Annotated in this window: 47 protein-coding genes and 1 tRNA gene (1 of these 48 only partly in view); 20 read left to right on the top strand and 28 right to left on the bottom strand. The window is 65.0% G+C overall.

All coding sequences use genetic code 11. The features are described from left to right. Positions 1 to 275: the start of a signal recognition particle-docking protein FtsY gene (gene ftsY, locus ACGYK9_RS13425; RefSeq protein ID WP_394411994.1), read on the bottom strand. Its footprint begins 1,078 nt before the window's first position; the window shows 275 of its 1,353 coding nt (coding positions 1–275); the start codon lies at positions 273 to 275; the stop codon falls past the left edge of the window. A 95-nt stretch (positions 276 to 370) separates the two neighbouring features. Next, the gene (locus ACGYK9_RS13420; protein ID WP_394411991.1) at positions 371 to 2,083 is read right to left on the bottom strand and encodes an NAD(P)H-dependent oxidoreductase subunit E; all 1,713 of its coding nucleotides are present in this window, start codon (positions 2,081 to 2,083) and stop codon (positions 371 to 373) included. 159 nt (positions 2,084 to 2,242) lie between these two features. On the opposite strand from ACGYK9_RS13420, the gene ACGYK9_RS13415 reads away from it, so the two are divergent. Together ACGYK9_RS13415 and ACGYK9_RS13410 are read left to right on the top strand one after the other, a co-directional pair. After that, positions 2,243 to 3,244, top strand: a complete 1,002-nt coding sequence (locus ACGYK9_RS13415) for an alkane 1-monooxygenase (RefSeq protein ID WP_394411988.1) — start codon at positions 2,243 to 2,245, stop codon at positions 3,242 to 3,244. Positions 3,245 to 3,285: 41 nt separating this feature from the next. Beyond that, entirely contained in the window at positions 3,286 to 3,675 is a 390-nt protein-coding gene (locus ACGYK9_RS13410) for a hypothetical protein (protein ID WP_394411985.1), read from the top strand. Between the two features lie 6 nt (positions 3,676 to 3,681). On the opposite strand, the gene xseA is transcribed toward ACGYK9_RS13410, so the two are convergent. Then, the gene (gene xseA / locus ACGYK9_RS13405; protein WP_394411982.1) at positions 3,682 to 5,244 is read right to left on the bottom strand and encodes an exodeoxyribonuclease VII large subunit; all 1,563 of its coding nucleotides are present in this window, start codon (positions 5,242 to 5,244) and stop codon (positions 3,682 to 3,684) included. Positions 5,245 to 5,314: 70 nt separating this feature from the next. Here xseA and purD point away from each other — a divergent pair, with 70 nt between their 5' ends. Beyond that, positions 5,315 to 6,580, top strand: a complete 1,266-nt coding sequence (gene purD, locus ACGYK9_RS13400; RefSeq protein WP_394411979.1) for a phosphoribosylamine--glycine ligase — start codon at positions 5,315 to 5,317, stop codon at positions 6,578 to 6,580. 34 nt (positions 6,581 to 6,614) lie between these two features. Here the strand turns inward: purD and ACGYK9_RS13395 are convergent, their stop codons facing one another. Then, on the bottom strand, positions 6,615 to 7,310 hold the full coding sequence (locus ACGYK9_RS13395) for an FG-GAP repeat domain-containing protein (protein ID WP_394411976.1): 696 nt from the start codon (positions 7,308 to 7,310) through the stop codon (positions 6,615 to 6,617). Beyond that, positions 7,310 to 7,633 (bottom strand): 2Fe-2S iron-sulfur cluster-binding protein, encoded by a 324-nt coding sequence (locus tag ACGYK9_RS13390; RefSeq protein WP_067266186.1) that lies wholly within the window; start codon positions 7,631 to 7,633, stop codon positions 7,310 to 7,312. Before ACGYK9_RS13390 ends, ACGYK9_RS13395 begins: the two co-directional genes overlap by 1 nt. 164 nt (positions 7,634 to 7,797) lie before the next feature. On the opposite strand from ACGYK9_RS13390, the gene ACGYK9_RS13385 reads away from it, so the two are divergent. Then, positions 7,798 to 8,349: a peptidoglycan-binding protein gene (locus tag ACGYK9_RS13385; RefSeq protein ID WP_394411973.1), complete on the top strand. Its 552-nt coding sequence runs from the start codon at positions 7,798 to 7,800 to the stop codon at positions 8,347 to 8,349. 54 nt (positions 8,350 to 8,403) lie between these two features. Here ACGYK9_RS13385 and ACGYK9_RS13380 read toward each other — a convergent pair whose 3' ends face one another. The 6 genes from ACGYK9_RS13380 to rpiA form a co-directional block, all read right to left on the bottom strand. Then, the gene (locus ACGYK9_RS13380) at positions 8,404 to 9,837 is read right to left on the bottom strand and encodes a Do family serine endopeptidase (protein WP_394412271.1); all 1,434 of its coding nucleotides are present in this window, start codon (positions 9,835 to 9,837) and stop codon (positions 8,404 to 8,406) included. Positions 9,838 to 10,072: 235 nt separating this feature from the next. Beyond that, positions 10,073 to 10,267: a DUF2065 domain-containing protein gene (locus ACGYK9_RS13375; RefSeq protein WP_067266191.1), complete on the bottom strand. Its 195-nt coding sequence runs from the start codon at positions 10,265 to 10,267 to the stop codon at positions 10,073 to 10,075. Then, positions 10,264 to 11,331 carry a protease modulator HflC gene (gene hflC, locus ACGYK9_RS13370; RefSeq protein ID WP_394411970.1) on the bottom strand — a complete coding sequence of 356 codons (1,068 nt, stop codon included), beginning with the start codon at positions 11,329 to 11,331 and terminating at the stop codon, positions 10,264 to 10,266. The genes ACGYK9_RS13375 and hflC overlap by 4 nt, the downstream gene beginning before the upstream one ends. After that, the gene (gene hflK / locus ACGYK9_RS13365) at positions 11,331 to 12,545 is read right to left on the bottom strand and encodes an FtsH protease activity modulator HflK (RefSeq protein ID WP_271693330.1); all 1,215 of its coding nucleotides are present in this window, start codon (positions 12,543 to 12,545) and stop codon (positions 11,331 to 11,333) included. Before hflK ends, hflC begins: the two co-directional genes overlap by 1 nt. A 68-nt stretch (positions 12,546 to 12,613) precedes the next feature. Continuing rightward, on the bottom strand, positions 12,614 to 13,993 hold the full coding sequence (gene gorA / locus ACGYK9_RS13360; protein WP_394411966.1) for a glutathione-disulfide reductase: 1,380 nt from the start codon (positions 13,991 to 13,993) through the stop codon (positions 12,614 to 12,616). 90 nt (positions 13,994 to 14,083) lie between these two features. After that, the gene (rpiA, locus tag ACGYK9_RS13355) at positions 14,084 to 14,872 is read right to left on the bottom strand and encodes a ribose-5-phosphate isomerase RpiA (protein ID WP_067266197.1); all 789 of its coding nucleotides are present in this window, start codon (positions 14,870 to 14,872) and stop codon (positions 14,084 to 14,086) included. Positions 14,873 to 15,125: 253 nt separating this feature from the next. Here rpiA and ACGYK9_RS13350 point away from each other — a divergent pair, with 253 nt between their 5' ends. Together ACGYK9_RS13350 and ACGYK9_RS13345 are read left to right on the top strand one after the other, a co-directional pair. Then, entirely contained in the window at positions 15,126 to 16,499 is a 1,374-nt protein-coding gene (locus ACGYK9_RS13350) for an L-serine ammonia-lyase (RefSeq protein WP_394411963.1), read from the top strand. Between the two features lie 94 nt (positions 16,500 to 16,593). Next, positions 16,594 to 17,505 carry a pirin family protein gene (locus tag ACGYK9_RS13345; protein WP_394411960.1) on the top strand — a complete coding sequence of 304 codons (912 nt, stop codon included), beginning with the start codon at positions 16,594 to 16,596 and terminating at the stop codon, positions 17,503 to 17,505. Positions 17,506 to 17,524: 19 nt separating this feature from the next. On the opposite strand, the gene ACGYK9_RS13340 is transcribed toward ACGYK9_RS13345, so the two are convergent. Then, entirely contained in the window at positions 17,525 to 18,109 is a 585-nt protein-coding gene (locus tag ACGYK9_RS13340) for a TetR/AcrR family transcriptional regulator (RefSeq protein WP_394411957.1), read from the bottom strand. Positions 18,110 to 18,184: 75 nt separating this feature from the next. Between ACGYK9_RS13340 and ACGYK9_RS13335 the strand changes: the two genes are divergently transcribed. The 8 genes from ACGYK9_RS13335 to ACGYK9_RS13300 all read left to right on the top strand — a co-directional run bounded on the left by ACGYK9_RS13335 (position 18,185) and on the right by ACGYK9_RS13300 (position 26,955). Next, on the top strand, positions 18,185 to 18,553 hold the full coding sequence (locus tag ACGYK9_RS13335; RefSeq protein ID WP_394411954.1) for a hypothetical protein: 369 nt from the start codon (positions 18,185 to 18,187) through the stop codon (positions 18,551 to 18,553). Between the two features lie 116 nt (positions 18,554 to 18,669). Next, positions 18,670 to 19,956: a homoserine dehydrogenase gene (locus ACGYK9_RS13330; protein WP_394411951.1), complete on the top strand. Its 1,287-nt coding sequence runs from the start codon at positions 18,670 to 18,672 to the stop codon at positions 19,954 to 19,956. A 319-nt stretch (positions 19,957 to 20,275) separates the two neighbouring features. Next, positions 20,276 to 21,238: a class II fructose-bisphosphatase gene (gene glpX, locus ACGYK9_RS13325; protein WP_394411948.1), complete on the top strand. Its 963-nt coding sequence runs from the start codon at positions 20,276 to 20,278 to the stop codon at positions 21,236 to 21,238. A gap of 54 nt (positions 21,239 to 21,292) precedes the next feature. Next, positions 21,293 to 23,032: a single-stranded-DNA-specific exonuclease RecJ gene (recJ, locus tag ACGYK9_RS13320; RefSeq protein WP_394411945.1), complete on the top strand. Its 1,740-nt coding sequence runs from the start codon at positions 21,293 to 21,295 to the stop codon at positions 23,030 to 23,032. 117 nt (positions 23,033 to 23,149) lie between these two features. Next, positions 23,150 to 23,224, top strand: a tRNA-Glu gene (locus ACGYK9_RS13315). A 615-nt stretch (positions 23,225 to 23,839) separates the two neighbouring features. After that, the gene (locus ACGYK9_RS13310) at positions 23,840 to 24,556 is read left to right on the top strand and encodes a sugar transferase (RefSeq protein ID WP_394410453.1); all 717 of its coding nucleotides are present in this window, start codon (positions 23,840 to 23,842) and stop codon (positions 24,554 to 24,556) included. Positions 24,557 to 24,627: 71 nt separating this feature from the next. Further along, the gene (locus tag ACGYK9_RS13305; protein WP_394411942.1) at positions 24,628 to 25,539 is read left to right on the top strand and encodes a CpsD/CapB family tyrosine-protein kinase; all 912 of its coding nucleotides are present in this window, start codon (positions 24,628 to 24,630) and stop codon (positions 25,537 to 25,539) included. Between the two features lie 114 nt (positions 25,540 to 25,653). Next, on the top strand, positions 25,654 to 26,955 hold the full coding sequence (locus ACGYK9_RS13300; protein WP_394411939.1) for a GumC family protein: 1,302 nt from the start codon (positions 25,654 to 25,656) through the stop codon (positions 26,953 to 26,955). A gap of 5 nt (positions 26,956 to 26,960) precedes the next feature. Here ACGYK9_RS13300 and ACGYK9_RS13295 read toward each other — a convergent pair whose 3' ends face one another. Further along, positions 26,961 to 28,271: an oligosaccharide flippase family protein gene (locus tag ACGYK9_RS13295; RefSeq protein WP_394411935.1), complete on the bottom strand. Its 1,311-nt coding sequence runs from the start codon at positions 28,269 to 28,271 to the stop codon at positions 26,961 to 26,963. 159 nt (positions 28,272 to 28,430) lie between these two features. On the opposite strand from ACGYK9_RS13295, the gene ACGYK9_RS13290 reads away from it, so the two are divergent. After that, complete coding sequence (locus tag ACGYK9_RS13290) at positions 28,431 to 29,636, top strand: glycosyltransferase (protein WP_394411932.1); 1,206 nt, start codon at positions 28,431 to 28,433, stop codon at positions 29,634 to 29,636. Here ACGYK9_RS13290 and ACGYK9_RS13285 read toward each other — a convergent pair. The 8 genes from ACGYK9_RS13285 to ACGYK9_RS13250 form a co-directional block, all read right to left on the bottom strand. Then, positions 29,633 to 30,481, bottom strand: coding sequence for a glycosyltransferase family 2 protein (locus ACGYK9_RS13285; protein ID WP_394412268.1), 849 nt, complete (start codon positions 30,479 to 30,481; stop codon positions 29,633 to 29,635). The genes ACGYK9_RS13290 and ACGYK9_RS13285 overlap by 4 nt on opposite strands. Further along, positions 30,478 to 33,069, bottom strand: coding sequence for a hypothetical protein (locus ACGYK9_RS13280; protein WP_394411929.1), 2,592 nt, complete (start codon positions 33,067 to 33,069; stop codon positions 30,478 to 30,480). Before ACGYK9_RS13280 ends, ACGYK9_RS13285 begins: the two co-directional genes overlap by 4 nt. After that, a complete protein-coding gene (locus tag ACGYK9_RS13275; protein ID WP_394411926.1) occupies positions 33,066 to 34,010 on the bottom strand; it encodes a hypothetical protein in 945 nt (314 codons plus the stop codon). Before ACGYK9_RS13275 ends, ACGYK9_RS13280 begins: the two co-directional genes overlap by 4 nt. A gap of 4 nt (positions 34,011 to 34,014) precedes the next feature. Further along, positions 34,015 to 34,629 (bottom strand): 4'-phosphopantetheinyl transferase, encoded by a 615-nt coding sequence (locus ACGYK9_RS13270; protein ID WP_394411923.1) that lies wholly within the window; start codon positions 34,627 to 34,629, stop codon positions 34,015 to 34,017. Between the two features lie 67 nt (positions 34,630 to 34,696). Next, a complete protein-coding gene (locus ACGYK9_RS13265; RefSeq protein ID WP_394411920.1) occupies positions 34,697 to 39,280 on the bottom strand; it encodes a MupA/Atu3671 family FMN-dependent luciferase-like monooxygenase in 4,584 nt (1,527 codons plus the stop codon). After that, positions 39,280 to 40,287, bottom strand: a complete 1,008-nt coding sequence (locus tag ACGYK9_RS13260; protein ID WP_394411917.1) for a glycosyltransferase — start codon at positions 40,285 to 40,287, stop codon at positions 39,280 to 39,282. The genes ACGYK9_RS13265 and ACGYK9_RS13260 overlap by 1 nt, the downstream gene beginning before the upstream one ends. Continuing rightward, on the bottom strand, positions 40,287 to 46,724 hold the full coding sequence (locus ACGYK9_RS13255) for a type I polyketide synthase (protein ID WP_394411914.1): 6,438 nt from the start codon (positions 46,722 to 46,724) through the stop codon (positions 40,287 to 40,289). Before ACGYK9_RS13255 ends, ACGYK9_RS13260 begins: the two co-directional genes overlap by 1 nt. 169 nt (positions 46,725 to 46,893) lie before the next feature. Then, positions 46,894 to 48,387, bottom strand: a complete 1,494-nt coding sequence (locus ACGYK9_RS13250) for a hypothetical protein (RefSeq protein WP_394411911.1) — start codon at positions 48,385 to 48,387, stop codon at positions 46,894 to 46,896. Between the two features lie 150 nt (positions 48,388 to 48,537). On the opposite strand from ACGYK9_RS13250, the gene ACGYK9_RS13245 reads away from it, so the two are divergent. Next, the gene (locus ACGYK9_RS13245) at positions 48,538 to 49,284 is read left to right on the top strand and encodes a WecB/TagA/CpsF family glycosyltransferase (protein WP_394411908.1); all 747 of its coding nucleotides are present in this window, start codon (positions 48,538 to 48,540) and stop codon (positions 49,282 to 49,284) included. Between the two features lie 2 nt (positions 49,285 to 49,286). On the opposite strand, the gene ACGYK9_RS13240 is transcribed toward ACGYK9_RS13245, so the two are convergent. Genes ACGYK9_RS13240 through ACGYK9_RS13225 form a run of 4 tightly spaced genes read right to left on the bottom strand, consistent with a single transcriptional unit; the run spans position 49,287 to position 52,958 of the window. After that, positions 49,287 to 50,219, bottom strand: a complete 933-nt coding sequence (locus ACGYK9_RS13240; RefSeq protein ID WP_394411906.1) for a glycosyltransferase family 2 protein — start codon at positions 50,217 to 50,219, stop codon at positions 49,287 to 49,289. Continuing rightward, entirely contained in the window at positions 50,216 to 51,307 is a 1,092-nt protein-coding gene (locus tag ACGYK9_RS13235) for a glycosyltransferase family 2 protein (protein WP_394411904.1), read from the bottom strand. Before ACGYK9_RS13235 ends, ACGYK9_RS13240 begins: the two co-directional genes overlap by 4 nt. A 44-nt stretch (positions 51,308 to 51,351) precedes the next feature. Next, the gene (locus ACGYK9_RS13230; protein ID WP_394411901.1) at positions 51,352 to 52,377 is read right to left on the bottom strand and encodes a diguanylate cyclase domain-containing protein; all 1,026 of its coding nucleotides are present in this window, start codon (positions 52,375 to 52,377) and stop codon (positions 51,352 to 51,354) included. Further along, on the bottom strand, positions 52,374 to 52,958 hold the full coding sequence (locus ACGYK9_RS13225) for a heme NO-binding domain-containing protein (protein WP_394411898.1): 585 nt from the start codon (positions 52,956 to 52,958) through the stop codon (positions 52,374 to 52,376). Before ACGYK9_RS13225 ends, ACGYK9_RS13230 begins: the two co-directional genes overlap by 4 nt. A gap of 207 nt (positions 52,959 to 53,165) precedes the next feature. On the opposite strand from ACGYK9_RS13225, the gene ACGYK9_RS13220 reads away from it, so the two are divergent. The 3 genes from ACGYK9_RS13220 (at position 53,166) to ACGYK9_RS13210 (ending at position 54,547) form a co-directional block, all read left to right on the top strand. Further along, complete coding sequence (locus ACGYK9_RS13220; protein ID WP_394411895.1) at positions 53,166 to 53,312, top strand: hypothetical protein; 147 nt, start codon at positions 53,166 to 53,168, stop codon at positions 53,310 to 53,312. Between the two features lie 66 nt (positions 53,313 to 53,378). Further along, positions 53,379 to 54,026, top strand: coding sequence for a DUF998 domain-containing protein (locus tag ACGYK9_RS13215; protein WP_067261619.1), 648 nt, complete (start codon positions 53,379 to 53,381; stop codon positions 54,024 to 54,026). Continuing rightward, the gene (locus ACGYK9_RS13210) at positions 54,026 to 54,547 is read left to right on the top strand and encodes a DUF421 domain-containing protein (RefSeq protein ID WP_271687850.1); all 522 of its coding nucleotides are present in this window, start codon (positions 54,026 to 54,028) and stop codon (positions 54,545 to 54,547) included. The genes ACGYK9_RS13215 and ACGYK9_RS13210 overlap by 1 nt, the downstream gene beginning before the upstream one ends. Positions 54,548 to 54,554: 7 nt before the next feature. Here ACGYK9_RS13210 and ACGYK9_RS13205 read toward each other — a convergent pair whose 3' ends face one another. Then, the gene (locus ACGYK9_RS13205) at positions 54,555 to 55,250 is read right to left on the bottom strand and encodes an HAD family hydrolase (protein ID WP_394411892.1); all 696 of its coding nucleotides are present in this window, start codon (positions 55,248 to 55,250) and stop codon (positions 54,555 to 54,557) included. After that, entirely contained in the window at positions 55,241 to 55,525 is a 285-nt protein-coding gene (locus ACGYK9_RS13200) for a DUF3572 domain-containing protein (protein WP_271687853.1), read from the bottom strand. The genes ACGYK9_RS13205 and ACGYK9_RS13200 overlap by 10 nt, the downstream gene beginning before the upstream one ends. Positions 55,526 to 55,623: 98 nt before the next feature. Here ACGYK9_RS13200 and ACGYK9_RS13195 point away from each other — a divergent pair, with 98 nt between their 5' ends. Continuing rightward, the gene (locus ACGYK9_RS13195) at positions 55,624 to 57,018 is read left to right on the top strand and encodes a diguanylate cyclase (protein ID WP_394411889.1); all 1,395 of its coding nucleotides are present in this window, start codon (positions 55,624 to 55,626) and stop codon (positions 57,016 to 57,018) included. Here the strand turns inward: ACGYK9_RS13195 and ACGYK9_RS13190 are convergent. Further along, the coding region (locus tag ACGYK9_RS13190; RefSeq protein WP_394411886.1) for a hypothetical protein at positions 56,961 to 57,180 on the bottom strand (220 nt) is incomplete at its 5' end. The genes ACGYK9_RS13195 and ACGYK9_RS13190 overlap by 58 nt on opposite strands.

The following is a 57,180-nucleotide window of genomic DNA, read 5'->3' as shown; positions in this document are numbered from 1 at the left end:
TGCGGCTCGGGCTCTGGGAGCGTCTCGGGCGCGGGGGCGGGTTCAGGCGCGGGGGTCGGCTCTTCCGCCTCCCGCTCTGCCGCCAACATCGGGCCGCTGTCCTCCTGCCCGTCGGGCATCACGTCAGAGGCCGCGCCGGGCTGGTCCATCACCGCATCCACGGGGGCGGCTTCGGCCTCTGCCTCGCCGCCATCGCTGACAATAGCCTCCAACCCCTCGTCGAGTTTGGACGAGGATTTGAACAAGCGGTCCTTGAGCTTCGTGAAGAAGGCCATCGGCGTCTCCCATGCAGTTTCGTCTTGATCTATAGGTTAGCCCCCGCAGATGGAAGGGCGCCCGGGCAGATCAAGCCCGCCGGGAGGGGGCGGGGTTAGATTTCATCGGGGAAATGTTGCATCACCAGCCGGATCGGGTTCGGCGCCGCCTGCCCCAACCCGCAGATCGAGGCATCGACCATGGCGGTCGACAGCTCTTCCAGCAGGTCTTGGTCCCATCGGTCCTCTTGCATCAGTTTCACTGCCTTTTCGCAGCCGACCCGGCAGGGCGTGCACTGGCCACAGCTTTCATCCTCGAAAAACCGCAGCATGTTGAGGGCGGCTGCCCGCGCGCTGTCGTGTTCCGACAGGACAACCACCGCTGCCGAGCCGATGAAAGCCCCATGTGGCTGCAACGTGTCAAAGTCCAACGGCAGATCCGCCATCGACGCGGGCAACAGCCCCGAGGACGGCCCACCCGGTTGATAGGCTTTGAACAGATGGCCCTCTGCCATGCCCCCCGCCGCCGCGATGATATCGGTGATGGTCGAGCCTGCGGGCAGCAGATACATCCCCGGGCGCGCCACGCGGCCCGAAACGGAATAGCTCCGCAGCCCCTTGCGGCCATTCTTTTCGACCCCGTTCAACACCTGCGGCCCCTCGCGGCAAATGCGGGCGATCCAATGCAGAGTCTCCACGTTATGCACCAAGGTCGGGCGGCCAAAGACACCCACGCGCGCCACATAGGGCGGGCGGTGGCGCGGCAATCCGCGCTTGCCTTCGATGCTTTCGATCATGGCGCTTTCCTCGCCGCAGATATAGGCGCCCGCCCCGCGGCGCAGATCGACATAGCCGGGCGCGATGAGGCCCGCACCTTCCAGAGCGGCAATCTCACGGCGCAGGATCTCCAGCACCGCCGGGTATTCATCGCGCATGTAGAGAAAGACTTTCTCCGCCTCCACCGCCCAAGCGGCGATCAACATGCCTTCGAGGAAGAGATGCGGCCTGCGTTCGAGATACCAGCGGTCCTTGAAGGTGCCCGGCTCGCCCTCATCGCCATTCACCGCCAGATAACGCGGGCCGGGGTTGCCGCGCACGAAGCCCCATTTCTTGCCCGAGGGGAAACCCGCCCCGCCAAGACCGCGCAGCCCAGCCTGCAACAATTGCTCCTGCACCGCTTCCCAATCGCCCCCCTGACGCAGGTTCAACAGCGCGTCGTAACCCCCTGACGCCGCGTAGGTTTCGTAAGCCTCATAGTCGGGCAGGTGGGCATGGGTATCTCCGGCGCCAATGGCCGCCAGCACTTTCTCGGGCGTCGCATGGTCGATATGGTTATGTCCCAGTTCCAGCACCGGCGCCGTGTCGCAGCGCCCCATGCAGGGCGCGCGCAGGACGCGCACTTCGGTCGGGTCCAGCCCCTCCTCCAACGCAGCTTTCAAGGCCTGCGCCCCGGCCAGCTCGCAAGACAGAGAATCGCAAACACGGATGGTCAGCGCGGGCGGCGGGGTCTCGCCCTCTTTCACCACGTCGAAATGGGCGTAGAAACTGGCGACCTCATAGACCTCGGCCATCGACAGGCGCATCTCTTCGGCCAAGGCGCGCAGATGCGCGGCCGACAAGTGGCCAAAGCGGTCTTGGATCAGATGCAGAAACTCGATCAGCAGATCGCGGGCACGCGGGCGGTCGCCCAACAGCGCGCGGACCTCCTCCCACGCCGTATCCTGCAACTGTCGCCCCTTGGGGTGATGCCGCCCCTTGCCCTTGCCGGATTTCCAAACGCCCTTTCGCGGCTCCCCCGCCGCAGCCTTCCCGTGATCGTCCAGCGCCATGTCTCTCCCCCCGCCTTGCTTTCCGCCTTGGTAACAAATCCAAAGCCCTAGGCGCGATCAAAAAGCGACAATCGCGCGGGTGTTTGCGTTGTGCGCGGCCCCTGCGGCGGGCAGAATACGGGGGCCGGGCCGACTGGCCGGGGTCGCAGGGGAAAACGCATGCTGTGGTATGTGATCGCAAGTCTGACACCGGCGGTGCTGATCGCCGCCGCCGCCCTCTGGGGCGGGGTCTGGCCCGTGCTGGCGCTGTTGTCGATCACGGTGCATGTCGCCTTTATGGACCGGTTGGGCCGCGCGCTGCGTCTTTCCGATAGCTCAGGCCGCGCCCTGACGCTGACCTTGGCCGCCGCGCATTTCCTGCTGCTGCCGCTCGGGGTCTGGGCGATTGGCGCAGCCCCGCATCTTGAGGCGTTGGACCGCGCCCTGATCTTTGCCGCCCTTGGCCTGTTTCTGGGCCAGATCAGCAATTCCAACGCCCATGAGTTGATCCACGCCAGCCGCCGCCTGCGCCGGCGGATCGGCACGGCGATCTATATCTCGCTGCTGCACGGGCATCACGTCTCGGCCCATTTGCGGGTACATCATCCCGCCGCCGCCACCCCGGCTGATCCCAACTCCGCGCCCAAGGGCATGGGGTTCTGGCGGTTTCTGCTGAGCGCAAGCTGGGGGGAGTTTCGCGCCGGGTGGCAGGCCGACAGCGCGCAGCGGGCGCGCAAGACGGGGGCGCAGGGGCTGCACCCTTACACGCTCTACCTCACTGGCGCGGCGCTGGCGCTGCTCACGGCGCTGCTGCTGGGCGGGGTCGCCGGGCTGCTCGCCTATATCGGGCTGGCAGCCTATGCACAGATGCAACTGCTGCTGTCGGACTATGTGCAGCACTATGGGCTGCGACGAGAGCAGCGCCCCGATGGCCGGTTTGAGCCGATAGGCCCGCAGCACAGTTGGAACGCGCCCAAATGGTACTCCGCCGCAATGATGCTGAATGCCCCGCGCCATTCGGATCACCACATGCGCCCCGCCCGCGCTTTTCCGGCGCTGGAAGTGACGCAGGAGATGCCGAAACTGCCCTATTCCCTGCCCGTCATGGCGGTGATCGCCCTTGTCCCCCCGCTCTGGCGGCGGGTGATGGACCGCCGCCTCGCCCGGTGGGGCCAGCATTGATCCCGCTGGCGCGGCGCGCGGGCTTCTGGCAGGCTGAGAGCATGAGACATGCCCTCGCCCTGATCTGCGCCTTCCTTCCGCTGCCTGCCTTGGCCGAGATGTCGGCGGCGGAGTTCGAAGCCTATACGGAAGGAAAAACGCTCTATTTCGGCCAGTCCGGCGCGCCCTATGGGGCGGAAATCTATCACGAGAACCGGCGCGTGCAGTGGTCCTTTCTGGATGGCCATTGCAAAGAGGGGCGCTGGTATGAGGCCGATGGGCTGATCTGCTTTGTCTATGAAGACGACCTCGCCCCGCAATGCTGGAGCTTTACCGAAAGCCCGACCGGGCTGGTCGCGCGGTTCGAGAATGACCCGTCCGAGACCGCGCTCTATGAGGCGCGGGAAATGACCGAGCCGCTGCTGTGCCTTGGGCCGGAGGTCGGGGTCTAGGCCAGTTCAGCCCTCGCCTTTGACCGGTAGCCGACCGTCGGCGAATTCGATCTCCAGATGCGCCGCCTTCTTGGCAGCCTCCGCACTGGTCACCACATCACCATCGCCCCGCACCACGGCGAAACCACGGGCGAGCGTTTCGCGATAGCCGAGCGTGCCGAGCGTGCGGCCCATCGCGTCGATCTGGCGGCGGCGGCGGTCCTGATCGGCGCGGCCTGCGCGCGCCAGCCGGGCCAGCACCTCTTTCAACCGTTGGTCTTGGCGCGAGAGGTCGCGGCGCAGAACCTCGGGGCGGAAGGTTTGCGTGCGGTCCAAAAGCCGCTCCCGGCGGCGGAGGATCTGACGGTGCAGCACCTCGGGGTGGAACCGGTCAATCCGCACGGCCAGCCGCTCGCGCTGTCCGGCCAGATTGCGTTGCCACGCGGGGTCGAGCCGCGCCGAGAGCTGCGCCAGACGTTGCCGATCCGCCTCCAACTGGCGGCGCAGGGTGCCGGGGCGCAGAGCGCCAGACATATCAGCCAGCTTGACGCGGCGGCCTTGGACGCCCGCAATCAACGCGGGGGCCAGTTTCTCCCCCCCGCGATCAAGACGCTGGCGCGGCCCCTCCAGCAGCGTGTCGGCCCGGGGCAAGGCCCGCGCCAGATCCCGCATCCGCTGGCTGCGACGGGTCAACCCTTGGCTCAGCGCCTGACGCATCCTCGCGCCCTGCCCCTCCAGCCATGCCGCCAGCTCATGCCGCACCGGCACCGCCAATTCCGCCGCCGCCGTCGGCGTGGGCGCGCGCTTGTCCGAGACGAAGTCGATCAGCGTCGTGTCGGTCTCATGCCCCACGGCAGAGATCAGCGGGATGTCCGACGCCGCCGCCGCGCGCGCGACGCTTTCCTCGTTAAAACCCCAGAGGTCTTCGACCGAGCCACCCCCACGGGCCACGATGATCAACTCAGGCCGGGGCAATGCGCCACCGGGGGTGAGCCGGTTGAAACCTTCGATCGCGCGCACCACCTCTGGCGCGCATTTCGTGCCCTGTACGGCGACCGGCCAGACCAGCACCTTGCGCGGGAAACGATCCCGCAGCCGGTGCAGAATGTCACGGATCACGGCACCGGAGGGCGAGGTCACAACCCCGATGATCTCAGGCAGATAGGGCAGCGGGCGTTTGCGTTCGGGGGCGAACAGCCCCTCGGCCGCCAGCGCTGCCTTGCGTTTCTCCAACAGCGCCATCAGCGCGCCCATGCCCGCCGGTTTAATGTCCTCGATCACGATCTGGTATTTCGACTGCCCGCCAAAGGTGGTGATGCGCCCGGTGGCAATGACCTCCATCCCCTCTTCGGGCTGGGTCTCAAGCCGCGCGGTCACGCCTTTCCAGATCACGCCCGAGATGACCGAGCGGTCATCCTTGAGGTCGAGATAGACATGCCCCGAACGCGGGCGGCTGACCCGGCCAACTTCACCGCGAATCCGCACATGTCCGAACTCCCCCTCGATCACCCGTTTGATCGCGCCCGAAAGCTCGGTCACCGTGAATTCGGGGCTGTTGCCACCGGGGGCGGGGTCGTCGAACAGAACCATCTGGGCACCTTGTGTCTGTGGGTCCCCCAGCTTAGAACGCGGAGCAACGAAGTCCAAGGGAGTGCGCGGCATGAATATCCTGATCCTCGGCAGCGGTGGCCGCGAACATTCACTTGCTTGGGCGGTCATGCAGAACCCCAAATGCGACAAGCTGATCGTGGCACCGGGCAATGCGGGGATCGCGGCCATCGCGCAATGCGCCAAGCTCGACATCATGGATGGCGCGGCGGTTGTGGCCTTCTGCGAGGGCAATAACATCGATTTCGTCATCATCGGCCCCGAAGCGCCCCTTGCCGCAGGAGTGGGCGACGATCTGCGCGCGGCGGGTTTCGATGTCTTTGGCCCCTCCAAAGCAGCGGCGGCACTGGAAGCTTCCAAAGCCTTCACCAAGGAAATCTGCGACGCCTGCGCGGCACCCACGGCGGGCTATGGCCATTTCACCGATGCCGCCAGCGCCCGCGCCTATGTCGAAAAGCAAGGCGCGCCGATTGTGATCAAGGCCGACGGTCTGGCGGCGGGCAAGGGTGTCATCATCGCCATGAGTGACGCCGAAGCGCTGGCCGCCGTGGATGAGATGTTCGACGGTGCCTTTGGCGAGGCGGGTGCCGAGGTCGTGATCGAAGAGTTCATGGAAGGCGAAGAGGCGTCTTTCTTCGTGCTTTGCGACGGGGAGACGGTGCTGCCCATCGGCACGGCCCAAGACCACAAGCGGATCGGCGAAGGCGACAGCGGCCCCAACACCGGCGGCATGGGCGCCTATTCCCCCGCCCCGGTGCTGAGCGACGAGATCGCCGAACGCGCGCTGGATCAGATCATCCGCCCCTGTATGGCCGAGATGGCCAAGCGCGGAATGCCCTATCAGGGCGTGCTCTACGCTGGCCTGATGATCAAGGACGGCAAGCCGCGGCTGGTGGAATACAATGTCCGTTTCGGCGACCCGGAGTGTCAGGTGCTGATGATGCGCCTCGGCGCGCAGGCGTTCGACCTGATGCAGGCCTGCGCTAAGGGCACGCTGGCCGATATGCAGGTGACCTGGGCCGAAGATCACGCGCTGACCGTGGTGATGGCCGCCAAAGGCTACCCCGGTGACTATGAAAAGGGCAGTGAGATCAAGGGCCTCTCCGCCCTCCCAGAGGACAGCGCGAATATGGTGTTCCACGCGGGCACCAAGGCGCAGGACGGGGCGATCTTGGCCAATGGCGGGCGCGTGCTGAACGTCACCGCGCGCGGGGCCACGCTGGCCGAGGCGCAAGAGCGTGCCTATGCGATGGTCGATGGAATCGATTGGCCCGAAGGGTTCTGCCGCCGCGACATCGGCTGGCGCGCGCTGAACTGACGGATGGCGGCTCTATCAAAGCCGCAGCCGCCCCTCATTCACAGACCAGCGCCTTGGCAAAGCTCTCGGCCCCCGCGAAGGGCCCGATATCGCGGCGTGCAAGCTGTCCGTCTGACATGCGCACCCCTACCACATGCTGCCAATCGGCATCCGCCAGCACCATCTCCGGCCCTGCCCCACAATCGCGCAGACCGCCTGAGATATGCCGCTCTCCGATGCGATGATTGGTCAGCCCCGTCATTTGCGCGACTTCGCTAAGATGCCCATCGGCAAAGCGCCAGACCCGCAGCACCCGCGCCAGATGCGGCCGGTCGACATAGGCGCTCTCAATCGCGCCATCGCCATCCAGATCGGCGGCACCTATGGGGGCGAGCCACCGGTTGCTTTGGCCGATATGCGGGGTCTCGGTGATCTTGCCCCCGGGGCCGTAGATCGCCAGCGCCGCGCCACGATTCACGTCGGTCTCGACCACCAGAACCTCGGGCGCGCCATCGCCGGTCACATCCACGAGCCGGGGGGCGATATCCTCGAAAACATGGTCGCGCGGCAGATGGAAGCGCCGCGCACCGCCGTCTGTCAGAGAGACCTGCAAGCCGCCCCATTCCAGCGCGTCGCCAAGAATGCCATGGGCGTAGCGCCCGGTGGGCGCGATGTAATGCGCGGCGGTGATCGTCTCCGCCGCCGCACCTGTTGCAATCAGCGCCAGCAGTGCCGCGCCGATCGCCCGCATCAGATTTGCTTTTCCGGCATCTGCACGCGCAGACCGTCCAGCGCATCGGTGACCTTGATCTGGCAGGTCAGACGCGACCGCGCGGGATCGGGCTCAAAGGCGAAGTCGAGCATGTCTTCTTCCATGTCGTCCATCGGCGGCAGTTTCTCGGCCCAGGCCGGATCGACATAGACATGGCAGGTGGAGCAGGCGCAGGCCCCGCCACAGTCGGCTTCGATGCCGGGAATGTTATTGTCCCGTGCGCCTTCCATGACGGTGAGACCATTGGCCACCTCGACCACATGTTCGGTGCCGGAGTGTTCGACATAGGTGATTTTGGCCATGATGATGCCCTTTCGTCCTAAAAGTTCGGCCTTGTTTAACGGGCTATTGCAGCCGGTTCCAGCCCCCTTTTCGCGAGGTCACGGCGCGCCCGACATTGCGGTGGGCAAGGCCCACGCATCCGGCTAGTCTGCCCGCGAACAACAGGCGAGCCCGAGAGACCGGCATGACACAGCCCCTCCCCCCCAGAACCGCGCGGCGCTGCGCCGCTTTGCTGCTGGCCGTCGCGGCCTTGGCGGGCTGCGAGACGACGGCACCGGCCACGCCCCGCCCTGAGCCGGGGGTACTAGAGGCCACCCGCAACGGCCCCGCAGGCGCGCCGGAAGGGAGCTGCTGGGGCCGCACGGTCAGCCCTGCGGTGATCGAGACGGTGACCGAACAGGTCGAAGTGACCCCGGCCAAGATGAACCCCGATGGCAGCATCGCCAAACCGCCCGTCTACAAGACAGAGACCCGGCAAGAGATTGTGCGCGCGCGTGTCGACAACTGGTTCGAAACGCCCTGCCCCGATGTGCTGACGCCCGAGTTCAACAGCACTCTGCAACGGGCGCTAGAGGCGCGCGGGTTCTACGCGGGGCCGATCTCCGGCGAGATGGACAGGGCAACTCGGACAGCCGTCCGCCGCTATCAGGCCCAAGAGGGGCCGAACAGCGAGGTCTTGTCGCTGACCACCGCCCGGGCGCTCGGGCTGGTCGCAGTGCCCCGGCAAGAGGGCTGAGCCCGGAACGAAAAAGGGCGCCCGCAGGCGCCCTTTCCGAACCGTTCCGGCAGATCACTCCGCCAATGACAGCGCCACGAAGCGTGGGTCGCCTCCGCGGCGGACCAACAGCAGCAGAGAGCGGCGGCCCGCCTCTTTCGCCGCGGCGATCCGAGCTTCGAGATCGGCAATGCTCGACACCTGCTCCTGCCCGGCCTCGGTGATGATATCGCCCATGCGCAGGCCCTTCTCGAAGGCCTCCGATGTTTGATCCACATCCGTCACGGCAAGGCCGGTCATATCGTCATCGGCCCCAAGCTCCGCGCGCAGCTCGTCTGTCAGCGGCATCAGGGTCAGGCCCATCAGCATGGTCGACTGCGGCTCGGCCTCGGCCCCCTCATCGGCGTTGTCATCCATACCGGCAGGAACCGTACCATCAGCCTCTTCGCGGCGGCCAAGTACGACCTTGATGGTCTGGGTCTTGCCGTCACGCAGCACGGTCACGCGCACCGTCGCGCCCACGGGGCTGTTGCCCACCTGACGGACGAGACCACGGGTATCGACCACTTCGACACCATCGAAGGATTTGATCACGTCGCCGGTTTTCAGCCCCGCTTCACGCGCAGGCCCCTCGGGCACATCGGTGATCAGGGCGCCGACGGCTTTCTTGAGGCCCATGGCATCGGCCACGTCATCGGTCACGTCTTGAATGCGCACGCCCAGCCAGCCGCGGCGGGTCTCGCCATATTCCTGCAGTTGGTCAATTACGCGGGTGACGACATTCGACGCCATCGAAAAGCCGATCCCGATGGAGCCGCCGTTGGGCGACAGGATCGCGGTGTTCACGCCGATCACCTCGCCATCCATGTTGAACAGCGGCCCGCCGGAATTGCCCCGGTTGATCGCGGCGTCGGTCTGAATGTAATCATCATAGGTGCCCGACAGCGCCCGGTTGCGGGCCGACACGATGCCAGCTGAAACCGAGAAGCCCTGTCCGAGCGGGTTGCCCATGGCAATCACCCAGTCACCCACCCGCGCGGCGTTGCTGTCACCGAAAGAGACGAAGGGCAGCGGCGCGTCCGCTTCGACCTTCAAAAGCGCGATGTCGGTCTTGGGGTCGGTGCCGATGACCTCGGCAACCAATTCCTCACCCGAGAAGAATTCGATGGTGATCTCATCCGCGCTTTCGATGACGTGGTTGTTGGTCACCACATAGCCGTCTTCGGAAATCACAAAACCCGAGCCAAGGGCCGAGGAGCGGCGGGGCCGGTTGCCTTCGCCATTGTTACGGTCCTGAAACTCACGAAAGAAGTCTTCGAAGGGCGAACCTTCGGGCACGATGCCCTGCGGCCCGGTGCGGCCCTCAACCGTGGTAGAGGTGGTGATATTGACCACCGAGGGGCTAATTTTTTCGGCCAGCGGGGCGAGGCTTTCGGGTTTGGCCAGCGCCATGCTGGCTTGCAGGATCAGGAGGGTCAGCGCCATCACCCCCATCGCCATCGCTCGCATCCATTGGGTGTGTTGTGCTGTTGTGGACAGGGAAACCGCATTGGCCTGCATTCATCGTCTCCTGATTGTTCCTGTTGTTGCCAACGTGGGCAGAGTGCATTCCGAAAGGACGCGCTGCAACAGCAAAGATGGGGCCGATCACGGGCATTTCAACGGGTGGGAGTGTGACGATTTGCGACCCCGGCCTGCGAGGTCGTGGGCAAAACGGACGCCGTTTCACCCCGCCTGCTCGGCGTCACAACCCCAGTTGAAAGGCGAGCCAAACCAAGATCAACCCGGCCACCACCGCCAGCGCGCCAAGCTGGCGCAGCGCGGCCTCTGGGATGCGGCGGAGCATTTCGAGCATCTGTTCCAAAAACGAAGGGGCCAGTGCGTACACCAGCCCCTCGAAAATCAGAACCGACCCTAGAGCCAGTAGAACCAGCGTCATTCTTCCAGCGCCGCTGGCAGATCTGTCTCAGCCTCCGGTGCGGCGGGGGCTGGCGTGGCGGGGGCCGCGGGGGCGGCCTCCTCCTGCGTATCCTCTACCGCGGCGGCGTTATCTGCCTCCGGCGCAGGCTCAGCCGCGGGCGCATCAGCGGCAGGGGTCTGCGGTGGTGCAACCGCATCGACCGAGGTAGTGGCGCTGCGATCCGAACGCAGATAGTTAAAGAACTCACTGTCAGGCGACATCACCATGGTGGAGTTCTGCCCCTGCAAAGCCTGCTCATAGGCGCTAAGCGAGCGGTAGAACTCAAAGAATTCCTGATCCTTGCCATAGGCCTGCGCGAAGATGTTGTTCCGCTGAGCGTCCGCCTCGCCTTCAATGATCCGCGCGTCACGACGGGCCTCCGAGAGGATCTCTTCGTAGGTACGATCGGCAAGGGCGATGACACGCTGCGCGGCTTCGCGGCCACGGGCGCGTTCGTCGGTCGCTTCACGCTCACGCTCGGCGATCATCCGTTGCAGGGTCGCGTCGAAGTTCTGCTCGGGCAGGTTTGTCTGACGCAGACGCACGTCCACCACCTTGAGGCCAAGCGCCTGCGCGCGGGCGTCGGCGCGAACACGGATCTGCTCCATCAGGTCGGCCCGTTCGGGCGACAGGATGGTGTTGGATGTCACGCCCTGCGAACCAAGCACGGCACGGATTTGGCTTTCCATGATGCCGCCCATCTCGCTTTCAGCCTGACGTTCGCCGCCCGCACCCAAAGCTTGCCGGTACTGCACCATATCGTCGATGCGGTAGAGCACGAAGGCGTCGATCTCAAGACGACGGTCATCGGCGGGGGTGACTTCGATCACCGGGGTTTCCAGCGACAGGATGCGGTCTTCGTAGCGCACGACCTCATCCAAAAGCGGGACTTTGAACCCAATGCCCGGCTCGTTGCGGACCTGTTTGATCTGGCCAAAACGCAGCACCAGCGCCTTCTCGCGCTCGTCCACCACAAAGACAGCCGACAGGATGCCCACGATGGCGATCACCACGATGGGGATGATAAGACTTGTTTTCCGCATCAGTTCGACCCTCCGCCGCGCCGCAATTCATTGAGTGGCAGATAGGGAACGACGCCCTGCCCACCTTGGCCGCTGCCGTTTTCGAGGATGATTTTATCCACGTCGCCCAGCACCTTTTCCATGGTCTCAAGATACAGACGTTTGCGCGTCACATCCGGCGCGTTGCGGTATTCTTCCAACACGGCTTCAAAGCGGCTGGCCTCACCCACAGCGTCGTTCACGACGCGGGCGCGGTAACCTTCGGCGGCTTCCAGAAGCTGCGCGGATTCACCGCGCGCCTCGGCAGTGCGCCGGTTGGCATAGGCGTCGGCCTGACGCTCCACCCGGTCACGCTCCTGCTCGGCGGCTTGCACGTCGCGGAAAGCATCGACGACCGACTGCGTGGTGGTGTTGCCATTGGCATCGGTGACCTGCACGGTCTGGCTGGGCGGGTCGACCTTGTTCACGTTGACACGCAGCACGTTGATGCCGGTATTGCGATTGTCGAGGGTGTTCTGGATCAACTCCTTCACCCGATCCGCCACCGCGCCACGATCCCGGTTGAGGATCGGCGCCAGTTCGGATTGCGCAATGACTTCACGCATGGCGGATTCCGAGATCGCCCTGACCGAGGCTTCGGGATCGCGCAGCGAAAATTTGAAGTCGCGCGCGTTCTTGATGTTCCAGACCACTTGGAAGTCGATGTCGACGATGTTCTCGTCCGTGGTCAGCATCAAGCCTTCGTTGCCGCCGCCGCCGCGCCGCACGCCCAGCTCCTCGGTGCGGTTGGTGGTGACGTCGAAAACCTCCGCCGTGACCAGCGGCCAAGGCGCAAAGTTCAGACCCTCGGTGCCGATGCCCGAGAATTCGCCCAGAAACAGTTCAATCGACTGCTGTTCAGGCCGCACGGTGTAAAAGCTGGCAAAGCCCCAAAGCGCCACACCGGCCAAAAGCGCGATGCCGATGGTCGAGCGAGTCACGCCCGGCCCACCAGTGCCGCGACCGCCGCCGCCGGTGCCATTGCCCCGGTCACCGCCACGGCCCCCCATCAGAACGCGCAGCTGCTCTTGCCCCTTGCGCACCAGATCGTCGATCTCGGGCATCTGCGGGCGGTCACCGCCCTGCCCGCGTGGACCCTGCGGCCCGTCGTTGCGACCCCCGTTGCCCCGGTCTCCGCCGTTGCCCCGGTTGCCGCCTCCGCCGCCCCCCCAGGGGCCTTGCGAATTTCCTGCCATTGATATGTTCCCCTCTGGGCCGCCCATGCGGCCTATCGTTCCAAAAATTGTACGCTTTCGCGTGATATTCAAGCCGTGCGGGTCGGATTACGCATGGTCACCAGTTCTTCGGACATGGTCGGGTGCACCGCGCAGGTGGCGTCGAACTGCTCTTTCGTGGCGCCCATCTTGACCGCGATGCCGACCATCTGGATCAATTCGCCCGCGTTGGGTGCGACGATATGACAGCCCAGCACGACCCGCGTGTCGGCGCAGACGATGAGCTTCATCAGCACCCGGTCGGCCTTGCCCGCAAAAGCGCCCTGCATCGGTTTGAAAGAGGTCGCATAGACCTCAATCGGCCCCGCCTCCCGCGCGGCCTCCTCGCTCAGCCCCACGGTGCCCATCTCGGGTTGGGTGAAGATCGCCGAAGGCACCAGATCATGATCCACCGGCGTCGGGTTGCCGCCAAAGACGGTCTCGACAAAGGCCATGCCCTCGCGGATCGCCACCGGGGTGAGGTTGATGCGGTTGGTCACGTCGCCGATGGCATAGACGGAAGGCACCGCCGTCTGGCTGTATTCATCCACTTCGATCTCACCGCTGCGGCCCAGCTTCACGCCCAGGTCTTCCAGCCCCATGTCATCGCTGTTGGGGCGGCGGCCTGTGGCAAAGAGCACCTGGTCGAACATCTTCTCGGTGCCGTTAGTGGGTTTAACCTTCATCGGGCCGCTGCCGTCTTCGTGGCTCGGCGTCATCTCCAGAATGTTGGTGCCAAGATGCAGGTCGATCCCCTTTTCCTGCATCATCTCGGCCACCATGCCGCGGGCTTCGTCGTCAAAGCCGCGCAGGATCTGCGCGCCGCGGTAGTATTGCGTCACCTCGACACCCAAACCGTTGAGGATACAGGCGAATTCACAGGCGATATAGCCGCCGCCGATGATCAGGATCGACTTGGGCAGCTTTTCAATGTGGAACAGATCGTCGGAGACCAGCCCCAGTTCGGCATTCTCGATCTCGGGGCGCACGGGGCGGCCGCCGCTGGCAATGAGGATGTGTTTCGCGGTCTTCTCGGTGCCGTCGGACAGGGCCACGGTATGGGGGTCTTTGATCCGCGCGCGGGCGTCGAATGTGTCAACGCCGGAGTTCTTCAGAAGCTTGCGATAGACACCTTCGAGGCGGTCCAACTCAGTGTTCAGACGGCCTTTGAAGTCATGCCAGTCGAAGGGCCCGGCCTTAAGATCCCAGCCAAAGCATTTCGCCTCATCCACCACATCGGCATAGCCCGAGGCGAAGACCATCAGCTTTTTGGGCACGCAGCCCCGGATCACGCAGGTGCCGCCATAGCGGTCTTCCTCAGCCAGACCGACCTTGGCGTCATGTTCGCCCGCCGCGACACGCGCCGCGCGCACACCGCCCGAGCCGCCACCGATGACAAACAGGTCGTAGTCGAATTCATTCTTGGCCATTTGGCGCCTCTCTTAGTCGTTTTGGGTCTTGCGCGGGATCGCGCATATTTCGGTCTTGCGCGGGGTCGCGCGTGTCTCGCTTTGTCGGCGTTAATCGCTCAGGTCGGAAAACAGGTTGTCGGTCTCGACGAATTCCAAACGGTCGGTCGCCACGGTGCCTTCATTTATGTCGCGCACCTCTACCCTGCCATCCCCGTAACCGATCACAACCGCGTCACAGATATCTATAAACAGGCCGTTTTCCACCACGCCGGGCATCTGGTTCAGCACCAGCGCCAATTGCCGTGCGTTGCCGATGCGCCCCAGCCGCAGGTCTAGGATATAGTTCCCCTCGTCGGTGATGAAAGGCACCTCGCCATTCATCCGCAGGGTCGAGCTTTGGCCCAGCACATCCATCGAGATCAGCGTCTCTTCGACCAGCGCCTGCGTGGTCTGCCAGCCAAAGGGAATCACCTCGATCGGCAGGGGGAATGCGCCCAGATGATGCACCTCTTTGCCGATATCGGCGATCACCACCATCTGGTCGCTGGCCGTCGCCACGATCTTTTCTTGCAGCAGGGCCCCACCGCCGCCTTTGATGAGGTTCAGGTCACCATCGAATTCATCAGCCCCGTCAATCGTCAGGTCGAGCCATTTCGCCTCATCGAGAGAGATCACCTCGATCCCCACATCCCGCGCCAGTTGCGCGGTGCGCGAGGAGGTCGGCACGCCTTTGATCCGCAGCCCATCGTCGCGCACCATCTCGCCCAGACAGCGCACCAGCCACGCCGCCGTCGATCCGGTGCCAAGCCCCACGCGCATCCCGTCTTCCACGAATTCGCACGCCCGTTTCGCGGCCACGAATTTGGCCTTGTCGATCGGTGATAGGTCTCCGGACATCGGGTGCTCCCTTGCAGGCGTTTGCCGCGTTATAGGGCGAATTGGCATAGGGTGCGAGGGGCAAGTCGGCGGTTTTTGGCGGTGCCGCGTGGCGACAGGACGGGCAGAGCGCACGGCCTGTCGCTTTAGACGCGCCACGGGGCGGCGGGAAATGGTTGGATCGGGCCTAGGTCGCTTGCAATGCGCCAGAGGTCTGGGCGATACCCGTTCCACCGCGCCCGCCACCCGCAACCATATAAGGGTCCGCCATCTGATGTTTCTTTCGGTCTTCGACATGTTCAAAGTGGGCATCGGCCCCTCGTCTTCGCATACCATGGGGCCGATGGTGGCGGCGGGGCGTTTCCTTGACCGGATGCGCGCATCGCCCTTCCAATTCGCCGGGCTGCGCGCCTCGCTGCACGGCAGCCTCGCCTTCACCGGCGTCGGCCATGCCACCGACCGCGCCACGATCCTCGGCCTCGCCGGGTTCACGCCCGAGGACTATGACGCCGATGCCGCCGAAAAGGTGTTGGAAGAGATCAAACAGACCCGCCGCATCAGCGTCGACGGTCTGCCCGAACTGCGCTTCGACCCTGAGCGCGACATGATCTTTGACTATGACACCAAGCTTGCGGGCCATGCCAACGGCATGATGCTGATGGCCACCGATGCCCAAGGCGACGTGACCTTACGCGAGACCTATTATTCCATCGGCGGCGGCTTCGTGATGACCGAAAAGGAACTCGCCGCAGGCAAGGACACGGATGAGGGCGCGCCGGTGCCCTTCCCCTTCAAGTCCGCCGCGGAAATGCTTGAGATGTCGGCCAAATCCGGCAAAACCATCGCGGCCATGAAACGCGCCAATGAAGAGGCGCGTGGCGGTGCCGAGAACCTGCGCACCGGGTCGAAACGGCTGTGGCAGGTCATGCGCGACTGCATCGACCGGGGGCTGACGACCGATGGCATCCTGCCCGGTGGGTTGCAGGTAAAACGCCGAGCCAAGGGCATCTATGACGCGCTGATGGCCGAGCGCGGGCAGAACCAGTCCGCGCCGCATACGATCAACGATTGGATGAGCGTCTATGCCATGGCGGTGAACGAGGAAAACGCTGCAGGCGGTCAGGTCGTCACCGCGCCGACCAATGGCGCGGCGGGCGTGATGCCTGCGACCTTGCGCTATTACCTCGACCATGTCCCCGGCGCGTCTGAGGCGCATATCGAAGACTTCCTGCTCACCGCCGCCGCGATTGGCGGGCTGGTGAAATACAACGCCTCAATCTCGGGGGCCGAAGCGGGCTGTCAGGCCGAAGTCGGCAGCGCCGCCGCCATGTCCGCCGCCGGGCTATGCGCCGTGATGGGCGGCACCCCGCAGCAAATCGAAAACGCCGCCGAAATCGCGCTGGAGCATCACCTCGGCATGACCTGCGACCCGGTGAAAGGGCTGGTGCAGGTGCCTTGTATCGAGCGCAACGGCTTGGGGGCGATCAAGGCGGTGTCGGCGGCCTCATTGGCGCTGCGCGGCGATGGCACGCATCTTGTGCCGCTCGATGCCTGTATTGAGACCATGCGCCAGACCGGCGCGGACATGAGCGAGAAATACAAGGAAACCTCTCTCGGCGGGTTGGCGGTGAATGTGCCGAACTGCTGAAGCTGCGCAAATTTGCACAGCCTCCGTTCGCCGGGGCCAATTGTTGAGGTGACCGCTGCCCCCTATCTTCTGAGCAACTGCAAAGGAGAGCATCATGTCCCTCAGACCCACATTGGAAACCCGCCGCGCCACGCCCACGATGGAAGGCGCCGGGGTGAAACTGCACCGCGCTTTCGGCTTCCACGACCCGTCGGAGCTTGACCCCTTTCTGCTGTTCGACGACTTCCGCAACGAGCATCCGCGCGACTTCGAGAAAGGCTTCCCTTGGCACCCGCACCGCGGGATCGAGACGATTACCTATGTGCTCGAAGGCACCGTGGCCCATGCGGATTCGCTCGGCAATACCGGCGATCTGAACGCGGGCGACGTGCAGTGGATGACCGCCGGATCGGGCATCCTGCACCAAGAAATGCCGCGCGGGAATGCCAACGGGCAGATGCACGGCTTCCAGCTTTGGGGCAACCTGCCCTCGGCGCAGAAGATGACCGCGCCGCGCTATCAGGATATGAAATCCGCCGAGATCCCGGTGGTGACCGATGATGACGGCACAAGGGTCAAGATCATCACGGGCGAGTTCTGGGGCAAACGCGGCCCCGTCGATGGCATCGCCGCCGATCCGCAGTATCTGGATATCTTCGTGCCTGCGGGCGTGAAAAAGACCTTTCGCATCGACACCTACCGCCGGGCCTTTGCCTATGTCTTCCAAGGCGCGGGCGCTTTTGCCGATGCCTCCGCCCCTTCGGGCGTGCTGCTGGAGAAAGAAGTCGGCGGCGAGGAGGTGAACATCCGCGATATGTCGGGCGACCGCACGCTCATCCGCTTTGGCACCGGCGATGAGGTCACGGTGCAGGCCGGGGAGGAAGGGGTGCGTTTCCTGCTGATCTCGGGCGCGCCGATTGAAGAGCCCGTCGCATGGCATGGGCCGATCGTGATGAACACCCGTGCCGAGATACAGCAGGCGATGCGGGATCTGAACAACGGGACCTTCATCCGCCCCGCCCATTGACCCAAAGGGCCGTGGCCGCTCAGACGGTCACGGCCTTGCGCACCATATCCCAATATTGCGCCACCACCTCATCCAGCGACAGCCGTCCGCCCGCGCGGTACCAAGTGTTCACCCCCGTCAGCATGGCGATGATCGCCAGCGTCACGATCTTGGTGTCGGCGACGGCGAAATCGCCGCTCGCCACCCCGGCGCGCAGGATCGCCTCCAACCGATCCTCATAGTCGCGGCGCAGCCGCTCGATCACGGCGAAATTCTCCTCCGTCAGATTGCGCAACTCCATATAGGCGATGAAAACCTCATCGGGCCGGTCCGCGTGAAAACGGATGTGGAAGGCCACGAAATCCTGCAACTGCTGCATGGCGGGGCGGTTGGGGTCATGGGGCGTTTCGGCCAGCAGGTCAGTCATATGCGCCTGCATCAGGTCGAACAGCAGGCTCTGCTTGTCGGGGGTGTAGTTATAGAGCGCCCCGGCCTGCACGCCGACTTCGGCGGCGATGGCGCGCATCGACACGGCGGCATAGCCGCCCCGCGCGAAAAGCCGCAGCGCTGCCGCGCGGACCCGCGGGCCGGTGATATCGGAGTGGGAGCCTGTGGTTCTTGCCATGGCGGCAATTTAATGAACAAGCGTTCAAAAGCAAACCCCGCTTGCGCGAAGATCACGGCTGGGGCAGAACGAGGCATGACCCAAGCGCGCCCGCCCCGCCCCCTCTCGACCATCGCCCTGCTTCTGGGCGTCTCGCTGCTGGCGGGCTGCACGCAGTTTCCCGAACTCGACCGCACCATCACGCCCGCGTTGGAGGCCGACCCCTACCCCGATCTGGTCCCGATCGACCCGCTCTTGGCCAAGGCCACCGCCGGGCGGATCGACCCGGCGCGGACCGAAGCGGCGCTCACGGGGCGTGCGGCCAATCTCGAAGCCCGCGCGGCGCGCGTCAGCCGCACGAGCACCCAATCCGCCACTGCCGCGCGGGTGGCGCGGCTCAGGGCGCGCGCTGCAGAGCTACGGCGCGCCCGCCAAGCTGCCGAGGACAGCGAAAGAGCTGAATAAACGGCCATCCCCGTGATGCGTATGCGCGTTGCACGCAGGCGCCGAACCCGCTACATCGCGGCTATGCCCGGCCCCGCCTGCCGGGCCTTTCGGATCAGACCAGAAGGACCACCGCCATGTCTAAGCCGCTTCGCCTCGGGATTGCCGGATTGGGAACCGTGGGCGTGGGTGTGCTGCGCATTCTGCGCCAGCAGGCCGCCCTGTTAGAGGCCCGCACCGGCTGCGCGATGACGGTCTCGGCGGTTTCTGCCCGCACCCGGAACAAGGACCGCGGGCTGTCGCTTTCGTCCTATGACTGGGAAGACGATCCCGTCAAACTGGCGACCCGCGATGACGTGGATGTTTTCGTCGAACTGATGGGTGGCGCTGACGGCCCCGCCAAAGCCGCGACCGAAGCCGCACTGGCGGCCGGCAAGCATGTGGTCACCGCCAATAAGGCGATGCTGGCGATACATGGACAAGCGCTGGCCGAACAGGCCGAAGGCGCGGGCGTGGCCCTGCGCTATGAGGCGGCTGTGGCGGGCGGCATCCCGGTCATCAAGACGCTGATGGAGGGGCTTGCCGGGAATGAGATCACCCGGATCATGGGGGTGATGAACGGCTCGTGCAATTACATCCTGACGCGGATGGAGGACTCGGGCAAAACCTATCAAGAGATCTTTGCCGAAGCCGATGGGCTGGGCTATCTCGAAGCCGATCCGCAATTGGATGTGGGCGGCATCGACGCGGCGCATAAGCTGGCGATCCTGTCCTCCATCGCCTTTGGCACCAAGATCGACTTTGACGGCATCCAGCTTGAGGGGATCGAGCGGGTCGCCATCGAAGACATCCGCGCTGCCGCCGACATGGGTTATAAGATCAAACTGCTGGGCGTGACCCAGAAAACCGGCCGCGGGCTGGAGCAGCGGATGATGCCCTGCCTTGTGCCGCACACCTCGCCTTTGGGGCAGCTTGACGGCGGCACCAATATGGTGGTGATCGAAGGCGATGCCGTGGGCCAGATCGTGTTGCGCGGTGCCGGTGCGGGCGAAGGGCCGACGGCCAGCGCCGTGATGGCCGATGTCTGCGACATCGCGCGCGGGTTGCGCGGGCCGGTCTTTGGCCAGCCTGCCGGAACGCTTGAGCAAACCACCCCCGCCAGCAGCCAGCGCCCTGCCCCCTACTACCTGCGCATGGCGCTGGTCGACAAACCCGGTGCGCTGGCGAAAATCGCCACGGTGCTGGGCGAAGCGGGTGTGAGCATCTACCGGATGCGCCAATATGAACATGCGGATGTCTCGGCCCCCGTGCTAATCGTGACCCACAAGACCAACCGCGACGCGCTGCTGGAAGCGCTGGCAAATATGGACAAGACCGGCGTGCTGGCCGGTGAACCGGTGGCGCTGCGGATCGAAGAGGTCTGAGGCTGAGGGCCATCAGCCTGCCCGCGGGTGGGCGATGAGACGGTGCTTTGTGCCACTTTCTGGCTTAATGGTGTGCGCCCGCGGGGGCGCACCCAGCCCCACCAAATCGCCTACCCGGTCGCACCAAAGGTGCGCCTAGATAGACGGGCACGCCTTCGGCGTGACAAGGCGGGCAGGCGATGGCCCGGCGCCTACGGCTTGTTTCCGGGCCGGGGTGGCAGTTTCGGCTGAAGCGGCAGCCCCTTCCACAACCCAAAACTTGCCCCGAGGCCCGCGCAAGGGTACAGGACAGAAAACACATTGCACCCAAGGACACTCCATGACCGCTTCCGCCGAATTCCAAGACCGCATGCTCTCTCTGGGCCTCGCCCGCGTTTCCGAAGCCGCCGCGCTGGCCTCGGCCAAGCTGATCGGCAAGGGTGACGAGAAAGCCGCCGACCAAGCCGCCGTGAACGCCATGCGCGAACAGCTTAACATGCTCGATATCGCGGGCGTCGTGGTCATCGGCGAAGGCGAGCGTGACGAGGCCCCGATGCTCTATATCGGCGAAGAGGTCGGCACGGGCAACGGCCCCGGCGTGGACATCGCGCTCGACCCGCTGGAAGGCACCACGCTGACCGCCAAGGACATGCCCAACGCGCTGACCGTGATCGCCATGGGCCCGCGCGGCTCCATGCTGCACGCGCCGGACACCTATATGGACAAGCTCGCCATCGGTCCGGGCTTTGAGACCGATGTCGTCACCCTCGACATGAGCCCCGGTGAACGTGTCGAAGCGCTGGCCCGCGCCAAGGGCTGCGCGGCGTCCGACATCACCGTTTGCATCCTCGAACGCCCCCGCCACGCCGACATGATCGCCGAGGTCCGCGCCACTGGTGCGGCTATCCGTCTGATCACCGATGGAGACGTGGCGGGCGTGATGCATTGCGCCGACCCTGAAACCGGCATCGACATGTATATGGGCCAAGGCGGCGCGCCCGAAGGCGTCTTGGCCGCCGCGGCGCTGAAATGCATGGGCGGGCAGATGTATGGCCGCCTGCTGTTCCGCAACGACGACGAAAAGGGCCGCGCTGCCAAAGCCGGGATCACCGAATTTGACCGCATCTATTCGCGCGATGAGATGGTCACCCAAGACGTGATCTTTGCCGCGACCGGCGTCACCGGCGGCAACATCCTTCCGGGCGTGAAACGAGAGCCGGGCTGGCTGACCACCGAGACGCTGATCATGCGCTCGCGCACCGGTTCGGTCCGTCGCATCAACTACCGCACCCCGGCAGAGTGAGGGCCAGATCGGCCCTTACCCCACCCCCTTCTATAACGGCCAAATGAGGTCCGCATGAGCTTTCTCGGTGTCGAAACATCTTTGACCGGGCGGCGCTGGATCGGTCCTGACGTGGAACTGACCCGCGCGGCGGAACTGCTGGTGCAGCGCGCGGGCCTGCCCGATCCGGTGTGCAAAGTGCTGGCGCGCCGCGGCGTGGTCGATACCCAAGCGGCGGGCTTTCTGGCCCCCGCCCTGCGCGACCTGCTGCCCGATCCCCGATCCCTGCGCGATATGGAGGCGGCAGCGACGCGGTTTCTTTCGGCCCTGCAAAACCGCGAACGCATCGCGATTTTCGCGGACTATGACGTGGACGGCGGCTCTTCCGCCGCGCTGCTGCTGGTCTGGCTGCGCGACATGGGCCACCGTGCAACGCTCTATATCCCCGACCGTATCGACGAGGGCTATGGCCCGAATGACGAGGCGATGTCGGCCCTCGCCGCTGAGCATGACCTGATCGTCTGCGTCGACTGCGGCACGCTGTCCCATGGCCCCATCGCCGCCGCCAAGGGCGCGGATGTCATCGTGTTGGACCACCACCTTGGCGGCGAAACGCTGCCCGATGCGCTAGCCGTGGTGAACCCCAACAGACAGGACGAAGATGGCACGCTGGCACATCTCTGTGCCGCTGCGGTCGTTTTCTTGATGCTCGTCGAAGTGGGGCGACAATTGCGCGAAGCGGGGCGCAAGGGGCCGGACCTGATGGCGATGCTCGACTTAGTGGCGCTGGCCACTGTCGCCGATGTGGCCCCGCTCACAGGCGTGAACCGCGCCTTCGTGCGTCAGGGGCTCAAGGTCATGGCTCGGCGCGCGCGGCCCGGCCTTGCCGCCCTGTCGGATGTGGCGCGGATGGACACGGCCCCCACGGCCTATCACTTGGGCTTTCTGCTTGGCCCCCGCATCAACGCGGGCGGGCGCATTGGCCAAGCCGACCTTGGCGCACGGCTTTTGGCCACCGCCGACCCGCATGAGGCCGCCGCATTGGCCGAACGCCTCGACCAGCTCAACACCGACCGCCGCGAGGTTGAGGCCGCCGTGCGCGCCAGCGCCATGGCACAGGCCGAAGAGCGCGGCTTTGACGGGCCGCTGGCATGGGCCGCTGGCCCCGGCTGGCATCCCGGCGTGGTGGGCATCGTCGCCTCCCGCCTGAAAGAAGCCGCCAACCGCCCCTCTATCGTCATTGGTGTCGAAGACGGCATCGGCAAAGGCTCAGGCCGCTCGATCAGCGGCATCGACCTCGGCGCGCCGATTCAGCGTCTGGCTGCCGAAGGGCTGCTGATCAAGGGCGGCGGGCACAAGATGGCCGCAGGCCTGACCGTGGCGGAAGACAAGATCGACGCGGCGATGGCGCGCTTGGGCGAATTGCTCACCAAACAGGGCGCGCATTTGGCAGGCCCCGCCGACCTCAACCTCTGCGGCATGATGATGCCCGGCGCAGCCACCGTGGAGCTGGCCGAGATGGTCGACCAAGCCGGCCCCTTTGGCGCCGGCGCCCCTGCCCCGCGCTATGCCTTTGCGGACATGCAAATCCGCTTTGCCAAACGCGTGGGCGAGAACCACCTCAAAGTGAGCTTTGGCGACGGCCTCGGCGCGAATCTAGAGGCGATTTCCTTTGGCGCCTACGACGGCCCCCTCGGCCCCGCGCTGGAAAACCACGGCGGCGCGCGTTTCCACCTCGCGGGCCGTCTCGACATTAACAATTTCCGCGGTCGGCGCACCGTTCAACTGCGTTTGGAGGACGCCGCACGGGCCTGAAAACTTTTTCTGAAGAAACTTCATTTTTCCGCTTGCAGCCCCCCGCAGTATTACTTAAACGTCCGCTCACAGACAGAGCAGCACACACTAAACGCTGCACTGACCTGACAAAAGAGTGGCCCGTTCGTCTATCGGTTAGGACGCCAGGTTTTCAACCTGGAAAGAGGGGTTCGATTCCCCTACGGGCTGCCACTTTTCTTCTTCAGAATTCAAAGACAAGCCTCCAGAGGCACTAAAGAATCCCCTCGGAATCGCGCAGCTGATCCGGGATTTTGGCGCTTGCCCGCCTGCGCCCTGCGCCCAACTGTCGCCCATTTATCGCCCTGACATTATTGTGAGAATTGCGCGATGGCTGGTGGCTTGTGCCTCTGCAACCTCGCTATCCGAAGGCACATAAGCTTAGTGGCCGACACCTAAGACAGATGACTATCCGGAACTTCAGAACCCTATAAGTCTCATATTTATCAACGACTTAATATCTCACCTACGCCTGCGCACGCCCTCCCCTCCACCATCGAACGCCACACATCTGCACCCCATGGCGCCCCCATAAGGCCCTCAACTCACTCCTAAATTCCCACCTGCCCGCCGCCCCGCGAAACAGTCTGTTTCTGAGAAAAAGGATCGAATAAGGCGAAAAGGTGGTAACAAATGATACATATCCTACCTGAACGTATAGGCCGGATAGGTCGTTGAGACGGAGCGGTGCGAAGGCGCCGTGGGCCGAAACGGTCCGAATGAATGCGATTGAACCCTGGGGGGTTTGGAATGAAGTACTTTGACGCACACGGCCATGCCTATGGCTCGATGGAAGTGATCGCCGGTCCTGTGCTGGGCCGTGCACAGCCCGCCATGGCGGGGACTGCGGTGCTGCCCGCGCCGCGGGCGCTGGCGGCCCTTCGTCTGCGTCCGACCGGCCTTTATGGCCGCTACGCGAAACCGCTTCTCGACCGGCTGCTGATCCTCGCGTCCCTGCCCATTGCTCTGCCGATCATTGCGCTTTGCGCGCTGGCGCTGTGGATCGAAAGCGGTCAGCCCTTCTATACGCAAAAGCGCCTTGGCCGAGGCGGCAAAGGATTCTCCATCCTGAAGCTGCGCACCATGGTGCGCGATGCCGACGCGGTGCTGGAAAGCTACCTTGCCGCGAACCCCGCGATGCGGGCCGAATGGGACGAGATGCAAAAGCTGAAGGACGATCCGCGCATCACGCGGGTGGGCGCTTTCCTGCGGGCAACCTCGCTGGATGAGCTGCCGCAGCTTTGGAACGTGTTCAAGGGTGACATGAGCCTGATCGGCCCGCGCCCCATGATGCCCGACCAGCTTGAGATGTATGGCGATGCGAAAGCCTATTTCGCGCTGCGCCCTGGCATCACTGGGCTGTGGCAGGTCTCGGCCCGTAACAACAGCCGTTTCACCTATCGCAATGAGGTCGACGCCGCCTATCGCCGCAATCTGTCGCTGCCGATGGACCTGACCATTTTGCTGAAAACCGTCGGCGTCGTCTTGCGCCGAACCGGGTGCTGAGCAATGCTTGCCGCGCCCGGCAATAACGAGAAATCCAGCGCCTCATGTTCAAGAAATCGAAAGGGAAGACGATGAGAGACCTCTACGCATCCGATGCCCTCGGCGCGGATAACAGCGATGTGACGGCGCAGTTCGGCGGCCCGGGGATGCGCCACAGCATCCGCCCGCGCCGCACCGTGATCGACCATGAGGATGAGTTCGACGGCGATTTCTCCGAAGGCGACCTGACCTTTGAAGACAGCCTGCCCGCCGCCCCTGCCGTTTCCCGCTACATCGGTGACGACCGCGCGCCGCGCTGGCAAGATCTGCCCATCGCCACACCCGGCCCCGGCGGAGACATGCCGCTGGTCGACGATCACCGCAACAGCGCCGCCGCGCGGGCTTTTGATCTGCTGCGCACGCGGCTGCGTCAAACCACGCTTGAACACCGCTGGGTCAATATCGCCATCACCGCCCCCACCTCGGGCTGCGGCAACAGCTTTTCCGCGACCAATCTGGCGCTGAGCCTGTCGCGGGTACCGGGATCGCGCACCGTGTTGATGGACATGAACATGCGCAGCCCCGGTCTCGCCCGTGCCTTTGACATGCAGGCCCCCGGCGCGATGAGCGATCTGCTCAGTGGGCGTGCTGATCTGGGCAAGGGGATGCTGCGGGTGAGCGATACGCTCGCTCTTGGCCTGAACGACCGGGCCGAAGTGCACGCCGCCGAAATCTTGCAAGACAGCGCCACGGCGGAGACCCTGCTGCGCCTGCGCGCCTCGCTCCAGCCTGAAATCGTCCTTTACGACATGCCGCCGATGCTGGAACATGATGATCTCTCAGCCTTTTTGCCGCAATTGGACGGTGTTTTGCTGATCTCGGACGGCAGCCAGACTATGGCGCGTCACCTGCGCGAATGCGAACGGATGCTCGAAGGTCAGGTGCCGCTTTTGGGTATCGTGCTGAACCGCGCGCGGGCCTCCAGCCTGCCGAAATATGCCTGACACCCCCTGTCGCCGTCCTTGCTTGCGCCCTATTATCGCCCAAGTCATCTGATCTAGGCAGGGAAACTCCGCCGGGCAACGGTCGGGGGCTTTGGGCAGGTTGGAAAGAGGCACATGGGACCGATCTATACATTCGATGACTTCATCGACATGATCCGCCGCCGCGCGGGCGTGATTATCTTGATCACGCTTCTGGGCTGTATCGCCTCGGTCTATTGGGCGCTTGCTACCCCGCATGTTTACCAATCCTCCGAAGTCATCCAGATCGAGCAGCCCAAGATCGCCAATGATCTGGCCCCCTCTACGGTCGAAGGGTCTTCGGCGCGGCGTTTACAATTAATCGAACAGCAGTTGATGGCGCGCGGCACCTTGGTCGATATCATTCAACGCTTTGATCTTTATAACGATCTGACCGCGTTGCGCATGTCGGAAAAGGTTGATCTGCTGCGCCGTTCGGTCACCATCACCGGCGTCGCCGCCCCGCGCGAGGGCTATGCGGATGACGGCACCATCTCGGTCATGACCTTCACCGCCGAGATGGACAACCCCGCCGATGCGCAGGCTGTGGCCCGCGAATTCGCCGACCGCACGCGCCAGATGTCCGCCGCCCGACGCCAGAGCCAGACCCAAGAAACCTTGGAGTTTTTCCAGCGCCAAGAGCAGAACCTGATCCGCGACATTTCGGAGCTTGAGGCCGAACTGGCCGATTACCGGGCCGAAAACGACCTGTCGCTCGAAGGCAGTCTTGAGTTTCGCCGCGGCGAGATCAGCAGCCTCAATGACGCCATTCTTGAACTTGACCGTGAAATCATCGCCACGCGGCTGGCGCGCGATCGGGTCAACCCCGATGCCCGCGCCGCCACCATCGCCCGCGAACAGGCCGAGTTGGATGCCACGCTCGAAAGCCTGACCACGCAGCGCGACCTGCTGCAAGAACAGCGCGAAACCCTGACCGCCAGCCTGCAGACCTCGCCCGAGGTTGAGCGGGAATTGGCCCGGTTCGAACGCCGTCTGACCCAGTTGCAAGACCAGTTGGAAGTGATCACCGCCCGCCGGAACGAGGCAGAGGTGGGCTTCTCGCTTGAATCCGATCAACGGGGTGAGAAACTGATCACGCTGGAGCAGGCCGAACTGCCGGATTACCCCGTATCGCTCAGCCGCAAGAAACGCGCGGCGGTGGGCGGGATGGCCAGCTTAGCGCTGGCGCTGATCGTGGCCTTTCTGCTGGAACTGCGCCGCCCGGTGATCCGCTCAGCCCGGCAGATGACGCGCGAGACGGGGTTGATCCCTGTCGTCTCGATCCCCGACCTCAGCCCCCGCGAAAAGCGCCGCACCTTGGGCAAGGTATGGCAGGAACGCTTGAAGGCCGGCAAAGAGGGCCGCGCCGCGCGGATGGCCCGCAAGCAAAAGGGGTGAACCGCTCAGACCGTGGCGCTCAGCCCCAGCACCCGGTCCCAATGCAGCCAAAGCGCCAGCGCGCCGAGCGCCAGCCCCAAGAGGGCGAAGGTCAGATCATGCCGCGCGTCCCAGACGCCATGCGCCCTTGCGAGCCAGATCAGCACCAGATGCGACAGCACCATCGCGGCCCCCAACCCAATGAGCGCCCCCGGCAAACCGGCAGTGATCACCCCCAGCAGCAGCAGCCCCACCTGCAGGCTGGCCCTTGAGGCCGAAGAGATGAAGAACCGCCGCGAATCCCCCGCGGCCAAAGCCGCTTGATCATAGGTCATCCCGATCACCTGCGGCATCAGCGCCAGCGCCAGCATCACCAAGATCGCGCCGCTTTGCAGATAGCGCGGGTCATAGAGGACCGAGACCAACCACGGCCCCGCCAGCGCCATGACCACCAAAAGCGCCAGCAGCCCGCCGCTCAGCCCATAGCGCATCCGCTTGAGCTTGGGATGGTCGCCGCCCCCCGCCTCACGGTAGATCGGGATCATCACCCGCCCGGTGACGTTCTGCCCCAACAGCAGGGGGAAGCTGGCAAGGAAATAACCGATATTGTAGATGCCCAACCCTTCGAGCGAGAGGAACTTGCCCAAGATCGCCTTGTCACCCTGACTGGCGAAGAACCAGAACATGGTCGACAGGAAAATCCACTTGCCGAAATGAACCAACTCGCGCACCGCCGGACGCTCCCAACGAAAGCGGTTGCCCGGCCCCGGCAGGAAAGCATGGGTCAGCGCCAGCTTCGCCAAGGCGCTCACCACACCGCCGACCACCAGCGCCGCCACCGATTGATAGAGCGCCGCGCCCAAGATCATCACCGCGATGCCCATTACCTGCGATGTCAGGTCCAGCAGCGTCAGCCGCCCCATTTGCAGATGCCGATGCGCCGTTTCGATCCGGGTGGGGTTGAACCCGGCCACCACGAGGCTCAGCGCCGCAATGGGGAGATAGGTCAGCAGGAGCGGCTCGCCGTAAAACGCCGCCACCGGCCATGCCAATGCAGAGGCGGCCAACCACAGACACGCCCCCCGGATCGCTTGGATTGTCCAAGCGGTGTTCAGAAAATCCGGATCATCGCCACGCTTGCTCTGCGCGATGGAGGGGGCGATGCCCACGTCCGAGAACAGCATCAGCCCGACAATCACCACCTGTATCAGCGCCATCAGACCAAAGGCTTCGGGAAAGAGCAGCCGCGTCAGGATCAGGTTCGACGCCAGCCGGATCGCCTGCGACCCGCCATAACCCAAGACGATCCAAGAGGTCGAGCGCAATGCCCGTGCCATCAGGCGATTGCCCGTTACCGCTTGGGAAAGCTTGGAAAACACCCGTTGCTGCGCCTCTGCCAGTTCTCTGTGAAAGCCTAAAGCCTTGCCCGCCCTTGTGCCAGTGGCAAGCGGGCGGGTAACAAGGTTTATCAGCTCCAAGCCAAGGCCGCACCGCCCGTGAAGATCGCCTATATCCTCAACACCTATCCGCAGCCCTCGCATTCCTTCATACGGCGCGAGATCGCGGCGCTAGAGGCGGCGGGCCATGAGGTGGACCGTTTCGCCATGCGCAGCCCCGATGTCCCTTTGGTCGATCCGCAGGACAAGGCCGAGGCGGCAGCGACCCATTATGTGTTGGCCGCCGGTGGCAGCGCCCTCGCCCGTGCCGGTCTGCGCATGATGCTGCACGCGCCGCGGCGGTTCGGCCAAGCGCTGCGCGACGTCTGGCAGGCCGCCCGCCGGGCCGAGACGGGGTTGGCCCGCCATCTGATCTATCTGGCCGAGGCCTGTTATCTGCGCGCCCGGCTTGAGGGCAGCGACATCCAACATCTGCACGCCCATTTCGGAACCAACGCCGCGATGGTCGCGATGCTTTGCCACAGGTTGGGCGGGCCGCGCTATAGTTTCACCACCCACGGGCCCGAGGAATTCGACAGCCCGCGCGCCCTTTCGCTCGGTGCGAAAACCCACCATGCGGCCTTTGCGGTGGCGATTAGCCAGTTCGGGCGCAGCCAGATGTGCCGTTGGGCCGACCCGGAGGATTGGCCGCGCATCAAGGTCGTGCATTGCGGCATCGAGCCCGCCAAATTTCCGGCCCCCGCCCCCCTGAGCGATGGCCCGCGCCGTCTCGTCTCCATCGGACGGTTTGTAGAGCAAAAAGGCCAGCTTGCCCTGATCGACGCCATGGCCCGGTTGCGTGACAGCCACCCCGATCTGCATCTCACCCTAATCGGCGACGGCCCCCTGCGCCGCGCGATCGAGGCCGAGATCGCCCGCCGCGGCCTGCAAGAACGCATCACCCTAACCGGCTGGGTCGATGAGGCCCGCGTGACGGCGGAACTCGGCGCCGCCCATGCGCTTGTGATGCCCAGTTTCGCCGAAGGTCTGCCCATGGTGGTGATGGAGGCGATGGCCGCCGCCCGCCCGGTGATCGCCACCTATATCGCAGGCACGCCGGAATTGGTGCAGCCGGGCGAGACCGGATGGCTGGTGCCCGCAGGCGATGTGGCGGCCTTGGCCGAGGCGATGGCCGCCCTGCACGACGCCCCCCTCCCCGCGTTAGAGGAAATGGGCACGAAAGCCCGCACGCGGGTCTTTGCACGCCATGATGTCGCCCATGAGGCCGCGAAACTCGCCCAGCACATGCAAGAGGCCGCCCGCTAGCGCCCCCGCACCCAGCGGTTGGCGCTACGCAGAACCGGCGCATGGATCGTCAGCCGCACGGCCACAAAGATCAGCGCGCCCAAGGGATCGGCCAGCGCCCGCCGCCAAAAGGGGCGCAGTCGGTCATGGGGATCGTCGTTGCGCATCAATTCGGGGAACAGCCGCGCGACCTCGGCCACGCCTGCATCCTGCCGCCGGCGCACCCGCACCAACGGCGCGAAACCTTCGATCATCGGCCAGTCATAGCGGGCGGGCACGGCGATACGCTCCTCGGGGCGAAAGTTCAGCCGCGCGAAAGTGTCGTCCGAGATGATATCGGGCCACGCCCCCCACCGCGCCCGCCCGGCGCGGTTCATCGCAAAGACGCCAAAGCCCGGCACGCCATGGGTCATGAAACCGGTCGTCCGCCAGAACCGTGTGTAATGGCGCGTTACCCAATCGCCTGAGGTCGTCACCCGCGGCACACCGCTGCCATAGCGCGGCGCGTCCCCCGCCAGCGCCTCTTGCAACTGGCTCAGCAAGTGCGGAGAGACCAGCACATCTGCGTCGAGATAGACCAGCACGCCCCCCCGCGCCGCCGCCTCACCCGCGTTCCACGCGCCAAGCTTGCCACCTTGGGCCAGTTCCAGCACCCGCAACACCCAGCCCCGCGCCTCGAACGACGGGATCGCCGCGCGGGCAAGTTCGGCGGTGTTGTCCGAGCAGCCATTCGCCACGACGATCACCTCAACCGGCCCCGCCAGCGGCGCGGAGGCGCAGAGCGCATCAAGGCAGGCGGGCAGCCAGTCGGCTTCATCATGGGCGGGGATCAACACGCTCACCCCGTGGAACGCGCCGCTGGTCATTTCCATGCGGCCAAAGCGTCCCACCGCGGATTGCCGTCCGCCAGATAGCGCAGCGCCCCCCAAGAGCCCCATTTCGTCGGCGCATAGACATCGGCGTAATGGGTGAAAAGCTGCCCGCCCACGGCCAACCAGCCCGCCATCAGATCGGTATAGAGCGCGCCCATCTCGGGGGCGTAGTTCAGATGGTGAAAGAACGCGGTCAGCCCTTCGTCATTCACCTGCGCGCCGAGGCCGACCACATGGCTGCCGCCTTCGTACATCACCAGATCGAGGTCATGCGCCCGGGCCACGGCGGCGTGATGGAGCCAAACGCGGCCAATGAGATCGGCCAGCGTGTCAGTCTCCAAGCCGCTGGTGCCCCCGTTGCGCAGGTCCTGCTCCGCAAGGGCTGTGGCCGCATCAAAGCGGTGGGCCGCGATATAATCGGCCAAAGCGCCGGCGCTGAGCCCCTGCGCCTCCCCCTCGCCGCGGGCCTTGGCAAGGCTATCGGCCAGCCAGCCGCTGACCAATTCGGCATTCTCCTCCAACCCCAGCACGCCGCCGAAATACCCGGTGATCGCATAGGCATCAAAGGCCGTGGCGGGGGGGCTGTTGCCCGTCTGCTCGGCCACGTAAAGCGGCGCGTCCAAGGCTTCGCGCTCAAGCCCTAACCACCCGGTTTGGCTCGCGATCACATTGCGCAACCGCGCCTTGGCCTCTCCGCCAAAGACATCCGTCCAGATGCGTGCCACTTCGGCGGCCCGTAGACCGTAGAACTGCATCCCCTTCTCGGCCTCATCCCAGCGGGCCTGCGCCATCTCATCGGCCCATTGGGTCTGGGCGAATTGCCAGTTCCACACCTCGTTCGAGAACTCCACATAGGCATTGCGCTCGCCCTCCAACGCCTCTTCGACATAGGTCGCAAAGGCGGTCACATAGCCATCATCCGCCAGATGCGGCATGTTAAACCACGGGTCGATCCCCAGTTCATTGGCCAATGCGACCATCACCTCCACCGGGACGCCGCGCAGGGCATAGGTCACATCCTCCGGGCGCGGACGGTCCTCCCAAGTGGCGATGGGGCTGTCGTTGGTGGCCATCCAATCCATGAAGCGCAGCACCTTCATCCCCGTCAGATGCCGCGTCCAATCGGGGTTGAAGCGTGCTCCGGCGTCGTAGTCAGCGACACGGTCCTCCCGCACCACGGTGATCTCACGCGGCGGGTTGTTGCGGTGCATGCGCTGGATGCGAATGTCGACACTGCCCGGCCCCGGCGCATAGTCGAACCGCACCTCGTTCTTGCCATAGCGTACATTCTCGGCGCGGCCCGTCACCTCGATCACGCCCTGTCCTTTGAAACGCAGCAAGTAGCGACCCTTGAGCGTCGTCGCCTGCGCCGGCATGTCGGTGAGGATTAGCGTGCCAATGCTGCCAAGTTCGCGCGGCATCTTCACCGGCCAGCCCTCGGCATCGAGATAGCCGCCTTCGACCAACTGCGCATATTCCATCCCGCCAAAACGCCCGGCCACATGGCCAAGCCACGGGCGGGCGGTTTTCATTAGGTCGAGGAAAGGGGCCTGCACGCTCCAATCCGCAATGGCGGCGAGGCCAATGCCCATGTCGCGGGTGCCCGCAACGGCCTCCTCGGGGGCGGTAATCTCAAATGGGGCTGGCGGATCGAGAGGTTTCGCCGCCTCGGGCGCATCGCTGTCCGGGCTGGGCGCGGGCGGGCCGGTCGGAGCAATCGGCGCGGTCTGGGCGTTGTCCTCGGCCACGGGCTGCGTCGCGGGGGGCGCTGGCATCACGGCACCGCCCTGATAGTCCTGCACCGCCTCCCAGGCCACCCGTTGCAGGGCACGGGCAAGATCAGGCTCCGGCGTGTCGAAAGTCTTGCCCCAGCGGTCATTGAAATCCGTCGGCAGCCCCAGCGGGTCTTTGCCCGTCAGCGTGGCATATTGCACCATGGCGACGAAGTAGTGGCCGAGGTCGTTCAGATGGATGTCATCCGCGAAGAGTGCGTCGATCCCGGTCAGCCCGGGGAGGTTTTCGGCAGCGAGCTCATCATACAGCCGGGCCATCGCTTGCCCGGCTGGGATCACCTCGATTGTCGCGTTCTCCGAACTGCGCCCCGCACGCATAGCCGATGCGATCCCCTCCCACGCGGGCAGATCGCTCTCCAACCTCTCGCGCCACGGGATATGGGCGTGATCGTCATAGGCCACCGCCTCCCCACTGCCGCTTTTCAGCGAATGCCATGTCTCTTGCAGATAGACTTTCACTTCCGGATTGGCCGCCGCCGCAAGATCAAAGAAGGCCTGCGCATAGACTTCGGTGTCCGACCAGCGGGTGTGATTGGCCAGCGGGATCGCCTCGGTCAGGATGAGATGGGTGATATCCCCTTCGGGCAGCAGCGCACGGGCATCGACCCCCTCGGCCCGGTCCGATTCATCCCAATTGTAGCGCAGGGGCGCGCCGTTGATGATCTGCGCGCGCACTTCGCCTTGGCCCACCCCGGCGCGCAGCGCCTCTTGCAGCATATCCGGCCCGTCGGCCCCGAAAAGACTGTGGCCCACCATCAGGACCGAGAACAGCCCGCCCAGACCGCTCATGCCGCGACCCCGCTGTCGGGATGGGCGCGGACCACGTCCCAGACCACCCGCTGCATCAGCCGCGCGGCCTCCGCGCTTGGCGCCTGCGCCGGGGTGCCGTCGGCGCGCAGCATTTCGTGCGGCAGCCCTGCCGGGTCGCGGTGATAGAGGGTCGCGTAATGGGTCAGCGCCACGAGGTAAGCCCCCTGATCGTTAAAGTGGATCGTATCGGGGCGGCCATTCTCATCGCGCGAAAAGAGGTCATGCAGGCTGATGATACCGCCCACCCCACCGGCGGCATCGACCGCGCGGACAAAGGCCGCCATGACCTGCCCCGCGGGAATCAGATGAATGGGCACCTCCGCTTCCTGCAAGGCGGGGTAGATCACCTGCCGCCGCCAGTATTTATCCAAGTCCCGGTCGATGCGATTGAGCCAGCCGTGGCCGTCATCCGTGTGGTGCCACGTCTCATAGAGGTAGACGCGGGTGTCGGGCCGGGCGGCATGGGCCAGCCGCGCCCAATGGGCAAGGTAGTCGGGGCTGTCGTGATAGCGGATGGCATCGGCGATCTCGACCATTTCGGTCAGCACCACCGCGTCGTAATCGCCCGAGCCGATGGCCGCCCGGGCGGGCTGGTGCTGCGCGTGATCGTTGGACCGCTCGAACCCGTTCACAGGCACATCCGGCTCCCAATGGTCGCGCAGCGAACTGCCCCACCCGGTCTGGCTGTGATAGCTATGCCCCGCCCCTGCCATTTGCGCCAACATCGCGGGCATGTCGCGGCCCACCAGAGAATGCCCCAGATGATAGACCTGCAGCGGTCCCGAAGGCGCGCTCAGCGGCGTGGCATAGAGTTCCTCCGCCCGGTCCTGCAACTGCGCCCGGCGAAAGACCCAAGACCCGCCGCCGAGACTGGCAAGCGCGGCGCCCCCCAGAAAGAGACGGCGTGAGAGTGCGACCATGAGATCAAGCTCCTTTGCGATCAATCTGCCCAATCGCCACCCCGCTGACAAGGTGGCCCGCCACCGACGCGATCCGCCCCGGCAGCTTATCGCCGCGGCTAAAGCCCTCAGTATCTTGGGTAAATCGCGCGTCGAAGGTGGTATTATCGCCAGATAGGGTGACCTCGAGCCGATCAAAGCCAAAAAGCGCCTTGGTCGCTGGATACTGCGCCTTATAGGCCGCCTCCTTGGCGCAAAAGATATGTTTCGCAGCCGCTAGGTCCGCACCGCCGAGGCGGGTGATTTCCGCCGGAAGGCAGATTTCGGTGAGCAGGTCTGCGGGCAGTGGGCTGTCGTCTTCGATGTCGACGCCGAGGGTCTCCACCTCTGCCCTGCGCGCCAGAACCGCGATGCACCAGTCGTCACAGTGGCTGATGGACCCGGTCAGCCCGGGTGGCCAAATCGGCGCGCGGTCGGCGCTGGCCAGCACCGGCGCGGGCGGATGGCCAAGCGCCTGCATCGCCTCCCGCGCCGCGTGGCGTCCGGCGGTGAATTCGGCTGCACGCTTGGGTCGTGCCCGTGCGATGAGGGTCGCCTCGTCCCCCAGCAACGGCGGATAGGCTCCGTCGGGTCGGGTCACGGCAACAGCGACCGGGAGATCGAAAAGAGCCTGAACGGCAGTCCTGATCTCGCCCTCCTCCGTCACCTCAACCGCGCCCGCGGCCACGCGCGGCCCGCATGAGGCGACGTTTCGACATGGTCTCGGACCGTGCGGGCGTCTCGGCGGCGGTGGCTGCCTTGGCCGGTGCGGCGGTCTTGCCCCCCAGCCCGTCGATATGTGCCGCCAATCCGGCAAGACTCGGGAAACGGAAGATATCAGTGATTGACAGGGCGCTGACGCCCAAAGCCGCCTTGATGTCGCGATGCGCCTGTACCGCCAGCAGCGAGTGGCCGCCGAGGGCAAAGAAATTATCCTCGCCGCGAATGTCCCCTACCCCCAAAAGCGCGCTCCAGACCTGCGCGATCGCCGCTTGGCTGCCGACCGCGGGCGTCTCGGCCTCCGGCGCGGCAGGGGTCGGCGCGCTTTGCCGGGTCGGGGCGGGCAGCGCCTTGCGGTCGATTTTCTTGTTCGGCGTCATGGGCATGGCAGAGAGGGTGACGATGGCCTGCGGCACCATGATATCGGGCAGATGCGCGGCCAATTGACGCCGCGCGGCGTCGTTATCCACCGTCTTTTCCGCGACCACATAGCCGATCAACTGCGCGCCACCCTGCCCGGCATCCTCGCGCAGCACCGCCACGGCTTGGCGCACCCCCGGCAACTCGGCAAGACGCGCCTCAACCTCGCCCAGCTCAATCCGGTGGCCACGGATCTTGACCTGCGCATCGGCGCGGCCCTCGAAATGCAGCACGCCCTCGGCGTCCATCCGCACCAGATCGCCCGTGCCGTAAAGGTGGCCCCTGCCGGTGAAAGAATCGTCGATGAAACGCGCCGCCGTCATCTCGGCCCGTTGCCAATAGCCCTGCGTGACGCCATCGCCCCCGATCCATAGCTCCCCCGGTGCACCGATGAGCAGCGGCTGCCGCGCGGGGTCGAGGATATGGACCTGCGTATTGGCGATTGGCCTGCCGATGGGCGCGGTGGTGGCCTCGGCACTGTCGAGCATATGGGTCGTGGACCAGATCGTCGTCTCGGTCGGGCCATACATGTTCTGGATCTGCGCCGAGGTCGCCGCGCGCAGCCCGCGCAGCAGGGTGCCGGGCAGCGCCTCCCCCCCGATCATCAGCGATTTGATCCGCGCCAATGCGCCGCGCGCCTCGTCGTTCATCACCATCATCTGCGCCATCGAAGGCGTGCATTGCAGATGGGTCACCCCGTGGCGGATGATCTGCGCGGCGATGGAGTGGTCATCCGCCGACGGTTGCCCGCCCGCATTGGCGCGGTGCAACACCTCGGCCAAGGGGGCAAGCCCCGCCATCACCTTGTCGGTCGGAATGCCATAGTCGATCAGACAGGCAATCTCATCCACGCCAATCCGCTTGAGCTGCTCGGCCCGCGCCAGACCATCGGCCACGGTGCCGAACATGCCGCTGTCGTTGAAATAGCGCTGAAAGGCGAACTCAAGGATCGCGTCCATTTCCTCGGGCGAGAGACCCTCAAGGTCGATCTCAAACGGATTCGTCGTGCCCGCCGGTTTCTTGAAGGCCGGGAAGGCCCATGCGTATTGCTTGATCAGCCCCGCCGCCGACCGCAGGTAGTCCTTCATCGGCCCGCGCGCCGTCTCTTCGGCCTCGGCGCGGGTCTGGGCGAGATAGCTGTGCAGCATGACGGTGACCCGATGGTCCGCCGGATCATGGCCCGCCGCGCGCAGGGCGTCATGGTAAATCTTGATCTTCTCGGCAACCTCCTCCACGGACTGGCCCAGCAGGTGGGTCAGCACATTGGCCCCAATCTCCCCCGCTTCCTTCCAAGTCTGCGGATTGCCCGCCGTGGTCACCCAGATCGGCAGTTTGTCAGAGACGGGGCGCGGCTGGGTCACCACCGCGTGGGGCGTGCCATCGGCGCGGGGGAACTCTACCGGCTCCCCGGCCCAGAGCCTGCGCAACTGATCGATGGCGTCATACATCGCGGGCTTGTTTTCGGGCGGCATGTTCTCCGGGCGCAGCACGAAGTCATCGGGTTGCCATCCGCTGGCGATGGCCAGTCCCACGCGCCCGTTTGTCAGGTTGTCGATCACCGCCCATTCCTCGGCAATCCGTGCGGGGTGGTGCAGCGGCGCCACGCAAGACCCCGCACGCACATCAAGGTTCTGCGTCACCGCCGCCACAGCCGCGCCGGTGACGGAGGGGTTGGGGTAAGGGCCGCCGAAGGCATGGAAGTGCCGCTCGGGCGTCCAGACCGCGTTGAAGCCGTGGGCGTCGGCGAATTTCGCCCCTTCGAGAAGCAACTCGTATTTCTTGGGGCCGACGCCATCGTCATTGCCCCAATAGAACAGGTTGAAGTCGATCCTGCGGTCGCTCGTGGAAATTGGGCCGTTCGACATGAGCGCCCGGCTGTCATCGCCCGCCAGCACCAACTTAAACCCCCGCGCCAGGGTCCAGAAAAGCTCCAAGACCGAGATGTCGAAGCTGAGACTTGTGACAGCAAGCCAGACCGCCCCCGCCTCATGGTCGATCCGGTCGTCCATCCCGGCAAAGAAATTCGCCACATTGCCGTGGCTGACCATCACGCCCTTGGGGGTCCCGGTCGAGCCGGAGGTATAGATCAGATAGGCGAGGTCATCCGGCCCGGCGCTGGCGGCGGGGTTCGCCGTCGGTGCTGTGGCAAGGCGCGGGTCGCGGTCGATCTCAACCACCTGGGCGTCATGCCCGGGCAGGCTGGCGGTGAGGGCCGATTGCGTGACCACGATAGATGCGCCGCTGTCCGAGAGGTAATGCGCCAGACGGTCCGCCGGATAGGCCGGATCAAGCGGCACATAGGCGGCCCCGGCTTTCAAAATGCCAAGTGTGCCGACCAGCAGGTCCACCCCCCGTGCGACGCAAAGGGCCACCGGCATCCCCGGCCCCGCCCCCCTATCGCGCAGCAGATGCGCCAATTGGTTGGCGCGGGTGTTCAATGCGGCGTAGCTCAGCGTCTCGCCTTCAAAGACCAGCGCGGGCGCGTCGGGGGTGCGCTCCACCTGCGCCTCGAAAGCGGCGTGGATGGTGTGGGGGTCATAATCGCGCGTCGTCGCGTTGACGCGGGCCAAGATCTGCGCCTCGGCCTCTGGGAGCGTCCAGACGGTGCCGCAGTCCGAGGTTTCGGTGATCTTGGCAAAGGCCGCCTCAAAGCGCGCGGCGAGGAGGTCGACCGCGGCGTCGGACAGCCGGGCGCTATCGGAACGAAGCCGCGCGCCCTGTGGGGTGAGGCAGAGGGTCAGCGCCGCCCCCGCAAGCGGTTCATCGCTAAAGGAGATCGCGAACTCCGGGGCGGCAGCCACATCAATCGCCGGATCGCGCAGCGGCAGGTCCCGGGCGAAACCGACGGCCCCCTTTGTGCGGCTGAGTTGGGGGTCCAACTGAGCCAGCAACTCGGCCACCGGTGTTTCCGCCTCTGCCGTGATGGTGATCGGCAGCCAATCGGCGATAAGCGACGCGGGTGCGTCCTCACGCCGCAAAGCGATGCCGCCTTCGTTGGCCCCGGCGCTGCGCAGCGCGACGAGGGCTGCGGCGGCGACTTGGTGCAACGGGTCGCTTCCCTGCGGCAAGGTGATCTCTCGCGCCCCCCCTGTCTTCGGCGATTCGGTTGCGGTGGCCAAGGGGACCGGCAGCGCGTCGAAGCCGGTCAGAGCGCGCCGCCAAGATGCCTCTTCAGCCGGAGCGGGAACCGGGCCTGCCGTCTGGGGCAACATATCCCCGGGGGCGAAAAACTGCGCAGGTGCAACGCTTTCGCCCGCCATATCGCGCAGATCATGGAGGGCGATATGCCCGTCCTGCGCCGCCACGATCACCCGCGCCTCGTCGACCTCGACAACCTCGCCGGGCGTGCCGCCCTGCCCCGCCGCGCGTTCCACGCGGGACACGGCCAGCACCGCGCCATCCGCGCCTAGGATTTTCGCCGTGGTCAGCGGGTTCCAATAGCTTCCGAAATCAAGGCCGCGGGCCAGCGCACCGATCTCCTCCGCCGTTTTGGTAAAATCGATCAGCCCGCCGTTCTCGGGCCGTTTGTCCTTCGCGAAATAGCTGCGCTGGCTCAGGTCTTGGGCGGTGCCTTGCAGGCTGCCGCTTTCCAACTGGGCCAGAACCTCGCCAAAGCTCTCCATCCCGGCGGCGTAGCATTTGGAGTTGAGGCTAAAGGCCGTCTCATCGGCTGCGATATCAACCTTGCGCTGCGCCAGTAGGTCGCCGGTATCGACGCCGGTCTCGATCAGATGCCAACTGACCCCATGCCGCGCCTCGCCATTGATGATCGCCCAAGCGGGTGTGTTGAGCCCGGCATAGCGCGGCAGCGGACCATCGTGAAAGTTGACCGCCCCGCGTTTGGGCAGCGCCAGAACCGTGTCGGGGATCAGCCGCAGGTTGGCGATGCTTAACAGCCAGTCGGCGGCCAGCCCCATCGGCAAGAGTTCCTCGGCATCGCGGCAAAGCGCCAGCCCCTGCCCCTCGGCCCAAGCGCGCACCGCGTCGTCGCGGGTGATCACGGCAGCGATCTGGTGCCCGCCCGCCAGCAGCATGTCGCCGCAGGCGATGGTCAGGGATTCGTCGCCCATCAGGAAGGCGGTGAACGGGTCTGTCTTGAAGCTGACGGTCATCAACGGTCCTTCGTGGCGGGGCTACGGCTTGGGTCTTGAACGGCGGGGGCCGCGCGCCGCGCGGTGCGCACATGGGCCGCAAGGTCGCGATAGAAACCCGGCGCATCTTCGGGGCGGCGCCCGGTGAGCAGGCAGCGCAGATGGTGCAACCCGCCCCCGGCAAGCCGGGCGAGCGTGGCCAGTGCCGCATAGGCGCGGCCATGGTTCTTGGCGAAATAGCGGTGGCGGCTGTCGAACCAATAGCGCGGCATGCGCCGCCATTCCTTCATCCCGGTCGAGACTGAGCCGACATGCACGCAGCGCGCCTGCGGGACATACCAGCAGTCCCAACCCGCCCGCGCGGCCCGCAGACAAAGGTCGGTTTCTTCGTAATAGAGGAAATAGGCTTCGTCGAAGAGGCCGATCTCGGCCAGCATGTCCCACCGCATCATGACGCTGGCCCCGGCCACCCAATCGACCTGCGCCGCCTTTTCAGGCAGGGGCGGCGCCACGACCGAGGCAGAGAGCAGCCGCGTCAGCGGGCCAAAGCGCGCGGCGGCCTCCAACTCTCCGGCGGCGGTGGGGAAACGAAAGGCCGTGGCATGGGGCAGATCATCCTCCCCGCGCACATGGCTTCCGGCCAATCCGGCGCGGGGGTGGTTTTGCAGGTGGTCCAAGAGCACCCCGATACAGCCGCGATCGAGGAAGGCATCCGAGTTCACCACATGCACGAAATCCGGCGCGGCCCCGTCGGACATCCCCGCTCGCATGGCAAGGTTGTTGCCCGCGCCGAAGCCGCCATTGCCAGGCGATGCGATCAGCCGCACCCGGTTGCCCGCATCCCACCCCCGCGCGGCGATCTCCTGCGCCAGAAACGCGGCAGAGCCGTCGCCGCTGTCATTGTCGACGATCACCAATTCGGCACCCGCATCGGGCATATCGGCCAATGCGGCCTCAGCCGCGCGCAGGGTCATCTCTGCGGTGCGGTAATTGAGGATGACGACGAGAAGGCGGGGCGGTTGCTGCATCATTCCGCTGCCGTGGCTTGGGTGTGGTCGTGGCCTGCGCCTTCGGGCAGGGCTGCCGCAATCACCTCGGCCAGTTCTTGCGCCAGCACGGTCACATTCGGGGCCAGCACCATGCTGACGTGATCGCCCGGCACTTCGATCACCTGCAAGCGCGGCGCGTATTGCCGCCACTGGTTGTCCTCATAGACATATTCCTTTTCCGCCGTGACATACTGCCCGGCAGAGACCGCCCAATGCCGATCCAGCGGCGGGCGGAACAGGGTCATCGGCCCGTCCCACTTCGGGGTTTCATACCGTCCCACCGCGCGGAGGAACGCCGCCTGAATGCGCAGACTGTTAAAGGAAACCCCCTCGCCCTCGCCGCTCGTCTCTTGCGGCGCCCGACGCCGCTCACGCTCCCACGCCCAGCGGTTGCGCGCCCATTCCAGCAGATAGGCCGGGCCTTTGCGCTTCAGTTCGGCCAGTTTGATATGCGCCTTGTCGATCTTGTTGAGCGACGGGCGCACGGGCAACGGCGTGTCGAGCATCGCAAGAACGGCCACCTCCTGCCCCGCGGCCTTCAACTGCTGCGCCATCTCATAGGCCGTGATCCCGCCGCCGGAGTATCCGGCCAGCAAATAAGGCCCTTGGGGCTGCAAGGCGCGGATTTCGGCGATGTAATCCGCCGCGGCGGTCTGCACCTCTTCATGGGGGGCCGCGTCTCCGATCAGCCCACGGGCCTGCACCCCATAGACCGGGCGCTCACTGCTAAACGGCAAGGCAAGATGGCGCAGGTTCAGCACATTGCCGAACATCCCCGCGACCACGAACAGCGGCGTCGCGTCTCGCGAGGACTGGTTGAGCGGCACGAGGTAGTCAAAGCGCTGTTGCGAGCCCGCCGCGTCTGTCTCGACCGCCTCCGCCTGCGCCACATCCCCGCGCTCCGCCGCGATCAGCGCTGCGCATTTGGCGATGGTCGGCGCTTCGAAAAGGACAGAGATCGGGAACTCCACCTTGAACTCACGTTTGACCGCCGCGAAGAGGCGCACCGCGATCAGGGAATGGCCGCCGAGATCAAAGAAACTGTCCTCGACCCCCACGGGGCTGACGCCCAAAAGGTTCGACCAAATCTCGGCCAATCTCTCTTCGATCCCATTGCGCGGGGCCACGAAGGAGCCGTCGAGATCGGGCCGCTCAAAGCTCTGCCCTTGGGCGGCGGCATCGGTCAGCGGCGCATCGGCCTGCGCGATCAGCCCTTGCAGGGGCAGCGAAGAGACCATGACCTGCGGCGCTTCCAGCGCCAGCGCACGGCGCAGCGCCTCTGGCCCCTCCTGCGCGCGGATGCCTTGGCGCACCAGACGGGCCAGACGCTCTTCGGCGGGGCTGAGGCTCTCGCTGCTGTCAGCATCTTCAAAGGTCACTTCGCGGGCGTCGGGCGGAGGCACCTCGGTAAAGGCCCCTTCGAGCCGCTTCATCGCGAAATCGCGAACCTCGATCAGAACAGTGCCCTGCGGATCGGTGATCGTCACGTCGAAACGGGCCAAACCCTCGGTCCCCGTGCCCTCGGCCAGCTGGACATGCGAGCGGACTTCGGCAGGCAGCGGGGCGTGGAGCGTGATCTCCCCATAGGACAGCGGCACCCAAAGGTGGCGCGCGGCATAGCCGGGGATCAGCGCCATGGCCCAACCGGTGGCGATATCCATCAGACCGGGGTGCATCAGGTAGCCGTGGGTCAGATCGCCCTGCGCAGCCTCGGGCAGGTGCAATGTGGCGATGCCCTCACCCCGCCCGAAGGCGGTGCGTTGCAGCACATGCCAGCGCGGGCCGAATTTCAAATGCGCCTCTTGAACGGCGGGCAGATGGCTTCCGGGGGCGGCCTCGGCCACGTCCTTGCACCGGGCGGCGATGGCCGCGAGGTCAAGCGGTTCGGCACTGTCGCCCGCCGGAGACATCCGCGCTTGGACATGCAACTGCCACGCGGGCTTTCCGTTGACCACACAGGCGCTGCGCAACTCGGCGGCGAAACCTTTGCCCTCAGGGATCAGGGTGATCTTGATCCTGCGCCGCGCCCCATCGGCCAGCGGCAGGGGGCGCAGGAAGTAGAGGTCTTGCAGGGTGAAGCCGTCGAACCCCTGCTCCGCCGCCGCTTCGGCCAAAAGCTCAATATAGCCCGTGCCGGGCATGATCGCGCGGCCATCCAAGGTGCGGTGTTGGTCGAGCAGCCAATGTGAGGCTGCAATCTCGGTCGTGAATTCGGGCGCACCGCTATGGCCTGAACCGGCGGTTTCCAAGAGCGCCGCCTCGATCGGGCGGGCGGGCAGCGCCACGGCACCACCGCCGCCGCCAAGGCTCTCTGCTGCCATGCCGACATCGGCCCAAACGCCCCAGTTCACCGCCACCACGCGGGTCTGCGCCGCGCGCCGCGATTGCGCAAAGGCGTTGAGCCAGGCATTGGCCGCCACATAATCCACCTGCCCCGCCGCGCGGGTCGCGGTGGAGGTCGAAGAAAAGAGCACCATGAGGTCGAGCGTGCCATCGGGCAGCAATTGATCCAAGACCCGCAGCCCCTGCACCTTGGGCGCAAGCACCGCGTCGATATTCGCATCCGTTTTGGCCAAAAGCGGCGCGTCGTCCAGCACCCCCGCGGCATGGATCACCCCCGTCAGCCCGCCGTGGCGCGCGGTCAGGTCGTCGATCACCCGGCGCATCTGCGCAAGGTTGGCGACATCCGCGCGGGCCACCTCGACCGCCCCGCCCGATTGCGCCGCCTTGGCCTCAAGCCGCAGGATAGCCCGCAAGCGGCGCGCCGTGGCATCCGCCGGGCCGTGGCTGGCAAGGTAGCTGTCCCATTCATGGCGCATCGGGAGGGCCGCGCGGCTTAGCAGGATCACGCGGGTGCCGGACGTCTCCAAAATATCCGCCGCGAGGGTCAGGCCGATGCCCCCGAAACCGCCGGTGATGAGGTAGCTTCCCTGCGGCTCCCAGCCCGGCAGATCGGTCTCGGGCAGCGCGGCGGCGCGGTAGCCCAACTCATAGCGGCGGCCAGCACGGTGGGCGACTTGGAGGTTGGCGGGGGTCGCCAAAAGCTCTTCAATCAGGTCCGCGAGATCAGTAACCGGCGCGGGCGTTACCGGTTTCGCGAACCACCCGGAAAGCGCGACAGGGGCGGCCTCGGGAAGGTCGATCTGAGTTGCCGTCAGCCCCGGCACCTCGCGCGCCATGACCCCGACGGGGCCGGAGATGAGCGCTTTTTCAGGATAGGCCAGCCCCTCCTCTGCCACCTGCGCGGCACCGGTTGTGAAGACGCTGAGGTGCAGCGGCGCGGGGTTCTCGGCCTCAGCCAAAGACTGGGCGAGCCACGTCAGGCTCCAGAACCCCTGTTCGACATTGCGGTCAAACCGGCTGGAGCCGGGGCGCGGGGCGGCCTGATCATCGGTCAGCCAGAAATGCGCGATCCGGTCGGGCCTCCGCCCATCGGCCTCAAGCGCTGCGATCAACTGGTCATAGCCCGACCGCCCCTGTTCGGCGGCAAGCGTGAAATGATCGGCGCTGACGCGGTCAAAGGCATCCCCCGCCGTGACCTCTGCCACCCGGTGCCCCTCGGCCCGCAACCGTGCCGCGGCCTCGGCCCCCAGCCCCGCCGTTTCGGAAAAGACGAGCCAATTCAGCGGGCCGGACAGGTCCAAATCCCGTTCGGCATAGCGCGGTTGCCAATGCGGCAGCGCGCCCCAGTCGCCGATATCCTCCAGCCGTTGCAGCGGTTGCTCGGCAGGGCGCGCCGCCGCCTCACCCGGCTCAATGAAATAGCGCGCGCGTTGGAATTGATAGGTCGGCAACACCACGCGGTTGCGCCGTGCCTCGCCCCAAATCTGCGCCCAATCGGCCTCGACCCCGCAGGCCCAGAGCCGCCCGATCACCCCGAGGAAATAGGCATCATCCGCGATCTCTTGTTCAGGGTGGCGCAGCGAAGACATCACCTGCCCCGGGGCCACATTGGTGTGCATCTGCGCCAAGGCGGAAAGCGCCTTGCCCGGCCCGACCTCAAGGAAAACCCGCGGCGCATCGCTGCTCAAAGTGTTGATGCAATCGGCGAAATTCACCGTGTGGCGAAGCTGTGCGACCCAATAGTCGGGGTCCGTCGCCATCTGCGCCGTGATCACCTCGCCGCTGCGGTTCGACAGGAAGGGCATCTGCGGCGCGCGCAGGTCAAGCGTGGCGAGGAAGGCGCGGTATCGGTCAAGGATTGGGTCCAACATCCGCGAGTGCGCGGCGATGTCGATGGCGATGCGCTGATGGTCAAGACCGGCGGCGTCGAGCCGCTCTTGCAGCGCCTCCAGCGCGTCTTCGGGGCCGGAAACGGCGATCAGTTCCGGGCCGTTCACGCTGGCGATATCAAGCGCGTCGCCCAGAAGCGGCGTGATCCGGTCAAGCGGCGCGGCGATGCTGATCATCCCGCCCGATGGCACCTCATCAAAAAGCCGCCCGCGCAGCAGCACAAGGTCGATACAGTCTTCAAAACGCATCACCCCGGCAAGGCAGGCGGCGACATTCTCGCCCATGGAATGCCCCACCATCGCGGCGGGTTTCACGCCCCAAGACAGCCAAAGCTGCGCCAGCGCATATTCAACGATCATGATCAGCGGCAGTTGCACCGAGGGGCGTTTCTGCTTGGCCTCGGTTTCTGCGCGGCCCTCAGGCTCTGGCAGCCAGATCGCGCGAATGTCGTAGTCGAGCTGCGGGGCCAGATGGGCCAGCCCCCGGTCCATCCATTCGGCAAAGACCGGCTCGGTCTCGTAAAGATCGCGCGCCATATCGGCATATTGCGCGCCGCCGCCGGGGAACATGAAAACGACTTCGGGATCAGGGCCGAGGTGGTCATGGGTAAAGACACGGCGGCTGTCGCCCGCTTCCAGCAGGGCGGCGGCCTCCTCATGGCTTTCGGCCACCAAGACGTGGCGTTTGTCAAAACCGCGACGGCCCTCTTTCAGGGTGAAGGCCACATCGGCCAAGGGCTGTTCGGGATGGGCGCGCAAATGTGCTGCGAGCGCGGCGCTATTGGCATCCAAGGCCGCCTTGCTGCGCCCCGAGAGACAGAGCACATGGAAAGGGAAATCGCTGTCTTCCGAGGCCCCGCGGGTCGGTGCCTCTTCCAAAATCATATGCGCATTGGTGCCGCCCACGCCAAGCGCATTGACCGCGGCGCGGCGCGGGGTGCTTTGGCCGGGCCAGTCATAGAGCCGGTCATTGACGCGGAAGGGCGAACCTTCAAAAGGGATCGCCGGATTCGGCGCCTCATAGCCTAGCGAGGGCGGGATCTGCTGGTGGTGCAGCGACAGCGCTGCCTTGGTCAGCCCCGCCACGCCCGCCGCGGTGTCGAGATGGCCGATGTTGGTCTTGACCGAGCCGATGCGGCAGAAATCTTCGGCCTGCGTCTCGGCGCGGTAGGCTTGGGTCAGGGCGGCCACCTCGATCGGGTCGCCCAGATAGGTGCCGGTGCCGTGGCATTCGACCATGCCGATGCTCTGCGCCGCCACGCCCGCATCATCCAGCGCGCGGGCGATGGCGGCGGTCTGCCCGTCCACGGAAGGTGCCAGATAGCCCGCCTTGGCCGCCCCGTCGTTGTTCACCGCCGAACCTTTGATGACCGCCCAGATGTGGTCACCATCCGCGACAGCATCCTCCAACCGCCGCAACGCCACGGCGCCTGCGCCGGAGCCAAAGACGGTGCCCTGCGCGCGGTGGTCGAAAGCATGGCATTCGCCATCGGGCGAAAGGATCTCGTTCTCCTTGAACTCATAGCCGCGCCCCTGCGGCAGTTCGATCGTCACCCCGCCTGCCAGCGCCATGTCGATCTCACCCGCGCGCAGCGCTTGGGCCGCGTAGTGAATTGCCACCAGTGAAGTCGAACAGGCGGTTTGCAGGTTGATCGACGGGCCTTTGAGGTCAAGCACATGGCTCACCCGGGTCGACAGGAAATCCTTGTCGTTCCCGGTATGGCGCAGCAGGAACATGCCCACGTCGTCGACGAGGTCCGGGTTCGAGCAGATGTTGAAATAGAAATAGCTCCCCATGCCGCAGCCGGCATAGACACCCACCGGGCCGGAAAGGCTTTCGGGCATATGCCCCGCCTGTTCCATCGCCTCCCATGCGATCTCAAGAAACTTGCGGTGCTGCGGGTCGAGGATGGCGGCGTCTTTTGGCGAAAAGCCAAAGAACTCCGCATCGAACATGTCAAAGCCGGGCATATCGGCGGTGACGGGCACATAGTTTGGCCGGGCCATCCGCTCGGCGCTCTCTCCGGCAGCGCGCAGCTCTGCTGCGTCGCGGCGCTTGAGCGCGCTCACCCCGTCGCGCAGGTTCGCCCAATAGGCGTCGATCCCTTCGGCGCCCGGCACCGTCACCGACATGCCGACGATCGCGATGTCACCGCGCGAAAGAGTGTTGTCCGTGCTATTCATTGCGACACATGTCCCACCGCCCGCTTGGCCAGAGTGCGGCACCCTTGAGGTTCAATTTAAGCTTCGGGTGAAGCATACAACAGGCAAATCTGGCGAAAATGAGCCGATAACGTGCCCTAGGGTCACTTTCGGCCAAAATCACTTCACAGCGCCGTGAATGGGTCGCGGTTTAGAAAACCGTCCGCTTTGCGTTCAACGCGGGGGCGTCGATCCTGTTCCGCCCTTTGCGCGCCGCCGCCAACCCTTCGGCATGGCCAAGGATCGCCCCAGCCGTGAGCCAAGTAAGCGGGGTCAGCGTGGCATTAAGCAACATGTCCATCATGGTAATGCCAAGGATCAAAAGGAGTGGTGGAAGCCATGGGGATAGGCTCGCATCGCCCATCCGGTAGAGATGCAGCCCCACGAGGAAGATCGGCAACGCCAAAAGGCCCATCTCGCATAGGTAGCCAAGCCAGCCGAAAGTGCCGAAAACGATGATCCAGCGGCCATCGGGGATCGACAGGATATTGCCGTTCGTCGCATCGCGGATCAGGTTGCGCCCCCATCCGCCCCAGCCGAACCACGGTTTCTCGGCGGCCCGCGCCAGCAGTTGCTCTTCGTTCATGAAGCGGTAGCCAAGCGATTGCGCCCGGTCCGCGCTGATCGCCTCGGCCTGAGCAAGGATCGCATCGAGCGGCACCAGACCGGCGTTGCGCAGCATCGGATAGATCACCGCCACGATGGCAAAGACCACCGCCAGACGGATCTGCCACCGCGCCGGGGTCAGCAGCACCATCGGCACCAAAAGCAGCGCATAGGCCAGCGAGGCAAGGCTTTTGCAAAGCAGCAGAACCACGGCGAGATAGCCCGCCAGCAAGAGCATCTTCCAGCGGTCGATCACCGGGGTCTGCCGCGCCAGCGCCACCGCCGACAGCAGCGCGATACACATAAACAGCGCCAGCCACAACGCATGGGGCAGAAACACGATGGGGCGAAAGCCCCCATTGCGCATCATCTGTTCAAAGGAGTGCTGGAAGAACCCGTAGATCCATGTGTTGAGCTGCGGTGAGAAACGGATCTCGAACAGCGAAGGCACGGAGTAGATCACCCCGCCTACCATGAAGGCCAAGAGCAATTCCCGCAGCCCCTTTTCATCCGCAATGAACTGCCGCGCCAGCAGGAAGGGCACCAGCATCAGCACCTGCCCAATCAGCACCGAGCCGATGTCACGGATCGAAAGCCCCGGCAGCGTGTCGACGGGGAAAAGGATCGGCTCAAAGCCGCGGATCGACTGAAACAGGATCGGATCGCCGTTGGTCAGCACCGTGGGCACCGCCGAAAAGACCAGCCCCAGCACCAAAAGCCCCGCCAGACGCGAAGTGGGCCAAAGCTGCAATTTCTCCTGCGTGCCCAGCCAGATGATCAGCAAGACGCTCAGGTTCGGGATCGACACTTTGTCGAGCCCCGGCACCAGCGGCAGGTTGAACTCCGCCAACGGGGGCAGGAACAGATAGCCGCCAAGGATCGACCAGATCAGCGCCCGCTGGAGCGGCAGGTTGCGAAACAGGGCCAGACAGACGAAAGGCCAGATCAGCAACATCAGGTAGGCGACGGGATTTGGCATGACGTCCTTCGCGAAAGCCGCGTCGGGGCGCGGCAGGATGGGGCCGGGCGAAAATACCATCTGGCCCCAGCCCTGTCATCCCGCTAGTTTTGCCGCAGGTTCACTTTGGCGCGGGCGTGGCTGATAGATGGCACATGAAATCAATGGCATAGAGCGCGAAGCTTATGCTCCTTCGCCTGCACGTGGCGTTGCGACAGCGGAAGGCGCGGCATGAAGTATGGCACGGGCACTGCCGCCGTAGAGGTCAATGTGGCGACGCGGGCCGCATTGTTTCAGGCCCTGCGCGCGCGCTTTGCCACGGATCAGGGATTCGCCCTTGCTACGCTCAACCTCGACCATCTGACCAAATTGCCCCGCGATGCGGGCTTCGCCGCCGCCTATCGCGCGCAGGATTTCATCGTGGCCGATGGCCGCCCCGTGGTCTGGCTTTCGCAACTCGCCAACCAGCCGGTCGAGCTGATGCCCGGCTCCGATCTGATCCTGCCGCTTTGCGAATTGGCCGCCGCACACTCGCTGCCTGTCGCCTTTTTCGGCAGCGATGAGGGCGCGCTGCAGGGGGCCGCAGCGGCCCTGCGGACCCGTCTGCCGGGGTTGGAGATATGCCATATCGCCGCCCCGCCCATGGGCTTTGACCCCGAAAGTGCCGAGGCGGATACCGCCCTGCGGGAGATCGCCCAAAGCGGCGCACGCCTTTGTTTTCTGGCCCTCGGCGCGCCTAAGCAAGAGATCCTTGCCGCACGCGGGCGCGACATAGCGCCGGGGGTCGGCTTTGCCTCGATCGGGGCGGGGTTGGACTTCCTCGCCGGGCGGCAGCGCCGCGCGCCGAAATGGATGCGGATGCTGGCTTTGGAGTGGCTTTGGCGGGCTATGCAAAGCCCGGCGCGGATGGTGCCGCGCTATGCCCGTTGTTTCGCGATCCTGCCGCGATTGACGCTTGCGGCATGGCGCGCGCGCTAGGCTCAGCGGTATTCGATGATCCGCCCGTCGCGGCGCATGTGGTATTTGAGCACGCCCAAGGCTTCGGGGAATTTGCCCAGCAGGGTGAAGAAGCCCCAAGCCACCCCGCCCCGCCGCATCAACCGCAACAGTTGCAGCGGATAAAGCAATGCCAGCCCAAGCCCGGCCCAAGGGAGCACCAGCGCCAAGAGCAGGATCACGGCGGGCAGAAGCGCCCCCCAGAGTAGTGCGCGGCGCGTTTCGGCCACCCAATGCCCATCCGGCCCGCCGCCATGCAGCGCGGCCCCTTCGGCAAAGGCATGGCCCGCCCGCAGGCTGCGCCGCCACCACTGACCGACCTTAGTGATCTGCGCGTCATGCCATGCCATCTCGGCGTCGAGCCGCCATATCTGCCAGCCCGCGCGGCGCAGCCTTTGGCAAAGCTCCGGCTCTTCCCCGGCGATCATCTCGGCCCGGTAGCCGCCCACGGCGCGCAGCGCGTCCAAGCGCATCAGCGCGTCACCGCCACAAGCAAGCGCCTCGCCCACGGGCGTATCCCACTCGCGGTCGATCAGCCTGTTGTAGACAGAGGCATCGGGGTTTTCCTCACGCCGCCTGCCGCAGACCACGGCGACCTGCGGATGAGCGCTCAGATGGGCCTCCGCCACCGCCAGCCAACCGTCTCGAAGGATGCAATCCCCGTCAAGGAACTGCACCAGCGTGATCCCCTCACCCAATGCCGCCATGCCCGCATTGCGCGCCCGCGCGGCGGTGAAGGGCTGCTGCATGTCAAGCTCGATCACCTCGGCCCCCAGCCCCCGCGCCATGGCGACCGAGCCATCGGTCGAGCCGCTGTCGACATAGACGATCTGCGTCACCTGCCCTGCCAGTCCTTGCAAGGACCGCTCCAACCGCGCGCCCTCATTCCGGCCGATGACGACAGCACCGATGCTCATGCGGCATGCTCATCACGCCAAGCGGCGACATGGGCGCTATAGGCCTCCGACGGGACCAGAAAGCCCGCACGATAGAGAAGTTCGACCCGGTTCCAGCGCCGCGCGTCCAGCGAGAAGAGCGACACATCGGGGTTCCGACCGATCACCGCCATCCGCCGCGCGTCTTCGCCATGAGACAGGTTGCCCGCGCCCAGCGTCTCGGCATCCCGCGCGGCGGCGTCATTGGCGAATTTATAGTGTTTGATCACCGCCGTCATATCCGCCACCCGCACCCCCGAAGAGAGATGCGGATGCGGCGCGGGCGTGACCTCTGGCCCATTGAAAATCAGCGGATGTTTCGTCAGGCAGCAGTCTTCGCCAAAGACCTTGCCACGCACGCCGCCGAAAGCGAATTTCACTGCCTCGTTGGAAAGTTCGTTGTCGGCCAGCAGGGCGGAAAACGGAATCTCCGGGCTGTGGTAATCGATTTTGCGCACCGCGCTGATGTCGTAATAGAGGAAGGACTGCAGCGCCTGTTTGTAGGGCATCCCCGCCGCCGCCGCGAGGCTGGTTTTGGAAAACATTTCAAGCATCTGCGCGGCCAAGGCGGTATAGCCTTGTCGGTCGAGATAGGCGGTCAGCCCCTTGATGCCGATCTGGCTGCGCCCTTCGAAATCGAAAATCTCGTCCATATCGACATAGAGACACCAGCGGTCCTTGCCATAGGTCTGCGCGGGGTATTGGCGGATCAGGTCTTCGTATTCGGCCAACGGCAGGGTGCAACGGTCGATCACCGTGCCCTTTTGGGCTTTGATCCGGGCGATGGTGTCATCACGTGAGCCGTTGTCGATAAAGACGAAATGCTGCACGCCCATCGCGCGGTAATGGCGAAAGAAAGCGTCGAGGTAATAGCTGCCATCGCGGACCAAGGTGATCAGCACCACCTCGCCCGGGGCGGTGTTGAGTTTGCTCGGCCCATGCAAATGCTGCAAGGAGGCGGCAAAGCGCGCGCGACGGCGGGCGTTGTGCAGGCGTTGGCGCAGGCGGCGGAACAGATGCAGGGGCGATTTCATGCCCTTGTGATACGCCAGCCGCTCTGCGCGGTCCACTGCCCCTGTGCCCTTCCGCCCCGGCCCGCAGCGCCCCCGAGCAATTAGCCGCCGCCCTTTTCGGCAGGTGCGGCAACCATCCCGCCCCCCGCGCGCAGGGTGGGGTCAAAGAAGGTATGCCGCGCCCGGCCTGCGTGTTTCGAGGCATAGAGCGCGGCATCGGCATTGGCCAAGACCACGTCGCGCGATCGCCGGTCCCCCCGCTGGATCCAGACCGTGCCGATGCTGGCCGAGACTTTGCAGACCTCCCCCTTGAAATGAATGGGCTCTTCCAGCCGGTCGATGATCCGCTGGCCGATCCCGCGCAGGATGCCCTCGCTGCGCACATCGGGCAGAACCACGGTGAACTCATCCCCGCCCAAACGCACCACCATGTCAGAGCTGCGCGTCTCTTGCTGCATGATCCGGGCGACGACTTGCAACACATGATCGCCCGCCGCATGGCCCAAACTGTCGTTCACCGCTTTGAAATAGTCGAGATCGACATGCATCACGGCAAACCCCTCACCGGCGGTGATCAACCGCTCCAGCACCGCGTTCAATGCGCGCCGGTTTTTCAGCCCCGTCAGCGTATCGGTAAAGGCTTGTTCCTCCGCCGCGATCCGCGCTTCTTGCAGACGCAGGTTCAAACGGCGCGAGGCTTCCATCGCGGCGGATTTCGCCTCCATCAGGTACAACATCTCGATCGCCAGATCGGTGGCGGCGAAATCCGCATTGGTCAGCGCATAGTCCTGCACCCCGTCGAAAATCGAAATCCCGAAAGAGAGGTTCACGATCAAACGCCGATCCCCCAGCGGCACCAGCAGGCCCTTCAACTCGGTCCGCGGCGCGTCGCGAAAAGCGAGGTGCAGCTTGATCCCGGCGGCCCGGCGCAGGTCTTCCATTCCCGATATGCCACGGGGCCGTTTGACGGTGACCGTATCCAGAAACCGCCGCCCCGCCAGCGGCGATCGCGGGCGCAGTTTCTGGATCGTGGGCCCAGCGTGGCGGATCCTGCCGCTGGCCGAGAGCAGCAGATGCATCGGGCAAAGCTTGTCCAGAACCGCCGGATCGTGGCCTGCGCCACTCATGCCCGCGCCCCAAGCTCAAACCGGCGCCCTTCCGAGAATTCGGCCTCGACCAGAATGATCTTCAACGCTTCGACGCCTTCGGACCGCCCGCAATGCTCCAGCAGCACCAGCGCGCCATAGTCATCGGCCATGGCCCGCAGAACGCCCATCATCAGATAGCCGTATCCCACCAGCGGCGCCTCACAGATCAGGGAATATTGGCCATCAGGGTCTTCGCGCAGTTCGACCGGGGGCAGATGCAGTTCCGATAGGGCAAGGCGGGTCCGGTCCGGCAGATCGTCGAGCGATTGCAGGAAATCGCTGAAGCTGACCCCGCCGAACCGTAGCAAGCGCCGCACAGCCTCGTAGCCCGGCTGCGCCACGAGGAAGGTGCCGACATCCTCCATCACCTCGGCCAGGGGCCGGTCCAGCACGGCACAGACCGCTTCGAGCACCGCCGGGGTGACGTGATCCGGATAGGTCATCATCGCCTCGAATTCGGTGAAATCCAACCCGGCCCGCGCGGCCACATCGGCCCAGAGCCTCTGCCCGTAGTTCGCGCAAAAGTAGTTTTGGATGCTGCGGTTGATAAGCCCGTGCATGATTGCCTCATTCCCATTTTCCCAACCCCAGATTGCAGGGGCAGTGGTTAAGATTGACCTGATGAATACAGTTGTCGGGAAATTGCCTTGGCCCCGCCCCGCCCCGCCCCGCCCCGCGCCGCCCGCGGAACCGCCGCTATATGCTGCGCGTTCGGTAAAGGAAGAGGAGGCGATGCCCCGCCTCTCCCCAGGCCGAGGAGACTTTCCATGAGCGATGATCCCAAACACCCCAAGGACGAGAACACGACACCGCCCAAGAAACCTCAAGAAGACCTGCACCGCCCTGAGGCCACATTGGACGAAGCTCCCGCCGGCAGCCCCAACGCCGAAGAACGCTCACGACTTTTGGATTGATACTTTGGGTCCGACCACGGGGTCGGACCTTTGACCGACTAAGGCGGCCAAGAAGGGTTACGCAACATGAACAATGACGTCACAGCACCCCGGCAGCACAGCGCGCCGGGGTTTATGGTCTGTCTGGGCTGGGTGGCCATCCTTGGCTGTGTGATATTCGCCGTATCGATCCTGATCGCGGATTTCGTGGTGCCGGATCACGATTGGATCGCCGACACGATCAGCGATCTGGGCGCGGGACGGTATGAGTTCATCGTCGACATCGGTATCTATGCCTTCTCCGCCGCGCTCATCGCCTGCGCCCTGCTTTGCGCCCATGTGCATTTTGGCGACCGTTGGTGGAGCATCGCCACCATCGGGCTCGCCCTGCTGGGTCTCATCGTCTTTCTAGTGGGCGCGCGCAACGAATACGGAGACCGCGATTCCGACGGTGTGGTGATCCATATCTATCTGGTCTACGCGCTCGGCCTGATCATGCTCACCGTGCCTTGGCTGCTGTCGCGGGGATTCGCCGATATATCAAGCTTCCTTGCCAAGTCGCTCAAGGTGATCTCGCTCCTCTGGCTGGTCTCGGCCCCGCCCTTTTTCTTTCTGCCCACCGGGATCGATGGCGTCTATGAGCGCTATCTGGGCCTGATTGCCATGGCGATGGTGGTGCTTCTGGGGCGGTTCTTTATCCAACGGGGCCGGGCATTGAACGGGGGGCATGGCTGATGTTCTTTGATCACGTCCCGCTGGATATCCTCGCCCGGGCGCTGCTGCTTTCGGCCATTGCCCTGACTTGGGTGATCATCGTGGTCCGGGTCATCGGGCTGCGCACCTTCTCAAAGATGACCGCTTTTGACTTTGTCGCCACGGTCGCCACCGGCTCGCTGCTTGCGGGCGCCTGTCAGGCCACCACTTGGCCGGAGTTCGCCCAGCCGACCTTGGCCATCTCAGCCCTGCTCGGCGCGCAATTCGTCATCGCGAAGATACGGCAGGCTTCCGACAGCTTTGAGCAGGCCGTGCAGAACGAACCCGTGATCCTGATGCGGGAGGGTGAGATTTTCGATGCCGCCCTCAGCGAGACCCGCGTCGCGCGCGCCGATCTGATCGCCAAGTTGCGAGAGGCCAATGCCCTGCGCTTCTCTGATGTGCGCGCCGTGGTGTTGGAGACCACGGGCGATATCTCGGTCCTGCATGGCGATACTCTTGAAGAGGGGCTGCTCGAAGGCGCGCGCATGGTCGAAAAATAGAGCGCCCTCAGGCCAAGCGCTGCGCCAAATGGCCGATATCCGGCAAGACCAGATCGGCGTATGGGGCGAGGTCTTCCGCAGTGGCGGGGCCGGTCAGCACCGCGACCCGCAGCATCCCCGCCACCCGCGCGGCCTCCAGATCGTGAACACTGTCTCCGATCATCGCGACAGAGGCGGCGGGAAGGTTCACATGGGCGGCAAAGGCGTGCAACTGCCCCGGCGACGGCTTGCCCCCATGGCCGCTGTCAAATCCTGCGATAAAGTCGAACATATCGACCACCCCCGCGGCCAGCAGATGGGCCCGCGCGGGGTGTTCGGCATCATTCGTCGCCACGCCAAGGCGCAGACCCCGGTCGCGGAGCCCTTGCAGAAACGGTCGCAGCGGCACCGCCTCGCGCTGTGGCGCGGCGCTGGCTTCGGCGTTGATGATGTCCAACAGATCCGCTGGCAGCAGGTCTGGGAAATGCGGGACCAAGGCATCGACCACCTCATGCGGCGTGCCGGCGATGGCGATGCTGTCCGGTGCGAAACGGCGCGTGGCGAGGTCAAAGCCGATGTCCGCGCCCACCCGTGCGGCCAGCCCGCGATCCCCCTCGCAGACCCGCAGCAAGAAGGCCTCGGCCCAAGGCTCCCAAGTCGCGGCGAAGTCGAAAAGCGTGCCATCCTTGTCGAACAGCAGCGCTTTAACATTTCTTAAGTCCAATGCACCTGCTCCCCCCCGGGCAGCGCCGCGCGGGCTTGCATGATCCGCTCATAGGGGATCGCCAGATGGTCGCAAAACCCGATCACCCACGCGTCGTCCATCATCAGGAAATCCAGCACAGCGCCCAGAAAAATAGGGTCGCTTGCCTGCGTTTTGAGGTCCGCTTCGGAGGCACCGGTGCTGCCCAGAAACACCGGCAACAGATCATCATTCGCCGCCAGCCAGCCCAGCGCCTGAAGCGCCAAAGTCTCAGCGGTGTCTTGGGTATAGGACATTGGAAAACCGTCTTTCGCTGAAGGTTGGAAACCCTTTGTTAACCATTAGGGGGCAAAGACTCTCGCATCAAACTGATTTGTACGGTGAAGGAGTTGTCGTGCAAGGGACCATCCTTATTGCAGATGCGATCGCGACCAATCGCATCGCCCTCAAGGTCAAGCTTTGTGCGGCATACTATCACGTCGTTCAGGCCGAAGACATGGAAGAGGCTTTGGCCTGCCTGCGGGAAAACCCGCCGGATCTGGTGATCTGCGCGCTGACATTGCCGGGTGGCGGGGCGGCGGACCTCTGTCGCGTGCTCAAAGCCACTCCCGATACCGCGCAGCTCCCGGTTTTGGCCATCGGGAATAGCGATCAGGCCGTGGATCGCTTTACCGCACTCGAAGCGGGGGCGAGCGATGTGCTGCTGAAACCGCTCGATTGCACGTTGCTGTTGGGCCGGACCCGCAGCCTCATCCGCGCCCGCAACGCGGCGGACGAATGGGAAATGCGCGAGGATACGACCCGCGCGCTCGGGCTGGCGGAGCCTGCGGCGGAATTCACCGCCCGCAGCCACTGTGTGATCATCCATTCCGACAGCGCGGTAAGCGTGAATTGGGCGAAACAACTCCGCCCTCAGTTGCGCGCGCGCCTCACCCTCGCCAATCCGGAGGAGGCCATTCGCGCCGCCGCCGCCAACGGACCGCCCGACGCATTCGTTTTGGTTCTGCCAAAAGACCCCGTGCCCGCCACGGCAGCCTTGCGTCTGATCTCGACGCTCCGGGCCAACGCCCAGACCCGCCATACCGGGCTGCTGGTGGTGCAATTGGCCCCGGATGCGGCGCTTGCCGCCACCGCCCTTGACCTAGGGGCGGATGATTTGATGACCGAAGGTTTCAACCCGGCGGAAATGGCGCTGCGCCTGCATGCGATTTTGCGCCGCAAGCGAATGACGGACCAACTGCGCGACACGGTGCGCACGGGGCTGAAGGCCGCCGTTTTCGACCCGCTGACAGGGCTGCACAACCGCCGCTATGCCCTGCCCCATCTGGACCATATCGCGGAACATGCCGTTGCGACCGCCCGCCCCTTTTCGGTGATGGTCGCCGATCTGGATCACTTCAAGGGCATCAATGATCGTTACGGTCATGCCGCGGGGGATTCCGTTTTGGTGCAAACGGCGGAACGGCTGCGCAACAACCTGCGCGGCATGGACCTTGTGGCCCGGATCGGGGGGGAAGAATTCTTGATCGTCATGCCCGGCACCGGCCTTGCGGATGCAGAGAAGACGGCGGCGGCAATCTGTGCCGATATCGGCAACCGCGGCTTTGTCGTCCCTGGCACGCCCCAGCCGATCCATGTGACCATCAGCATCGGTCTTTCCGTCGGCCCAGTGGAAGAGGAAGGCCACCCGCTGTCAGCCGAAGCCTTGATGGCGCGGGCGGATCGGGCGCTTTACACGGCAAAAACCCATGGCCGGAACCGGGTGAACCTGAGCCGCCCCGCGGCCTGAGGTTCGGACAGGCGGGGCGCGTTGCCGCTGGACGGCGGGCTACATTGACTGCCTTCATGAGCGGGGGGGGCTGATCGGACCTCTGCCTCTGCCTCTGCCTCTGCCTCTGCCTCTGCCTCTGCCTCTGCCTCTGCCTCTGCCTCTGCCTCTGCCTCTGCCTCT

The organism is Sulfitobacter sp. 1A15258 (assembly GCF_043557045.1).
GTDB classification, from domain to species: Bacteria; Pseudomonadota; Alphaproteobacteria; order Rhodobacterales; family Rhodobacteraceae; genus Sulfitobacter; species Sulfitobacter faviae.
Note: the sequence above shows the minus strand (reverse complement) of the source record. Positions and strands in the feature narration are given on the sequence as shown.

What these genes read in the sequence shown, in the direction of transcription:
- ACGYK9_RS13335 (WP_394411954.1), top strand. Translation starts at nt 18,185, where the DNA reads ATGACCCAAGCGCGCCCGCCCCGCCCCCTCTCGACCATCGCCCTGCTT.
- ACGYK9_RS13200 (WP_271687853.1), bottom strand. Translation starts at nt 55,525, where the DNA reads ATGTCCTATACCCAAGACACCGCTGAGACTTTGGCGCTTCAGGCGCTG.
- ACGYK9_RS13390 (WP_067266186.1), bottom strand. Translation starts at nt 7,633, where the DNA reads ATGGCCAAAATCACCTATGTCGAACACTCCGGCACCGAACATGTGGTC.
- glpX (WP_394411948.1), top strand. Translation starts at nt 20,276, where the DNA reads ATGACCGCTTCCGCCGAATTCCAAGACCGCATGCTCTCTCTGGGCCTC.
- ACGYK9_RS13340 (WP_394411957.1), bottom strand. Translation starts at nt 18,109, where the DNA reads ATGGCAAGAACCACAGGCTCCCACTCCGATATCACCGGCCCGCGGGTC.
- ACGYK9_RS13215 (WP_067261619.1), top strand. Translation starts at nt 53,379, where the DNA reads ATGAACAATGACGTCACAGCACCCCGGCAGCACAGCGCGCCGGGGTTT.
- ACGYK9_RS13260 (WP_394411917.1), bottom strand. Translation starts at nt 40,287, where the DNA reads ATGCAGCAACCGCCCCGCCTTCTCGTCGTCATCCTCAATTACCGCACC.
- ACGYK9_RS13420 (WP_394411991.1), bottom strand. Translation starts at nt 2,083, where the DNA reads ATGGCGCTGGACGATCACGGGAAGGCTGCGGCGGGGGAGCCGCGAAAG.
- ACGYK9_RS13230 (WP_394411901.1), bottom strand. Translation starts at nt 52,377, where the DNA reads ATGAGTGGCGCAGGCCACGATCCGGCGGTTCTGGACAAGCTTTGCCCG.
- rpiA (WP_067266197.1), bottom strand. Translation starts at nt 14,872, where the DNA reads ATGTCCGGAGACCTATCACCGATCGACAAGGCCAAATTCGTGGCCGCG.
- ACGYK9_RS13300 (WP_394411939.1), top strand. Translation starts at nt 25,654, where the DNA reads ATGGGACCGATCTATACATTCGATGACTTCATCGACATGATCCGCCGC.
- ACGYK9_RS13225 (WP_394411898.1), bottom strand. Translation starts at nt 52,958, where the DNA reads ATGCACGGGCTTATCAACCGCAGCATCCAAAACTACTTTTGCGCGAAC.
- ACGYK9_RS13330 (WP_394411951.1), top strand. Translation starts at nt 18,670, where the DNA reads ATGTCTAAGCCGCTTCGCCTCGGGATTGCCGGATTGGGAACCGTGGGC.
- ACGYK9_RS13265 (WP_394411920.1), bottom strand. Translation starts at nt 39,280, where the DNA reads ATGACCGTCAGCTTCAAGACAGACCCGTTCACCGCCTTCCTGATGGGC.
- ACGYK9_RS13305 (WP_394411942.1), top strand. Translation starts at nt 24,628, where the DNA reads ATGAGAGACCTCTACGCATCCGATGCCCTCGGCGCGGATAACAGCGAT.
- ACGYK9_RS13285 (WP_394412268.1), bottom strand. Translation starts at nt 30,481, where the DNA reads ATGACCAGCGGCGCGTTCCACGGGGTGAGCGTGTTGATCCCCGCCCAT.
- ACGYK9_RS13295 (WP_394411935.1), bottom strand. Translation starts at nt 28,271, where the DNA reads ATGGCACGGGCATTGCGCTCGACCTCTTGGATCGTCTTGGGTTATGGC.
- recJ (WP_394411945.1), top strand. Translation starts at nt 21,293, where the DNA reads ATGAGCTTTCTCGGTGTCGAAACATCTTTGACCGGGCGGCGCTGGATC.
- ACGYK9_RS13395 (WP_394411976.1), bottom strand. Translation starts at nt 7,310, where the DNA reads ATGCGGGCGATCGGCGCGGCACTGCTGGCGCTGATTGCAACAGGTGCG.
- ACGYK9_RS13275 (WP_394411926.1), bottom strand. Translation starts at nt 34,010, where the DNA reads ATGGTCGCACTCTCACGCCGTCTCTTTCTGGGGGGCGCCGCGCTTGCC.
- ACGYK9_RS13250 (WP_394411911.1), bottom strand. Translation starts at nt 48,387, where the DNA reads ATGGTATTTTCGCCCGGCCCCATCCTGCCGCGCCCCGACGCGGCTTTC.
- ACGYK9_RS13310 (WP_394410453.1), top strand. Translation starts at nt 23,840, where the DNA reads ATGGAAGTGATCGCCGGTCCTGTGCTGGGCCGTGCACAGCCCGCCATG.
- ACGYK9_RS13350 (WP_394411963.1), top strand. Translation starts at nt 15,126, where the DNA reads ATGTTTCTTTCGGTCTTCGACATGTTCAAAGTGGGCATCGGCCCCTCG.
- ACGYK9_RS13255 (WP_394411914.1), bottom strand. Translation starts at nt 46,724, where the DNA reads ATGAATAGCACGGACAACACTCTTTCGCGCGGTGACATCGCGATCGTC.
- ACGYK9_RS13385 (WP_394411973.1), top strand. Translation starts at nt 7,798, where the DNA reads ATGACACAGCCCCTCCCCCCCAGAACCGCGCGGCGCTGCGCCGCTTTG.
- ACGYK9_RS13415 (WP_394411988.1), top strand. Translation starts at nt 2,243, where the DNA reads ATGCTGTGGTATGTGATCGCAAGTCTGACACCGGCGGTGCTGATCGCC.
- purD (WP_394411979.1), top strand. Translation starts at nt 5,315, where the DNA reads ATGAATATCCTGATCCTCGGCAGCGGTGGCCGCGAACATTCACTTGCT.
- ACGYK9_RS13410 (WP_394411985.1), top strand. Translation starts at nt 3,286, where the DNA reads ATGAGACATGCCCTCGCCCTGATCTGCGCCTTCCTTCCGCTGCCTGCC.
- ACGYK9_RS13380 (WP_394412271.1), bottom strand. Translation starts at nt 9,837, where the DNA reads ATGCGAGCGATGGCGATGGGGGTGATGGCGCTGACCCTCCTGATCCTG.
- ACGYK9_RS13375 (WP_067266191.1), bottom strand. Translation starts at nt 10,267, where the DNA reads ATGACGCTGGTTCTACTGGCTCTAGGGTCGGTTCTGATTTTCGAGGGG.
- ACGYK9_RS13220 (WP_394411895.1), top strand. Translation starts at nt 53,166, where the DNA reads ATGAGCGATGATCCCAAACACCCCAAGGACGAGAACACGACACCGCCC.
- ACGYK9_RS13345 (WP_394411960.1), top strand. Translation starts at nt 16,594, where the DNA reads ATGTCCCTCAGACCCACATTGGAAACCCGCCGCGCCACGCCCACGATG.
- gorA (WP_394411966.1), bottom strand. Translation starts at nt 13,993, where the DNA reads ATGGCCAAGAATGAATTCGACTACGACCTGTTTGTCATCGGTGGCGGC.
- ACGYK9_RS13280 (WP_394411929.1), bottom strand. Translation starts at nt 33,069, where the DNA reads ATGAGCGGTCTGGGCGGGCTGTTCTCGGTCCTGATGGTGGGCCACAGT.
- hflC (WP_394411970.1), bottom strand. Translation starts at nt 11,331, where the DNA reads ATGCGGAAAACAAGTCTTATCATCCCCATCGTGGTGATCGCCATCGTG.
- xseA (WP_394411982.1), bottom strand. Translation starts at nt 5,244, where the DNA reads ATGGTTCTGTTCGACGACCCCGCCCCCGGTGGCAACAGCCCCGAATTC.
- ACGYK9_RS13245 (WP_394411908.1), top strand. Translation starts at nt 48,538, where the DNA reads ATGAAGTATGGCACGGGCACTGCCGCCGTAGAGGTCAATGTGGCGACG.
- hflK (WP_271693330.1), bottom strand. Translation starts at nt 12,545, where the DNA reads ATGGCAGGAAATTCGCAAGGCCCCTGGGGGGGCGGCGGAGGCGGCAAC.
- ACGYK9_RS13210 (WP_271687850.1), top strand. Translation starts at nt 54,026, where the DNA reads ATGTTCTTTGATCACGTCCCGCTGGATATCCTCGCCCGGGCGCTGCTG.
- ACGYK9_RS13240 (WP_394411906.1), bottom strand. Translation starts at nt 50,219, where the DNA reads ATGAGCATCGGTGCTGTCGTCATCGGCCGGAATGAGGGCGCGCGGTTG.